Raw genomic sequence first — 55848 nt, forward strand, 5'->3', positions numbered from 1 at the left:
GGTGATCCTGCCGTTGGTGGCGGAGGTGCCGTGGCCGCCGGCGCCGCCGCCCGCCCAGCGGGCGACGCCGTAACCCGGCGCTGCGCCGGTGATGACCGCTCCCGCCAGTCGTACTGGACGTACGGGTACGAGCGCGACACCATCGGCCGCAGGTAAGGCGCGCATGTGCGGAGGGCAGTGTGGGGATCGAGAGCGACCAGCTCGTCTACGACTATCTGAGCCGGGTCGGAGACGTGGCCCAGCAACGGCAGTTGCCCTCCGGTGAACGGATGAGACTCGTCTCCGAGCTGCGGGTCGAGATCGACAAGCAGCGCGGCAAGTTCGGCGGCGACAGCCCCGCCGCCGTCCGTCGCATCCTGGGACGGCTCGGTTCGCCGGACCAGGTGGTGGGCGCGGCGGCGGCGGGCGGGGGCTCGTTCAGCCAGGAACCGGCGGCCGAGCCGCCGCCCGCCGCCACGCTCCCCAAGCAGCGCGCCAGGCGCGGGCTGCTCGGTGGCCCCCGTGAGGCGCGGCGCCCGGACGTGCCGGACGGGCCCTCGCTGCCGAAGCAGACGCGCAGGTCCGTACCCGAGGCGCCCGCCGAGCCCCCGCCCCAACTGGCCGGCACGCACGAACTCGGCACGCCCGGCGGCCAACCGGACTGGTGGCGCGTCGACCCCGGCCCGACGGGGGCGGCGGCCGGTGTCTCCGGCTTCGTCGGCGGTGTCGAGATCCCCGAGATACTGAAACCGCCGCCCACGCCCGAGGAACTCGCCGAGAAGGCGCGCCTCGCGGAGGAGGCGGAAGCGGGCGACGAGGCCGACGGGCTGGAAGTGGCGGAGCCGTCCGAACGGCGCCGACTCCTGCCACGGCTCCTACGCCGAGGCGGGAAACCCGATCCTGCCGCCGCCCCCGCCGCCGAGGCCCGAGCCGGCTTCCAACTCACCAACCCTTTCCTGCTGTTGGCCGCCGCCCTCCTTGTGGTCGGCGCGCTCCTCGGCTCCTGGCTGGCCCTCGCCGGCGGCTGGGTCCTGGCGTACGCCTCACGCCGGCTGTCGCGCTTCGAGGCGAAGCTGGCGGTTTTCGGGCTGCCGGTCGTGGCCGTCGTCGGGGGCGGGGTCTGGCTCTGGGGCCGTACGACGGAGCGCTGGGGCGAGGTCATCGCGGACGACGCGATGGGCGAGGCGATCTCGCAGACGTGGCCGGTGGTCGTACGGGTGGCGGCGGTCAGCTCGGCCCTGTTCCTGGTGTGGCGCTCACGCCGGAACTGACGCGCCGCCGGGCGGGGCCAGGGGGTGTCCTGCCGATCTTGCCGGGCTCGCGGTCCTAAGGGGGGGTACGGGAGGTGCCCCGTGCGTTGTCGGTGGAGTCGGGGAGGCACGGCTCCCGCCATGCCTCCCTCCTCCGCCCTGCGATCGCACGCACCAACGTGAGATCAGCCGCTGCCGCGGCGGGCGCTCCCTGATCCGGCCTGATCGACAAGACATCCCCCAGGCCCCTCCCGGCGTTGCGTCCGGCACCGAAGAGCGGGATCGCGCGGCAGTCCTAGAGACGCGTACGTGCGCGTGCCTTCAATGTCGACAGGCGCGCCCACAGCGCCACCGTGAACAGCACGGCGCCGACCGCGCAGTAGACCCACGCGTTCGCCGTCTCCCGCGCGATGCCGATCGCGCTCCACAGCACCCACGCGCCCAGGACGATCACGAGCGCCGTCCAGGCGATGTCCGCGACGCGGGTGCGGAGTTGGGCCCGCTGGACCGTGCCGCGTGCCAGGTCCGACAGCGGCTCCGGCTCGTGGGTCGTTCCGCCTCCCGGGCCGTGGTGCGCCGCGTGGTCCCGGCCGTCGCCGCGTTCCCGGTTTCGCTCCTCCGTCGCCATGGCTCGTCATCTCCCGTCGCCGGTCGACGCGTTCGTCGCGCGTCGGCTCCCTCTCCGGCTGCCCCCGTTAACCGCGTATACGCGAACGGCTACGCCGTCCCCGCCGCGTTCCCCGGCCGGTACGGCGCCCCCGGAACCACCAGCGGCGAGCCCGTCACCGGGTCCGGCACCACCACCGATTCGAGGGCGAACACCTCCCTCACCAGCTCCGCCGTGACGATCTCGCCCGGGTGGCCCTCGGCGACGATCCGGCCCTCCTTCATGGCCACCAGGTGATCGGCGTACCGCGCCGCCTGGTTGAGGTCGTGCAGCACGATCACCACCGTGCGTCCCTGGTCGTGGTTGAGCCGTCGTACGAGGTCCAGGACCTCCACCTGGTGCGCGATGTCCAGGAACGTCGTCGGCTCGTCCAGCAGCAGCAGATCCGTCTCCTGCGCCAGTGCCATCGCGATCCACACGCGCTGCCGCTGCCCGCCCGACAACTCGTCGACCGACCGCTCGGCCAGCTCGGTCACGTCCGTACGCGCCATCGCCTCCGTGACGGCCCGCTCGTCCTCCTCCGACCACTGCTGCCACCAGTGCTGGTGCGGCTGGCGGCCGCGCGAGACCAGGTCGGCGACGGTGATCGCCTCCGGCGCGGACGGCGACTGCGGCAGCAGGCCGATCGACTGCGCGATCTTCCGCGTCGGGATCCTCGCCAGCTCCTCGCCGTCCAGCAGCACCGAACCGCTCTTCGGCTTCAGCAGCCGTCCGAGCGCGCGCAGCGTGGTCGACTTGCCGCAGGCGTTCGGGCCGACGATCACGGTCACCCGGCCGTCGGGGACGGCCAGTTCGAGATCGTGGACGACCGTGCGGTCGTCGTACGCGAGGGTCAACTCGCGCGCCGTGAGCCTGCTGATGTTCTTGCCCACGCCCACGCCCACGCCCATGCCCGTGTCCGTACCCACGCCCGTGTCCTTGCTCATTTCCCAGCTCCTGCGGTACGGCTGCGAATGATCAGCCAGATCAGATACGGCGCGCCGATCGCCGCCGTGAGCACCCCCACGGGCAACTCGGTGGGCGCGAACAGCTTGCGCGCGAAGAGATCCGCGAGCACGACGATCACCGCGCCCAGCAGCGCGGAGCAGAGCAGCGGGATCTGCGCCGTACGCGTCATGCGCCGCGCGATCTGCGGTGCCAGCAGCGCCACGAAGTCCACCGGACCGGCCGTGCCGGTCGCGACGGACGCGAGCACCACGCCGAGCAGGACGAGCCCGAGCCGTACGTGCCCCAGGCGTACGCCGAGCGCGGTGGCGGTACCGTCGTCCATCGACACCGTGCGCTGGGCGTACGCCGCCCACGCCACCGCCGGCAGCAGGATCAGCAGCACCCAGCCGAGCGGCGCGGCCTCGTCCCAGCCGCGGCCGTTGAGCGAGCCGGACATCCACACCTGGGCCTGCTGGGCGACGAGATAGTCGCCCTTCGTCATGAAGAGCGTGGTGAGCGAGCGCAGCGCGATCGCGAAGCCGATGCCGATGAGTACGAAGCGGGTGGCGTGCAGCCCGCCGCGCCAGGCGAAGACGTACACGAGGACGGCGGCCAGCATGCCTCCGCCGACCGAGAGATACGGCAGGACGGTGAACGAGGTGACCCCGTACGTCATCGCGAAGACGGTCAGCGCGCTCGCGCCCTGCGTGACACCGATGATGTCCGGGCTGGCGAGCGGGTTGCGGGCGACGGTCTGGATCAGCGCGCCCGAGACGCCGAAGGCGGCGCCGACGAGGAGGCCGACCACCATGCGCGGCAGCCGCAGCGTACCGACGACGAGTTCGTCCGACGACGGCTGTCCGAGGATCACCTTCAGGACCTCGGCGGGGGCGACGAAGCTCTCGCCGACGCTGAGGTAGGCGACGCAGCTGAGGCAGAGCAGCAGGACGAGTACGACGGCGACGACCGCCGCGCGCCGGTGCACGAGGAACGACACGCGCCGGGCGCCCAGCCGGGTGCGTACGAGGGCGTATCCGGCGGGCCGCACCCCGGCGCGCGCTCCGGCGGTCTTCCGGTCCGCCGCGGGCGGTGTGGCCGGTGTGGCTGTCGTACTCATGCCGGTACCGCCTTCCTGCGTACGAGAGCGACCAGGAACGGCACACCCAGCAGCGCCGTCATCACCCCCGCCGGCACCTCGCCCGGCGGGAACAGGACGCGGCCGAGCACATCCGCGACCAGCAGCATCACCGGGCCGACGAGTGCGGCCATCGGCATCAGCCAGCGGTGGTCGTTGCCGACGATCGCGCGGGCGATGTGCGGGACGGCGAGGCCGATGAACGCGATCGGGCCCGCCGCCGCGACACCGACACCGACGAGTACGGTCGCGCCGACGCCGCCCACGACGCGTACGGCTCCGACGTTCTGGCCGAGGCCCTTCGCGACGTCCTCGCCGAGCGCGAGCGCGTCGAGCCCGCGCGCGACACTCACCACCAGCGCCGTACCGACGACGAGGAACGGCCAGACCTGGCCGACGAGTTCGGCGTCCCGGCCCGCGACCGACCCCACCTGCCAGAAGCGGAACTCGTCCAGCGCGGCGGCCCGCGTCGTCAGGACGCCCATCGTCACGGACACCAGGAGCGCGTTGATCGCGGCGCCGCCGAGGGCGAGTTTGACCGGGGTCGCGCCGCCTCTGCCGCGCGTGGCGATGGCGTACACCGCGACCGAGGCGACGGCGGCCCCGGCGAACGCGAACCACACGTATCCGGTCAGCGTGTGCACCCCGGCGAACGCGATGGCCATGACGACACCGACCGCCGCGCCCTGGCTGATGCCGAGGATGCCGGGGTCGGCGATGGGGTTGCGGGTGATGCCCTGGAGGACCGTACCGGCGAGTGCGAGCGCGGCGCCGACCATCACGCCGATGACGGTACGGGGCACCCGCAACTGCCGTACGACCTCGGCGTCGTCGCCGTGACCGCTGCCCAGCAGCGCGTCGAGCACCGCGCTCGGCGCGACGGCGCGGGCCCCGACCGCGAGGCTGAGCAGGACCGCGAGCAGCAGGGCCGCGGCCGCGGCGGCCGTCCAGCCGATGCGGCGGACGACGAGGGCGCGTCTGGTGCGGTGGGTCGTCGGGGCGGCGGCTGGCATCGGGACCAATCGGGTGCTGGGCTCGGGTGCTGGGCTCGGGGGTGGGGCGGCGTGGCTTGGTAAGGCTTGGCTAAGTCTAAGCGTCGAGATCCGGCCACCTACCGGCGCACCTACCGGCGGAGGGGTCCAGGCACAATGCTTGTATGACTGCCCTCCCGGCCCCTGCCTCGACCCCGGCCCCGACCCCGCAGCCGTTGACGGTCGGTTTCGACCTCGACATGACCCTCATCGACTCTCGGCCCGGCATCCACGCCGCCTACCGCGCGCTGTCGGCCGAGACCGGTGTCGCGATCGACGCCGACCTGGCCGTGACCAGGCTCGGTCCGCCGCTCGACGAGGAACTGGCGCACTGGTTCCCGGCGGACCGCATCGCTGAGATGGGTGACAGGTACCGGGAGATCTATCCCGCCCACGCCATCACGCCGACGCTGCTGATGGCGGGCGCCCGCGAGGCCGTCGCCGCTGTTCAGGCGCTCGGCGGGCGGGCGATCGTGGTGACGGCGAAGCACGAGCCGAACGCCAAGCTGCATCTCGCGCACCTCGGCGTCGAACCGGACGCGGTGATCGGCTGGCTGTGGGCGGAAGCGAAGGCGGAGGCGCTGCGCGAGCACGGCGCGAGCGTGTACGTGGGTGACCACACCGGCGATGTACGGGGCGCCCGCACGGCGGGCGCGCTCTCGGTCGCGGTGCCGACGGGCCCCTGCGACGAGGAGGAACTGCGGGCGGCGGGTGCGGAGGTGGTACTGCCGGACCTGCTGGCGTTCCCGGAGTGGCTGCGGTCCTATGTGGCCGAGGCCGTGGCCGAGTCCGAGGACCTGGCCTGACGGCGCTGCGCGGCGATCGACCGGAGCAGCCCGGCGCCGGCGATCACGAAGCCGACGCCCATCAGCATGCAGAGCGCGTACGCGATGGTCGGGAACGGGTCGGTCCCGAGGAACAGTGGGGCCACGGTGACCAGTGTGGCCACCGCGCCGATGATGAAGACGATCGCGCCGATGCGGACCAGCCGATCACCGGGACCGGCCTCGTGTGCCGCCGGTCCGGTCGTCGGTCCGGTCGTCGGTCCCGTCGCGGGTCGCGTCGTCGGCCCTGTCGTGAGTTCAGCCGCAGGTTCGGCCGTGGGTGATGAAGGAGTAGCAGTCACTCCACCAGGGTAGTTCCCTGCGGACAGGAACCAACCGGCGACGTCTTGTCACCAGCCCCTGGACCATTAGCCTTGGGTTTGGCGGGTCGTCCGACCCGCTGTAGTGCTATCCAGAGCCGTTTTTGTGCGCGCCAGCGCCCCCAACACATATGAGGACGAGGACAGACGTGCCTACCGGCCAGGTCAAGTGGTTCAACCGTGAGAAGGGCTTCGGCTTTCTCTCCCGTGACGACGGCGGCGACGTCTTCGTCCACTCATCGGTCCTCCCTGCCGGAGTCGACGCACTGAAGCCGGGCCAGCGCGTCGAGTTCGGCGTCGTCGCAGGTCAACGCGGTGACCAGGCCCTCTCGGTCACCGTCCTCGACCCGGCCCCCTCGGTCGCGGCGGCCCAGCGCCGTAAGCCCGACGAACTGGCGTCGATCGTCCAGGACCTGACGACGCTCCTGGAGAGCATCACGCCCGTGCTTGAGCGGGGCCGCTACCCGGACAAGTCCCAGGGCGCGAACATCGCGGGCCTGTTGCGCGCGGTGGCGGACCAGCTCGACGTCTAGGTTCTGTCGGTGGATCTCGCCGGGCTCACATGCGGTGGGCCCGGCTGCCGCGACTCGGCCCACCTCACGCGACCTTGGGGCCGCAGCGCATACCGATGTACACGCACCCCGTGCCGTCCCGCAGCGTGGAGAAGACCACGGGCATGTAGTCCTCGCTGAACGCCGCGCCCACCCCCGTACCGGCGAAGACCGTCTCCGTCACCGGCCGCAGACCGATCTCCAGGGGCTCGGAGAAGTTCTTCATGCCGTCGACGAACTCGTACACCGCGTGCCCCGCGCCGTCCCGCTCGGTCACGGTGATGACCACGCCCTCGCGCCGGTACGTGCCGACCAGCGGCCCGAAGTCGACCGCCGGCGGCTCGGCCGGCGGGGCGAAGGGCTCCGGCATCGTCACCCCGGCCAGCTCGGCGAGCAGTTCGCGGTAGAGCGCCGCGTACAGCTCACGCGCACCTCCGCCGTTGGTGAGCAGCGCGACCGCCACGCCCGCCGACGGCACCACGCGCAGATAGCCGTACTGCCCGATCGAGGCGCCGTCGTGTCCGTAGCCCCGGACGCCGTCCCAGTCGTACAGGGTCCAGCCCAGACCCCAACCGTCCGCGCTGACCGTCCACTTGTCGGGTGAGTCGACCACGCGCCGCTGCATCAGCGCGATCGACTCCTCGGACAGCACGCGGGTGCCGTCCTGCGCCACACCGCCGTCGAGGTGCATCCGCGCGAGCCGCACGACGTCCCCCGCCGTGGCGATGACCCTGCCGTACGGGCCCGCCGAGCGCGGCATCAGGTCCCAGGACGGTGCCGGGTCGGGGTCCTGGCCCGCCTCGCCCAGATGCCCCATCGCCGCGCGGAAGCGCAGCGCCTCCTCCGGCAGTGTCATCGTGTGCGTGACGCCGAGCGGCGTGAGGAGCAGGTCCTTCAGAGCCTCGTCCCAGACCTTGCCGGTCACCACCTCGACGATCCGGCCGAGCACGTTGTAGCCGACGCTGCTGTACGAGATCGCGGTACCGGGCGGGCAGTCGAGCGCCACGTCCTTCGCGGCTGCCACATACTTCGCCAGGCAGTCGTCACCGCGCCCGCTGTCGTGGGTGAAGTCGCAGGTGAGGCCGCTCGTGTGGCTGAGCAGCTGCCGCGTGGTGATGGCCTCGGTCGCCTCGGGGTCGGCGACCGAGAACTCCGGCAGGGCCTCCACGACCGGCGCGTCCAGGTCGAGTTGGCCCGATTCGGCGAGCCGCATGATCAGGGTGGCGGTGTACACCTTCGCGATCGAGCCCATCTGGAAGACCGAGTCGGTCGTGGCCTCCACGCCCGTTCCGCGGTGCAGTACACCACTGGCCAGTTCGTGGACGGCCCCGTCGACCAGGACCGCCAGCGACGCGGCCGGCACGTGGTGTTCGGCGCGCAGCTCGTCGAGGCGGGCCTGCCAGTGGCCGAGGTCCAGGCTCACACTCTTCGACATGTTTGCTCCTGTTCGATGCGTACGCTGTTCCCGATGCGAACACTGTACGCAGACCGTAACGCCGCACGCAATGGCGTACAGCGTGCGCTAGAGTGCGGGGAATCAGCGGACGAGCAGAGAAGAGGGCCGGGCCGTATGCCGACAGAGGAGAACCCGATCGCATCGGTGTGGACCCGGCCGCGCCGCCCGCAGCGCAAGCAGCTGACCCGTGAGCAGATCGTGGCCACGGCGATCGAACTGCTGGACGCGGAGGGCGTCGAGGCGCTCAGCATGCGCAACCTCGGCACCCGCCTGGACGCGGCGGCCACGTCCCTCTACCGGCACGTGGCCAACAAGGACGAACTGATCGAACTGGTCGTGGACGAGGTCTACGGCGAGCTGGACGTACCGGCCACCGCGGACGCCGCCCAATGGCGCGCCACCGTCGCCCGCGCCGCCGGCGACCTGCGCGCGATGACGCTGCGCCACCGCTGGATCGCCCCCGAACTCGGCCAGGTCGGCCTCGTCCACATCGGCCCGAACGCCATGCGGATGTCGTCGGGGCTTCTCGCGCAGTTCGAGGCGGCGGGCTTCCCCACGAACGAGAAGGACCAGGCGGTGGGGACGCTCATGGCGTACGTCATCGGAATCGCCACCTCCGAGGCGGCGTACCTCTCGCTGATCGCCCGCAGCGGCAGGACCGAACAGGAATGGGTGTCGGACCTCCGCCCGGCCTTCGACGAAGCCTCGCGTGACCACCCGCGACTGCGCGAGGGCGCCTCCGCCCAACGGGACGCGGACCCACGCCGGATCCGCGACGACGACTTCGCCTACGGCCTCGCCCGAGTCCTCGACGGCCTGACGTCCCGGCTCGGGGCCTGAGTCGCGTACAGCGCTCGACGGCCTGACGTCCCGGGCCGTCGAGCGCGCGCGACCCTCAGTAACTCAGCGGCTCGCTCAGCTCGATCGCGCGCAGTGCCGCGGCCAGTGCCTGTTCGTCGCCCACGTCCACGGCGGTGTCCGCGAACTTGATGACGTGTTCGTCGCCGTGGGCCAGGGCGCGTCGCAGGACCTCTTCGGGGGTGGTGCCGGTGACCGGTGCGTACGGGACCGGCTCCGGCGGCGCGTACATCGCCGTCACCGCCGCCGAGGCCGTCCACGCCGCGTGCAGGCTCGGGACCCACAGGGCGCGGGGCAGGGCGGGCAGTGTGCGCAGCACGGCGTTCGGGGCCGTCGCCGCGTGGACCAGCATCGTCTCGTCGCCGTGGCCGTGGGTGGCGTAGCGGTGGGTCGAGGCGCGGACCAGGTCGGTCAGCCGGCGCCGCGCCTCGTCCGGGTCGGTCACGTCGGCGGACCAGACCGGCAGCCGGTCGACCTGGGCGAGCCGGTCAGTGAACCCGCCCCGGAGGTCGCCGATCGGGGGTACGGCGTCCAGCGCGCCGTCGGCGTCCCGGGCGCCGGCGAGCAGGGTGACCCCCGGGACCGGGCGGTGCCGGGCGGCCCAGTAGCCGAGCCCGTGGGCGAGTTCGGTGAGGCGTGGTGCGGTCTCGCCGCTCTCGGTGATGACGCGTACGGCGTGGCCGACCCGGATCACGGGGTGCGTGGAGGCGCCGTACAGGCCGGGCAGCAGCCGGGGCCACCACTCGGCGAGCACGTCCCGCCAGGGGCGTTCCCCGATCGCGCGGCGGAAGTACCCGATCCAGTCGGCGCCCCGGCGCGAATCGCCCAGCGCCTCGCGCCAGTTGGCGTCGGTGACGGGGGACACGGGGCTGGGGAAGTCGTCGAGCCTGACCTGGTACGCGTCCAGCCAGCGGTGCACGGACGCCGACAGGCCGTGCGTGGCGAGCGCTTCGACCACCATGGGGGCGTGGTTGGTGAGGCGCCACTCGTAGATCTCCGGACCGGAGGCGTGCAGCCGCTCCAGGGCTTCTTCCAGAACACCGCTCGCGTTCACGTCGTTGGTCATGAGCGTGACGTTAGGGCCGGGTCCGCCGGTCGCGTATCGGCCGCGCGGACCAGGCCCCGCAGCCGCCGGGCCTAGGACCGGAGTCCCAGTGGGTCAGCCGAACGTCAGCGCGTCCGCCGCCAGCGCCGGGACCAGGCCCTCCGCCGACGCCCGGGTGAGGAGCCCGCGGACCGCCGCGTAGCCGTCCGGGCCCAGGTCGGCGGTGAACTCGTTGACGTACAGCCCGATGTGCTGGTCCGCGACCGCCGGGTCCATCTCCTGCGCGTGCGCGCGGACGTACGGGCGCGAGGCCTCCGGGTCGTCCCACGCCATACGGACCGACGTACGTGCCGAGTCCGCCAGCAACTGGAGCGTGTCCGCGCCCAGATTCCGCTTCGCGATGATCGCGCCCAGCGGGATCGGCAGGCCCGTCGTGGACTCCCAGTGCTCGCCCATGTCGGCGAGCCGGTGCAGCCCGTAGTCCTGGTAGGTGAAGCGCGCCTCGTGGATGACGAGCCCCGCGTCGACCTTGCCGTCGCGCACCGCCGGCATGATCTCGTGGAAGGGCATGACCACGATCCGGCCCACCCCGCCCGGCAGGACCTCCGCCGCCCAGAGCCTGAACAGCAGGTAGGCGGTGGACCGTTCGGACGGTACGGCGACGGTCCTGCCGGTCAGGTCGGCGGCCGGCTCGCGGGTCAGGACCAGCGGACCGTTGCCGCGCCCGAGCGCGCCGCCGCACGGCAGCAGCGTGTACTCGTCGAGGACCCACGGCAGCACGGCGTACGACACCTTCAGCACGTCCAGCTCACCGCGCTCCGCCATGCCGTTGGTGATGTCGATGTCCGCGAACGTCACGTCCAGCTCGGGTGCGCCGGGCACCCGGCCGTGCGCCCAGGCGTCGAAGACGAACGTGTCGTTCGGGCAGGGCGAGTACGCGATCCGCAGCGGCGGTACGGCGTGTCCGGCGGCGTGCCTCATGGCGACTCCTCGAAGACGGGGCTGAGTTGCTGGAAGGCGTACCGCAGCGCGTCCAGCGCCGGGTCGATGCGCCAGGCCGAACGGTCGCGCGGGCCCACGGCGTTGGAGACCGCGCGGATCTCGATCACCGGCACCGAGTACGCCGCCGCGGCCTCCGCGACGCCGAAGCCCTCCATGGCCTCGGCGGCGGCGCGCGGGTGACGCGCGGTCAGTTCGGCGGTACGGGCCGCCGATCCGGTCACGGTGGACACGGTCAGCACCGGCGCGTGCACGGCGTCCAGGAGGCCCGCGATCCGGGCGGCGAGCGCCGGGGGCGGGTGGTGCACGGTGCGGCCGAAACCCAGCTCGTCCACCGGGAGGAAGCCCTCGGGCGTCTCGGCGCCCAGGTCGGCGGCGACGATCGCGTCCGCGACCACCAGCGAGCCGAGGGGGGCGAGCGGCTGGAACCCGCCGCCGATACCGGCGGAGACGACCAGGTCGTACGGTGCGGGGGAGGCGGCGGCGAGGGCCAGGGCGGTCGCCGTACCGGCCGCGGCCGCGGCGGGGCCGACCCCGGCCGCCAGAACGTCCGTATGAGGGTGGGCGGTCAGCAGGTAACCGCCCGGCAGGCCGCGTTCCGCGCCGGCACCGAGCCCGCCCGAGACCGCGTCGGCCTCGGCGGTCACGGCCGTCACCACCAGTACGCGCACGAACGCCCCTCCCTCACCTCAGCCGGCCGGGTCAGGTCAGATCAGGTCAGGGACTTGTTCTTCAGCTCGAAGTTCCAGACCCCGGTCACGGCCCGCTTCTTCTCGCTCGTCTCCACGATGCTCAGATTCACGGTCTTGATCGGCTGGCCGTCCTGCGACGAGAAGAACGCGCTGGCCGGGAAGGTGCGGTAGGTGTTCTTGTCCGGCTCCGGCTCGACGCGCTGGCCTTCGATGTAGAAGGTCCAGCCGTTGTCCGCGATCTCCGGGTCGACACCGAAGTGGATCTTGTCGTCGGGGGAGACCGTGATCGTCTTCCGCCCGTCCGTGTCGTTGAGGCACTTCTCGAGCTCCGCGTCCGTGCCCAGCGCCTTGCCGTCGTTGTAGCAGGTCGCCTCGGAGTGCACGGAGTCCGTACCGACCGTCAACGTCGAAAGAGGTGTCGGCTTGTCGCAGGCCGAAAGGGCGAGCAGGCCCGCGGACATGGCGCCGAGCGCGACACCGGTCCGGCGGGCCCTGGCAGAGATAAACGCAACGGTCATGGGCCGAAGGCTATCGTCCGGCCGGGCTCAGGCGACGCGCGGGTTCGGCGCGCCGTGCCGGGCCGCGCCGAGCAGCCCCCGTAGGGAGAACACCGCCCCGGTCGCCACCAGACCGGCCGCCACCGACATGCCGAGCACCCCGTTGAGCGGCAGGGCGATCCCGATCGCGCCGCCCACCACCCAGGACATCTGGAGCACCGTCTCGGCGCGCGCGAAGGCCGACGTACGGACCTCCTCCGGGACATCCCGTTGAATGCACGCGTCCAGCGACAGCTTCGACAGCGCCTGGGTGAAGCCGGCCGTGGCACCGAGCACCGCGATCATCAGGCCGCCGAAGAACACCGCGGCGAGGATCGCCGCGGTGAGCGCGAACCCCAGCACCGTCGCGATGATCAACTCGGGCGCGCGGGTCTTGAGCCAGGCGCCCACCGCCGTACCGACCGCGTTGCCCGTACCGGCGGCGACACCCACGATGGCGAGCGAGACGGCGGCGCTCTGCCCCGCCAGCGGATGCTGGCGCAGCAGGAACGCCAGGAAGAAGATCAGGAAGCCGGAGAGCGCGCGGTGCGCCGCGTTGGCCTGGAGACCGTTGAAGACGGACGGGCCGACCGTGCGCAGGCTCGGCCGCTTCTTGCCCGCGCGCGCCACCAGCTGCGCCTTGCGCTCGCCCTTCGCGGAGTCCACCTTCGGCGGCATCGTGAACGCCAGGAACGTACCCGCGACGAAGATCACGAACGCGCCGTAGAGCGGCCACTGGGGCCCGATCTGATGGAGGCCGGCCCCGATCGGGGCCGCCGCACCCGTCGCGAGCAGCCCCGCGAGCGTCACCCGGGAATTGGCCCGGACCAGGGGAAAGTTCGGTGGCAGCAGACGTGGCACGACGGCGCTGCGGACGACTCCGTACGCCTTCGAGGAGACGAGCACGCCCAGCGCGGCCGGATACAGCTCAAGACCCCCGGACGCGACCGCCCCCGACATGGTCAGCGCGAGCAACGCCCTGGTCAGCATGGCGCCGGCCATCGCGGCCCGGCGGCCGTGCGGCAGACGGTCCAGGAGCGGGCCGATCACCGGGGCCAGGAGCGTGAAGGGGGCCATGGTGACGGCCAGGTAGAGGGCGACGCGGCCACGGGCCTCGTCGGTCGGTACGGAGAAGAAGACCGTCGACGCGAGGGCGACGGTGATCATGACGTCACCCGCGCCGTTCACGGCGTGCAGTTCGATCAGCCGGCCGAGGCCCGACTCGCCCGCGCCGTGCGCGTGCGTGGCCTTGCGGATGCCCTTCGCGGTGCCGGTGAACGGCAGGTGCAGGGCACGCCCCACCGACCGGCCCGCTCTGCGGAACGGCCCAGCCTCCTCCGACGACCTGACGGCTGCCACCCCGTCATAGTGCCCCCACTTCGGCCGGGGGAACGCTCGCGACGTCCCTGACGCGCTGAAGTTCGGCTGTTCTTCTCATTACTTTGCCGAGATTTCACGGCGTGTCCCGCTGCCCCCTCCACCGCCGGATCCTGGGCTTTCCGACCTGCCCGCACCCCCTCCGGGCAGCCCGAACACCGGGAAAGGGGGCGTGCGGGTGGGCGGCGGGCGGTGGAGAGGGTAGCGTGCGTAGCGCGCCACCGGCGGTTGTTCTCGGCCGCGCGCCTCTTCGTCATCCCGCAGAATGGTTGACGGTAGGTGTGCCCGAGAGAAGTCGGGCGTGGACGTCGATGCGGCCCTCTGGTCCGCTCCGCCCTCGGCCCGTACATCGCAAATCGGCCGGCGCACCCGTGAAACGGCGTAGGAGAGAAGCGAGACCTGTGAGTGCTGCGACGACTCGAAGCCGAACCCCTGACCGCCTGTGCGCCGAGGCGGTAGACCTCGCGAGGGCGGCGGCCGAGGAGGCTGCCGCGCCCGGAGTCGTCGGCGAGCACGTGTCGGCGGTGTCCGAAGGTGACCGTGTCGTCACCCATCTCTTCGAATGCAAGGAGATGGGCTACCGCGGCTGGCGCTGGGCGGTGACGGTCGCCCGCGCGTCCCGCTCCAAGCTCGTCACCCTTGACGAAACGGTGCTGCTGCCCGGCCCCGACTCCCTCCAGGCACCCGAATGGGTGCCGTGGAGCGACCGGCTGCGCCCCGGCGACATGGGCCCCGGCGATCTGCTGCCGACCGAGGCGGAGGATCTGCGCCTGGAGCCCGGCTACACCGGCGAGGACGCGCCCCCGCCGAACTCCGCCGTCAAGGACGCCGTCACTCCGCAGGCCCTGGCCGACCTGGTCGAGGCGGAAGACATCGAAGTCACCGCGGAGACGGACCGCGACGACGCCGCACCGGTCACCGTGCGCGGCACGATCGCGTCGGTCGCCGAGGAACTGGGCATGCGCCGGGCCAGAGTGCTGTCCCGGTACGGCCTCCACATCGCGGCCGACCGCTGGGACGAGGCGTTCGGCGCGAAGACCCCCATGGCCCAGGCGGCCCCCGCGCCCTGTGTGTCCTGCGGCTTCCTCCTGCCGCTCGCGGGCTCGCTGCGCCAGGCGTTCGGCGTCTGCGCGAACGAGTTCTCACCGGCGGACGGCCGGGTGGTGTCCCTGGCGTACGGCTGCGGCGGCCACTCGGAGGCGGCGGTAATGCCCACCCCACCCCGCCCGGCCCCGCACGTGCTGGACGAACTGCGGGCGGACGCGTTTCCGCTGGGGCCTCCGGCACAGGAAGGCTAGGTCCGCGCCCGGCCGGCGCCCAGGACGACCCCCCGCCCGGCGAAGAACCGGTCCAGGTCGGACCAGGGGACGCGGGCGAACCGCTGGGAGCGGCCGGGCAGACCGCTCGGGTTGTGCAACTGGACGCCATCGGGCCCGGTACCGACGGCGAGCACGAGATGCCCACCGCGCTGCGGGGGCGCCTTGTCGAGGGTGCGGACCGTTTTGTACACCGAGAGCATCACGAGACGCCCTCGCCCGACCTCCTCGTGGATCTCTTCCGCTACGAGCCGGGGCCGGACGTCGGCGTACAGACCCCAGCGCCGGGCGGCCCACTCGGCGAACGGCGCGTAGATCATGCCTTCCACCTTGTCGCCGTCGCGGACGTACGCCCCGGCGTCCAGCGCCTCGCGCACCAGCGGCACCGACGGCGGCACGGGGTGCCCCCAGTGATCCAGGGCCATCCGCAGACACGCCATGCCGCAGATACGGGGCGCCCAGAACGCGTACTCCTCCGGGCTGTCGGCGCCGGACTTCTGCCACAACGGGTCGTCGGCGGCGGACCGGGCGCCGGTGATGAACTGGGGTACCAGATCGGCCGATTCCCACTGTGAGTAGTACGGGACGGGATGGGTGATCGCGGAGGCGTTCATGGCACCCCAGTCTGCCCGTTACGGCAGGTGGGCGACGTATCGATGCTGCCGGAGGTATACGCGGCAGTCGACGGCCTCGCTCAATTCGCCGTCGTCCAAGGCAAGTTGCTCGGCCCACCACCAGGCGTCGCACTCCTCGCAGTCCTTGCGCGGGACGGGGGTGTCGGCGCCGCCGGGTACGTGGACGCTTTCGATCCGCCGTAAGTCCTCGGGCCGCGCCTCCCATTCGTACGCCCCGAGATAGGCCCGCACCCGCCAGAGCCCACCGACCGGGGCCCGGCACTCGGCGAGTCTGCCCGCGGCGGTATCGAGCACCAGGGCACCCACGTGGGGTGGCGTCTCGCCGATCATGGTTCGCTCCTCTGCCCGGCATGTCGCTGCCAGTTCCGCCGGCCGGGGCTGCGTCTCGTCGGGCATCAGGTCAACTCCTGGTGGAACTGGGCCCACAGTCCGTACCCGTTGGCGGTGACGCCGGACGACTGTGACAGCCGGTCGATGATGAGAGCGCCCGGTCCGTGGGCCTGGACCAGGGGCAGGCGGTAGGCACAGGCGGCGGTGACGCGCGCGCGTCGGCCTGCGGTCGAGAGGGTGATCTCGATGGCGTCGGGGCGCTGGGTGGGTGAGCTGCCGAGGACAGCGATGAACAGTTCGTTCGCGATGGTGGGGGCGTCGTCGTACGTGAGACGACCTCTGGTCCACCGGCGGACGCGGGCGGCCTCGGCGGGGTGGCCCTTGAAGACCAAGCGCCAGGTGTGCCCCGATTCGGACATAACTGCCCCTCGGCTTCGATAGCTATCTGAGTACGGATAACTTCTTTCTGTACTCAGATTGTCGCGAGAGTTGGCGCTGGTCAAGCCGGAGGGGAGAGTATGTGTGTACAGATTGACGCAATCATTGAGGACGGTGGTGTGACGGTGGCACAGCCCGAGTACCTGCGGATCGCCGCTGACCTGCGGCGCCGCATCTCCTCCGGCGAGTACGGGCCTGGCGACCGGCTGCCCACGCTCCCCGAGCTGTGCGAGGCGTACCGCGTGTCGGAGACGACGATCCGCAACGCGCTCGGCCTGCTCCGCAACGAGGGGCTGATCGAGTCCAAGGCAAGGGCCGGGACGCGGGTAAGGCCGCAGCCGCCCGTCCACCGCATGGCCGCCGACCGGTACCGCAGCGCGCCCGGCGCCAGGGCCACGCCGTACACCCGCGACCAGGGCATCGGCTGGTCCGAGTACCGGCTCGACAAGCGGTTCGAACGGGTCCAGGCCAATGCCGAGTTGGCCGCGCTGTTCGAGTGCGAGCCCGGCGAACGGCTTCTCGCCCGGCACTTCGTCTTTCACGACAACGACGAGCCGACACAGATGTCCACCAGCTACGTGCGCTGGTCCGATGTCGCCGGCACACCCGTGGCGGATCCGATCAACGAGCCGTGGCCCGGAGGCACACGCACGCAGCTGAGCAGTCTGGGCATCCACGTCAACCGCATCACCGAGAGTTTCACGGCGGCGATGCCCACCGAGGTCGAGGCCGCGACTCTGCGCGTCGGTGCCGGGGTACCGGTGTTGCGGTACACCCGACGCCACATCGCGGACACCGGACGCATCGTGGAGGTCGCACATCCGATCGTGCGTAGAGCGGACACCACAGTCGTCGACTTCGTCATCGACCTGGACGACTGAACCCCGACGCACGGAAGCTTTCCTGCCTCGCGCGGCTGACATGGACCCGCACCCCCGCCCAAGGCGCGCCGCGCGGTACGTTCGGGCCCGCACACTTACCGAGTAGCGGACCGGTAGGCGGACGGACAGAGCGGAGTCACAGGGTGAGCGTCACGACGACCGAGGGGGCCGACCCGTTCGGAACGGGTCGGCTGCGGCGTGGGGTGCTGGACTCGTGGGCGGCGGGGCCCGCCCGTTTCCGGGAGGACGCCAACGCCGAGGAGGACCTCGCGCTCGGCGGGTACCGTGACCGGCTGATCGTCGAGTTGGCGCAGAACGCCGCCGACGCCGCCGCCCGTGCCGGTGACCCCGGGCGGCTCAGGCTCACCCTGCGGCCCGCCACGGACGAGGGTCCCGCCGTGCTCGTGGCCGCCAACACCGGTGCGCCCCTTGACGCGACCGGTGTCGAATCCCTCAGTACCCTGCGCGCTTCCGCCAAGCGCGAGGGGCACGAGACCGCCGTCGGGCGGTTCGGTGTCGGGTTCGCCGCCGTCATCGCCGTCAGTGACGAGCCTGCCGTCGTCGGGCGGCACGGTGGTGTCCGCTGGTCGCTCGCCGAGGCGCGCGGGCTGGCCCAGCAGGCCGCCGAGGCGAGCCCGGGGCTCGGTGACGAACTGCGGCGCCGGGACGGGCACGTGCCGCTGCTGCGGCTGCCGCTGCCCGCCGAGGGCAGCGCGCCCGACGGTTACGACACCGTGGTCATCCTGCCCCTGCGGGACGGGACCGCGCTCGACCTGGTGGAGCGGCTGCTCGCCGCGATCGACGACGCGCTGCTGCTGACCCTGCCGGGGCTCGAAGAGATCGTGGTCGAAACCCCGGACGGCGAGCGGGTGTTGCGGCGCGGCGTGCACGGGGCGTATGTGCATGTGGAGGACAGCGCGGCCGAGGCCGTGAGCCGCTGGCGGGTCGTCAGCCATCACGGGGCCACCGACCCCGCGCTGCTGGAAGGCCGCCCCGTCGAGGAACGCCTGCGGCCCCACTGGGCGGTCACCTGGGCCGTCCCCGTGAACGGCGAGGGTGAGCCGGTCCCACCCCGTACCGCGCCCGTCGTGCACGCCCCGACACCGACCGACGAACCCCTCGGCGTGCCCGCCCTGCTGATCGCCTCGCTGCCGCTGGACACCACCCGGCGGCACCCCGCGCCCGGACCGCTCACCGACTTCCTCGTGGAGCGGGCCGCCGACGCGTACGCCGAACTGCTCGGCGACTGGCGGCCGGTGTCCACCGGCACCATCGACCTGGTGCCGGGGCCGCTCGGCAAGGGCGAGCTGGACGGGGTGCTGCGCGCCGCGATCCTCAAGCGCCTGCCGCGCGTCGCGTTCCTCGAACCGGCCGCCCCCAGCGAGGAGTTGACCGCGCTGCGGCCCTTCGAGGCGGAGGTCGTGGAGGGCGCGGGGGACGAGACCGTACGCGTACTGGCCGAAGTACTGCCCACGTTGCTGCCCGCAGGGCTCGAACGCCGCACGGAACTGCGGTCCCTGACGGTCGGTCGGCTGCCCCTCGGCGACGCCATCGAACGCATCGGCGGCAGCGAGCGCGCCCCCGAGTGGTGGCGGCGCCTCTACGAGTCGCTGGCCGGCGTCGACCCGGACCGGCTGTCCGGACTGCCGGTGCCGCTCGCCAGTGGCCGTACGGCCGTCGGCCCCCGGCGGGTCCTGCTGCCGCTCGCCGACACACCCGCCGACCTGGCCAGGCTCGGCCTGAAGGTGGCGCACCCCGACGCCGCCCACCCGCTGCTGGAGAAGCTGGGCGCGCTGCCCGCCACCCCGCGCGCCGTGCTGACGACCCCGGAGGTACGGGCGGCGGTCGCCGCCTCGCTGGACTCCGGGGAGGTGTGGGACGAGGAACAGGGTCTGGACGCCGAGGAGTTGGCCGAGACGGTCCTCGCCCTGGTGCGCGACGCGGACCTGGACGTCGGCGACGAGCCGTGGCTGGCCGCGCTCGCCCTGCCCGACGAGGAGGGCGAACTCGCCCCCGCCGGTGAACTCGTCCTGCCCGGCAGCCCGTTCGCCGCCGTCATGCGCGAGGACGAACTCGCCCTGTGCGACGCCGATCTGGCGGAACGCTGGGGCGAACAGCCGCTCGCCGCCTGCGGGGTGCTGGCCAACTTCACCCTCGTACGCGCCACGGACGTCGTCCTGGACCCCGACGAACTGGAGCCGCGCGACGGCGACTTCGCCGAGCCGGACGACGCCGGTCTCCTCGACGCCGTCGACGTGTGGTGCGAGGACGTCCTGGACCGGCTGCCCGAGACGCCCGTGCCGCCCGTCGCCACCGAGATCGTCGCCGTACGCGACCTGGACCTCGTGGACGACGACGCCTGGCCGGCGGCCCTCGCCCTGCTGGCGCAGCCGCCGCTGCGGGACGCGCTGACCGCGCCCGTACGGGTCCTGCTGCCCGACGGCACGACCGAGAGCGTCCGCTCGTACACCGCCTGGTGGCTGCGCGACCACCCCGTGCTCGACGGGCGCCGCCCGGCCGGTCTGCGCGCGGCGGGCGGCGATCCGCTGCTGGCCGGGTTGTACGACTCCGTGGACGCGTCCGGCTTCGAGGACGCGCAGGTGCTGCGCGCCCTGGGCGTACGGACCTCGGTCGCCGCCCTGCTCGACGAACCGGGCGGCGCGGCCGAGCTGCTCACCCGGCTGGCCGACCCCGACCGTGAGGTGACCGCTCGTCAGCTGCACGCCCTCTACACCGCCATCGCCGACCTCGACCCCGAACAGGTCACCCTCCCCGACGAGTTGCGCGCCGTCGTGGACGGCGAGGTGCGGATCGTGGACGCGGCGGACGCCGTGATCGCGGACGTACCCGACCTGCTGCCGCTGGCCGGCGGACTGCCGCTGCTGCCGGTGGCCTCGGCCCGCGCCGGGGACCTCGCGGAGCTGCTGCAGGTCGGGCGCCTCGGCGAGAGCGTCACGGCGGAGGTGACGACTCAGGGTGAGGAGTACGAGGTACCGGAGTCCGTCCACGTACTGCTGGGCGCGGGCACCCCCGACACGTACATCGAGCACGAGCAACTGCTGGCGGGCGGCGTGGAGCTGGACTGGCGGCGTACACCGGACGGCACGGTCCACGCGGCCACCGTGGAGGGCGTCGCCGCCGGGCTGGCGTGGGCGGCGGGGCAGTGGCCGCGCCGCTTCGAGGTGGCCGCGCTGCTGGAGGACGCGTCGCGTACGGAGGAACTGGCGCGGGACCGCTGGTTCGACTGACGAGTGGCGGCTGACGATTGACGACTCACGAGTCGCGACCGGCCACTCGCGACCCAGATGTGTGACCTTCACGAAAAAGTCACGTGGCGCACAACCATCGGTCCGCACTTCTCGTCTGAACAGGCGAGCCAACAGGCTCACTGACCAATGGGGAATTGCATGCGAATCCGTGCCACTGTCGCCGTCGCGACCGGTGCCCTGGCTCTGTCCGCCCTCGCCGTGCCGGCCTCCCAGGCCGCTCCCGCGGGCGATCGTCCGGGCGTGCCCGCCTACGGCTCCGCCACGCACCAGGGCTCCGCCGCCGCGCCGAAGGGCAACGCCAGGGCGGCCGTTGAAGCCCCGGTGATCAGCAAGGCCGTGGTGAACGGTGGCAAGCCCATCGTCGTCGGCGCCAAGGCCGTCAAGAAGGTCTCCGTCTCGATCACCGCGTCGCACCCGTCCGGCATCGTGGACGCCGACGCGATCATCTGGACCGGCGCCAGTCTGGACGACCCGGAGTCCTTCGGGTTCGGCTCGCCCGAGCCCTTCACGTGCAAGGCGGCGAACGCCACCACCTCCACCTGCACGCAGAACATCGAGATCGACCCGGACTGGCTGCTCAACAGCGACACGAAGACCTGGAACGTCGGCATCTGGGTGCTGTCGAAGGACACCTTCAGCGCGCAGAACGACAAGTTCGGCAAGACGAAGCTCCAGCGGCTGTCCAAGCTGGACGTCAACGCGGCCCCCGAGCCGGTGCGGCCCGGCGGCACGATCACCATCACGGGCAAGCTGTCCCGCGCCAACTGGGAGACGGGCACCTACAAGGGCTACTCCACCCAGCCCGTGCAGCTCCAGTTCCGCAAGAAGACCAGTGACACCTACACCACGGTGAAGACGGTCAAGACCTCCACCACCGGCACGCTGAAGACCACCGCCAAGGCGACCGTGGACGGCTACTGGCGCTGGAACTTCGCCGGCACGTCCACCACCCCGGCGATCATCCCGGCCGGCGACTTCGTGGACGTCAGCTAGTTCGAGAAGTTCGCGTATTTCGCGTAGTTCAGCAGTCGTAGAGAGGGCCCCGCGCATCCCGCGCGGGGCCCTCTCGTCGTCACCGTTGCCCTACGCCGGGTACCTCCGGTCCACCCACCGCCACGCCACTTCCAGCAGCACCGCGCCCACGCCCGCGATCGCGACCGCCGTCCACGGCATCGTCGTGCCCACCAGCTTCAGCGCGAAGAAGTCCTGGAGCCACGGCACCACCAGCACGACCAGGAACAGGAATCCCATCGCCAGCACCAGTCCCACCCGCCACCAGGTATAGGGGCGGGCGATGATCACCAGGACCCACATCGAGACCAGGAACAGCGTCAGCGTCGCCGCGCTCGTCTCGGCGGGGAGGGCGCCCGAGCCGCTGTAGTGCGAGCGGGCCAGCAGATACGTCGCGAACGTGGTGCCGGCGGCGATGGTGCCGCTGGGGATCGAGTACCGCATCACCCTGCGTACGAAGTTGGGCTTGGCGCGCTCCTTGTTCGGTGCGAGGGCCAGGAAGAACGCCGGGACGCCGATCGTGAGCGTGGAGATCAGCGTCAGATGGCGGGGCAGGAACGGATACTCCACCTGCGTGCAGACCACCAGGATCGCCAGCAGCACGGAGTAGACCGTCTTCGTCAGGAACAGCGTCGCGACGCGCGTGATGTTGCCGATCACCCGGCGGCCCTCGGCCACCACCGAGGGCAGCGTGGCGAAGCTGTTGTTGAGGAGCACGATCTGGGCGACCGCCCGCGTAGCCTCCGAACCCGACCCCATGGCCACGCCGATGTCGGCGTCCTTCAGGGCGAGGACGTCGTTCACACCGTCACCGGTCATCGCGACCGTGTGGCCGTGCGACTGCAACGCGCCCACCATCTCGCGCTTCTGCTGCGGGCTGACCCGGCCGAAGACCGAGGCCGATTCGAGCGCCTGCGCCATCTCGTCGCGGTCGGCGGGCAGTTGGCGCGCGTCGACCGTACGGTCCGCGCCGGACAGCCCGAGCTTCGCGGCCACGGCGCCGACCGAGACCGCGTTGTCGCCGGAGATCACCTTCGCCGCGACGTCCTGGTCGGCGAAGTACGTGAGGGTATCCGCGGCGTCGGGGCGCAGCCGCTGCTCCAGCACGACGAGGGCCGTCGGCACCGCGCCGTCCGTCACGTCGGGTGCGTCGAGGGGGCCGGCGCCGTCGACGCGGGCCAGCAGGAGCACCCGCAGACCCTGCTCGTTGAGGGTGTCGATCTCGGCGAGCGTGGGGTCGCCGTCGGGCAGCAGGACATCGGGCGCGCCGAGGAGCCAGCTGACCGGCCCGCCGTCCGACTCCGGGTGACCGTCGGCGTCCGGTGCGAACGTGGCACCGCTGTACTTACGGGCCGACGAGAACGGCAGCGCCGCCGTGGCCCGCCACCCCGACTCGTCCGGATACGCGTCGATGATCGCCTGGAGGCTGGCGTTGGGCCGGGGGTCGGACGCGCCGAGGGCGCCGAGCACCTTGCGTACGTACCCCTCGTCCGTGCCGTTCAGCGGCCGCAGCTCCGTGACGTCCATGCCGCCCTCGGTGAGCGTGCCCGTCTTGTCGAGGCAGACGACGTCGACCCGGGCCAGGCCCTCGATCGCGGGCAGCTCCTGGACGAGGCACTGCTTACGGCCGAGCCGGACGACGCCGATCGCGAAGGCGACCGAGGTCAGCAGGACCAGGCCCTCCGGGATCATCGGGACGATGCCGCCGATGGTCCGGGCGACGGAGTCCTTGAAGTTGTTCTCCTTGACGACGAGCTGGCTGATGATCAGCGCGACCGCCGTCGGGATCATCATCCAGGTGACGTACTTCAGTATCGTGCTGATGCCGTTGCGCAGTTCGGACTGGACGAGCGTGAAGCGCGAGGCCTCCTCAGCGAGTTGGGCCGCGTACGCCTCCCGTCCCACCTTCGTCGCCCGGAACGCGCCGCCGCCCGCGACCACGAAACTGCCCGACATCACCGTGTCGCCGGGGTGCTTGAGCACCGGGTCGGCCTCACCGGTGAGCAGCGACTCGTCGACCTCCAGATTGTCGGCCTCGACGATCTCGCCGTCCACGACGACCTTGTCGCCGGGGCCGAGTTCGACGACGTCGCCGAGGACGATCTCGGAGGTGGAGATCCCGGCCGCGACGCCGTCCCGCCGTACGACCGGCTTGGCCTCGCCGATGACGGCCAGACCGTCGAGGGTCTTCTTGGCGCGCAGCTCCTGGATGATGCCGATGCCGGTGTTCGCGATGATCACGAAGCCGAAGAGGCTGTCCTGGATCGGCGCGACCAGGAGCACGATCGCCCAGAGGATCCCGATGAGCGCGTTGAAGCGGGTGAAGACGTTGGCGCGGACGATCTCGGCGGTGGAGCGGCTGCTGCGTACGGGAACGTCGTTGACCTCGCCCCGCGCGACCCGCTCGGCGACCTCCGCGGCCGTCAGCCCGGTGGCGCGGCGGGCCGACACGGGCAGCTCCTGCGGGTGGACGGGGTCGAGCTCCGCCCCCGCGTCGATGGAGGGGCCGCGCGGCTCGCCGCCGCCGGTGTCGGTCTTCGCCCGCTGTGTCATGAGGTCGACGTTACGGCGGTGAGGGGGCGTTCACCCGCCACGACCCCGAAGATCCGACCGAGGTACGAGAGCTCGTGACCGCAAGTCCACCCACGGCACTACGGCTGTACGTCTGCGCCTGCCCGCGCCCGCTTGATGGCGGCGTCGCGCCTGCGGACGTACCAGATGCCGATCAGGCCGAGCCCGGCACCGGCCAGACAGGTCCACAGCCACCAGAGGTGCCCGTGGTCGTCGAACCATCCGTAGAAGGGGAGCTGCACAAGGAAGAGGACGAACCAGATGACGGTGCCGCCGACGATGGTCGGGACGATCGGCCCCTCCAGGGGCTCGGGTGCCTCGTGCGTCGGGGTCCATTTGGCCATGACGTCAGTCTATGCGGGGCGGTCGCGGGGCAGCGGCTGGGCGGTCGCGAGGCAGCGGCTGGGCTGTCGCGGGCGGGCCGGTCGCCGGGCGCCAGTGGGCTCTACGCGCGGAGATAGCGATCACCGGCCCATCTGTTCATACTGAAACGGTTTTGCGAATGGCCTGTTCTGTTCGTTCGAACGCCCAGCATCCAGTGATCACGACGACTGAGGGTTGCGCATGCCCGTCCAGGACAAGGCCACCGCTCCGGTCGCCGTCGACCGCTTCTTCAAGATCTCGGAGCGCGGTTCCACCGTCGCCCGCGAGGTGCGCGGAGGCTTCGCCACCTTCTTCGCGATGGCGTACATCATCGTGCTGAACCCGATCATCCTCGGCAGCGCAAAGGACATGTACGGCCACCAGCTCGACAGCGGCCAGCTGGTCACCGCCACCGTGCTGACCGCGGCCTTCGCCACCCTCCTGATGGGCGTCATCGGCAACGTACCGATCGCGCTCGCCGCCGGGCTCGGCGTCAACACGGTCGTCGCGCTCCAGCTCGCCCCCAGGATGAGCTGGGCCGACGCCATGGGCATGGTCGTCCTGGCCGGTTTCCTGGTGATGCTGCTCGTCGCGACCGGGCTGCGGGAACGGGTGATGAACGCCGTACCGACCAGCCTCCGCAAGGGCATCGCCATCGGTATCGGCCTCTTCATCATGCTGATCGGCCTGGTCGACTCCGGCTTCGTCACCCGTATCCCGGACGCCGCCCACACCACCGTGCCGCTCCAGCTCGGCTCGGACGGCCACCTCAACGGCTGGCCCGTGCTGGTCTTCGCGCTCGGCGCGCTGCTCACGCTCGTACTGATCGTCCGCAAGGTGCCCGGCGCGATCCTGATCTCGATCGTGACGATGACGGTCGTGGCGCTGGTCATCGAGGCGGTCGCCGATGTGCCGAGCTGGGGCCTGACGACCCCGAAGTGGCCGGGCAACCCCGTGGACAGCCCGGACTTCGGACTGCTCGGTGACTTCAGCCTCTTCGGCGGCTTCGAGAAGGTCGGCGTCCTCACCGGCGTCCTCTTCGTCTTCACCGTGCTGCTGTCCACCTTCTTCGACGCGATGGGCACGATCCTCGGCGTCGGCGACGAGGCGAAGCTGATGGACGAGAAGGGGCGGCTGCCCGGGATCAACCGGGTGCTGTTCGTGGACGGCATCGCCGTCGCGTCCGGCGGCGCGACCTCGTCCTCCGCCACCACCTGCTTCGTGGAGTCCACGGCGGGTGTCGGCGAAGGCGCGAGGACCGGACTGGCGTCCGTCGTGACGGGCGCGCTGTTCTCGCTGGCGCTGTTCCTCACGCCGATCGCGACGATGGTGCCGTCCCAGGCGGCGACGCCCGCGCTGCTGGCGGTCGGCTTCCTGATCCTCGCCGGATCGGTCCGGGACATCGACTGGACCGACTACACCGTCGCCGTGCCCGCGTTCCTGGCGATGGTGCTGATGCCGTTCACGTACTCGATCACCAACGGCATCGGCATCGGCTTCATCACCTTCAGCCTGCTGCGGCTGGCGGTGGGCCGGGGCCGCGAGGTGCCGGTGGCGATGTACATCGTGTCGGCGGTCTTCGTCTTCTACTACGCGATGCCGGCGCTGGGCCTGACATAGACGTCGGGCGGGCCCTGCGGTGCCGCTCAGGCCGGTGCCGCTCACGCGGCGCCGTAGAACCTCTCCGTCTCGTCGACGGACGCCCGGAAGCGTTCGTCGAAATCGTCGCGCATGAGCGTCCCGACCACATAGTCCTGGACGCTCATTCCGCGTCTGGCGGCATGCTGCCGAAGCCGGTCGAGCAGCTCACCGTCTATCCGCAGGCTGAGCACTGTCGATCCCATGCCGACCAGGGTCGGGGGCGGGTACGGGCCCTGGTGTGACTTTCCGCTGTTGTCTCACTCGTACGAGTGAGCTAGGGCCGCACGATGTGTAACGCGATGTGTGGGATCTGTGCGACCTGGTGAGGGAGACGCGTTTTCCATTTTCCTTAGCTTAGGTAATGAGTTACGCTAAACAACATGCCTGACCTATCCCACGGCGACGACGCGGCCGCCGTGAACGCACTCCGCTCGGCCGTCATGCGGCTGGGCCGGCGACTCAAGCACCAGCGCGTCGACGAGTCGCTGAGCCCGACCGAGATGTCGGTGCTCGGCACCCTCGCCCGGTGCGGCTCGGCCACACCCGGTGAGCTGGCCCGCAAGGAGCACGTACAGCCGCCGTCGATGACGCGCATCGTGGCGCTGCTCGAAGCCAAGGGACTGGTCCGGCTGGAGCCGCACCCCGACGACCGCCGGCAGAAGGTGGTCACGTCGACCGAGCAGGCCGAGGCCATGCTCGAAGAGAGCCGCCGCAAGCGCAACGCGTGGCTGACCGCCGTGGCGGAGGGCCTGGACGAGGACGAATGGGCCAAGCTCCGCGCGGCCGCGCCGGTGCTGGAGAAGCTCGCGCATTTGTAACTACCCGCAGACCACCGCCGTTTCGTAGACCACTGCCGTCCCGGCTCGCACATCCGCGAGCCCCAACCCCCTGGGAAGCCCGTACGCGTCCGCAGAAGAACGTTGTCAACGCCGAGGAGGCGAACCGATTTTGAGTACGGGATCCGGAGCAGACTCCGCCCCCGCACCGACCACCCCCGACCCCGTTCAACAGACCGCGGAGCCCCGCGCGAGCATGTTCAGCTCGCTGAAGATCCGTAACTACCGGCTCTTCGCCACCGGACAGGTCGTGTCGAACACCGGCACCTGGATGCAGCGCATCGCCCAGGACTGGCTGGTGCTCACCCTCACCGGATCCTCCACGGCCGTCGGTATCACCACGGCCCTCCAATTCCTGCCGATGCTGCTCTTCGGCCTGTACGGCGGCGTCATAGCCGACCGGTGCAACAAGCGCACCCTGCTGCTCGGCACCCAGGCCGCCATGGGAATCACCGGCCTCGCACTCGCCGCCCTCACCCTCAGCGGTCAGGTCCAGGTCTGGCACGTGTACGCCACGGCCTTCGTACTCGGCCTGGTCACGGTGGTCGACAACCCGGCGCGGCAGTCGTTCGTGCACGAGATGGTCGGCCCGGACCAGCTCCGTAACGCCGTCAGCCTGAACTCCGCCAACTTCCAGTCCGCCCGGCTCGTGGGCCCGGCCGTCGCCGGTGTCCTGATCACCGCGGTCGGCAGCGGCTACGCCTTCCTCCTCAACGGATTCTCGTTCATCGCGCCGCTCACCGCGCTGCTGCTGATGCGCAACTCCGAGCTGCTGAAGGTCGAACGCACCCCGCGCGGCAAGGGCCAGTTGCGGGAAGGGCTGCGTTACGTCGCGGGCAAACCCGAGCTGATCTGGCCCATCGTGCTCGTCGGCTTCATCGGCACGTTCGGCTTCAACTTCCCGATCTGGCTGTCCGCCTTCGCGGACGACGTCTACCACGCGGGCGCCGGTACGTACGGGCTGCTCAACACCCTGATGGCGGTCGGCTCCCTGATCGGCGCCCTGCTCGCCGCGCGCCGGGGCACGTCCAGGATGCGGCTGCTGGTGGCCGCGGCGGTCCTCTTCGGTGTGCTGGAGATCGTGACCGCGTTCGCGCCGACGTTCTGGCTCTTCGCGGCGCTGCTCGTGCCGGTCGGCATGTGCGGCCTGACGGTCAACGTGACCGCCAACTCCAGCATCCAGATGGCCACGGACCCGGCCATGCGCGGCCGGGTGATGGCCCTGTTCATGATGGTCTTCACGGGCGGTACGCCACTGGGCGCCCCGCTCGTCGGCTGGGTCACCGACACGTACGGCGCGAGGGTCGGCTTCGCGGCCGGCGGCGCGGTCGCCGCGCTGGCGGCGGTGGGCGTGGGCGTGATGCTCGCGCGGGTGGGCGACCTGCGGGTCAAGATCGACCTGCGGAAGGGGCGCCCGCATGTGACGTTCGTGCCGAAGGAGCAGCCGCTGGCGACGGCGGCGTGATCGTGGGCGCGGCGTGCCGGCGGCGCGGCTGTCGGGGGAGGGGCGGTCAGTCCCGGGGGAACTCGTCGGTCTTGAGGGTGAGTTCGAGGCCCGCGGCGGTCAGATCGATCTCGGTGCCGAAGTCGACGGTCAGGTGCGAGTGGTACTCGCCCTCCTTCGGCTCGGTGTAGAGGTGGCAGCGGCCGACGTAGGGGTCTACGACCAGGTAGATGGGAATGGCCGCCTTGGCGTACGCGTCCTTCTTCGGACCGTAGTCCGAGACGGCCGTCCCCTTCGAGATGACCTCGGCGATCCACTCGATGTCCTGGTAGCGCCACCGACCGCGGGCGTCCTTCTCCGCGTCGTCGGCGAGTTTGGCCACGTCTGGGGCGAAACCGTTCTTGTCCGGAAAGTCCATGCGCACGTCCGACAGGACGTTGACGTCCATGCCGAAACGATCCTCAAGGGCTCGCACGAGTCTCCGAATGATGTTCCAGTGGATGTCCCGCTGCGGCGACATGAAGATGTTCCCCTCGACGATCTCGACCTTGTATCCCTCGGGGACAGGCATTCGCTCCAGCCGCTCGAACAGTTCGTCCAAGCTGAGCTCTTCACTGGCCATGTCGGTCCTGTCGTCGTCAAGTGCGATGGTCACCGTGGCGCTCCTCCCCGCTGCCGTACGAAATTCGGCAGCCGCGCAGTACAACGATAACCACGGTGACCCGGTCACGCCCGGATGCCAGACTGGCCGCCATGCGTCTCTTCGCCGCCGTACTGCCGCCCGCCCACGCCGCCGACGAACTCGCCGCGGCCGTCGACCAGCGGCTGCGGGGGCTCCCCGGGGCCGGCGAACTGCGGTGGACCGGGCAGGCGGGGTGGCACTTCACGCTCGCCTTCATGGGCGAGGTCGACGACGCGGTGGTGCCCGAGCTGAGTGAGCGGCTGGAGCGGGCGGCGCACCGTACGGAAGCGTTCTCGCTGCGGCTGCGCGGCGGCGGGCACTTCGGTGGGCGCGCCCTGTGGGCCGGGGCCGCCGGGGGTGTCGCGGAGCTGCGGCGGCTCGCCGAGCGTGCCGACGCCGCCGCGCGCCGGACCGGGCTGCCGATGGAGGAGCACCGCGCCTACCGGCCGCATCTCACGCTGGCCCGTACGCGGGTCGACACCGACCTGAGCCCGTACGCTGCCGCGCTCGACGGCTTCGAGGGCACACCGTGGGAGGTCGGGGAGCTGGCGCTCGTACGGAGCTGGCTGCCCGTGGCCGGGGTGGCGGGCGAGCAGCCGAGATACGAGACGCTGGTGCGCTGCCCGATGGTGAGGCCCGCCGCGAGCCCCACCGTGAGGCCCGCCGCGAGCCCCACCGTGAGGCCCGGCGCGAAGCCCGCCGCCGAAGGCCGTTAACCTCGACGCGTGGACCCCAAAACCCGGAACCGGATCATGGCCGCCGCGCTCGTGCTGATGTTTGTGATCGTCGCCGTGACGGCGGCGTTCGGCTAGGCGCTGTACGAGGGCGGGCGCGCCCCCGAGGCCGCGCCCGCCCGTACCGCCCGTACCGCCCGTACACCCCGGTGAACTACCAGGCGAACGCCTCCGGCGACGGCCCCGGACCCGGGAAGATCTCCTCCAGCGACGTCAGTACCTCGTCCGACAGCTCCAGTTCGACCCCGCGCAGCGCGGACTCCAACTGCTCGGCCGTGCGCGGGCCGACGATCGGGCCCGTCACGCCGGGACGCGTGAGCAGCCAGGCCAGGGCCGCCTCGCCCGGCTCGATGCCGTGCTTGTCGAGCAGGTCCTCGTACGCCTGGATCTGCTCACGGATCTTCGTGTCCGCGAGCCGGTCGCCCGAGCGCTTTCCGGTGCCGCCCTCGCGCTCCTTGCGGATCGCGCCACCGAGGAGCCCGCCCTGGAGCGGCGACCAGGGGATGACCCCGAGGCCGTACTCCCGCGCGGCCGGGATGACCTCCATCTCGGCGCGGCGCTCGGCGAGGTTGTACAGACACTGCTCACTGACCAGGCCGTACGAGCCCAGGCGGCGTGCCGTCTCGTTGGTCTGGGCGATCTTCCAGCCGGGGAAGTTCGACGAACCGGCGTAGAGGATCTTGCCCTGCTGGATCAGGGTGTCTATCGCCTGCCAGATCTCCTCGACCGGGGTGTCGCGGTCGATGTGGTGGAACTGGTACAGGTCGATGTGGTCGGTCTGGAGCCGCTTGAGGCTGGCGTCCACCGCGCGGCGGATGTTGAGTGCCGACAGCTTGTCGTGGTTGGGCCACGCGTCGCCGTCCGCCGCCATGTTCCCGTACACCTTGGTGGCGAGCACGACCTTGTCGCGACGGCCGCCGCCCTGGGCGAACCAGGTGCCGAGGATTTCTTCCGTACGGCCCTTGTTCTCGCCCCAGCCGTAGACGTTCGCGGTGTCGAAGAAGTTGATGCCGGCGCCGAGCGCGTCATCCATGATGGCGTGGCTGTCGGCCTCGTTGGTGAAAGGTCCGAAGTTCATGGTGCCGAGGACGAGTCGGCTGACTTTGAGTCCGGTGCGTCCGAGCTGCGTGTACTTCATGACTCCACAGCCAACGCCTTCGAGCGCCCTCGAAGCAAGGGCCACTTCGCCGGGCGCCCGCGTTCCGGTCAACGAGTGCGCGCCTCGATCCAGCGAAGTACGTCCGGCGTGGACGTCTCATTGATGTCGTAGTGTCCGACGCCCGGGTAGTAGACGACGTCGGTCGCGGTTCCGAAGTCCCGCGCCCTCTCCACCGCGATCCCGGTCCGGTCGGCCGTGACCAACTCGTCGGCGAGACCTTGCGCGACGAACACCGGTGCGGCCGACCGCTTCCGGGGGACCGCGTTGTCCCCGAGCAGGTCGGTCAACCGCGAGGCAGCCGCGGGGCTCGCCGGGACGAACTCGGAACCCGGCAGATTCAGTTCCATCATCCTGTTGGTCAGCTCGTCCAGACACGTCGTATGGATTCGCGGGAACTCCCGCAGTGCTCGCGACCCGAGGTAGTCGGTGAGCCGCAGCTCCGGATGGCTCGTGGCGAGGCCGGCCAGTATCGACATGTAGTAGCCGTGGTCCACGGACTGCAACTGGGAGAGCTGGCCGACGTACGGCCGGTTGTCGGTGATCGGCGCGATCGCGACAGTGCCGCGGAAGTCCAGTCCCCGGCCGTAGCCGGACGCGATCTCGCCGGCGGCCAGGGCCGCGTGGCCGCCCTGGGAGTGCCCTACCGTCAGCCACTTCCGGGAAATCTCCGGACGCAGATTCCGGGCGGCACGCACCGCGTCCACGACGGACCGGGCCTGGCTCTCCGCGATCAGATACGGGTGCACACCCGGGGTGCCCAGTCCTTCGTAGTCGGTCGCGGCGACCGCGTATCCGCCGCGCACCAGTCCCGCGAGATACGCCGGATAGCCGAGTCCACCGAGTTCGGTGTCGCGTGAGGGCGCGCACCGGTCGCTGATGCCCGTGGTGCCGTGGGCCCACGAGATGACCGGCCAGCCGCCACGCGGAGGCGTCCCAGGCGGCAGCAGCACCACTCCGGACACCGCCGTCGGCCTGTCGTTCGCCGAGGTGGACAGATACTTCACGCGATATCCCGTGGCGCCGGCGGCGACCAGTTCGCCCGCCAGTTCCACGCGCCGGCTCGCCAGGAGATCTCCCTTGGCCGCCGATGTCGTGGATATCCCCGATGTCGCGGATGCCCCTGATGTGGCGGATGCCGCCGAGGCCGCCCGCGCCGGCACCGCGACGAGGGTGGCCAGCAGAAGAACCGCGAGCCCGATCACCCGCCCTCGTACCAAGGATCGCGAACCGCGCCGGAATCCCTCACGCGCCGATATAGAACCTGCCATCGCCCGTTCCCCCTGTTGCTTGTCCGGCCCACGGCTCCTCGATGCCATGATCGTCCGGCGTCGAGGAGGTACGAGGGTACCCATCCGGCACGTCGACCGCGCGCACCCGTTCACCGCCCGCCGAGCCAGCCCTCCGCGTCCAGGCCGAACGCGTCCGGCGGGGTGACGGCCCGTAGGTCCGCCTCCAGGGCGCGCAGCCGGTCGGGGCCGAGGGTCGCGGCCCACCGGGCGCGCAGGTCGTCGAAGATCCGGGCCGAGCGGGCGAGCGCGTCGAGGCCGTGCGGGGTGAGGCGGACCAGTTTGCGGCGGGCGTCCGTCGGGTCGTCGGTGCGTGCCGCGTAGCCCAGGGTCACCAGGCGGTCGACCGTCTTGCCCGCGGCCTGTTTCGAGACGCCCAGGCGGCGGCCGACGGTGGCGGCGGTGGCGCCGTCGATGCCGATCGCCTGCATGGCGAAGCCGTGCGCGGGCCGGGCCTCCGGGTGGCCCTGGCGGGCCAGTTCCGTGTGCAACTGGTCGATCAGGGACCGGAATCCGGCGAAGAGGAGGAGCGGCAGCTCGTATCCGGGCGCGTCGGCGTCGGCAGTCCGGTTGCCAGAATCGACAACCTGGTTTACCTTTTTTTCGTCAACCATGTTGTCCATTCTAGGGTTGTCCATCTAAGGAGGGCTCCCGTGCGAGCCAGTACCACTTTCGTCGACCACACCCCCGACACCGCACCCGCCGGCTCCCGTCGCGTCATGGAGGCCACCACCCGCCATCTGGGGTTTCTGCCGTCCGCCACCGCCCGTCTCGCCACCTCTCCCCAACTGCTCGACGGGTTCCAGAAGCTCACCGCCCTCTTCGACGCGACGACGCTCGACCCGGTGGCGCGCGAGGTCGTCGTGATGACCGTCGTCACCCGCAACGAGTGCCACATCTGCGTGGCCATGCACAGCGGCAAGCTGCGGAAGCTGGGCGCGGAAGGGGAGTTGATCGCCGCTCTGAGCGAGCAGCGGGTCCTGGCGGACCAACAGCTCGAAGCCGTACGGCAGTTCACCCTCGCCGTCCTGGCGACCGCCGGGGACGTGGCCGACGCCGAACTCGACGCGTTCCTCGCGCACGGCTACACCGCGCGCAACGCCCTCGAAGTCGTCCTCGGCATCGGCACGTACACCCTCTCCACCCTCGCCAACCGCCTCACCCGCGCTCCGCTCGATCCCCAACTCGCCGCGCTGTGACGGCGTAAGGCGCGCCCAGCCCCCACGCCTGACGCATCGCGTCGGCGAACGCCCCGGCGAGCAGACGTTCCCCCGAGGGGCCGGGGTGGGTCCCGTCGTAGGTGTCGCGGTGGATGTCGTACGACGCGGGGCGGGAGGCCGTCAGCAGCGGGGAGGACGGTTCGTCCAGGTCGGCGACCGCCTTGGCCAGCAGGTCGTTGAAGCGGTCGACCTCGGCGGCGAAGGCCGGGTCGGTGTCGGCGCGGATGTTGGGTATGACGGGCAGCAGCACGATCCGCACGCGCGGGTTCGCCGCCCGCGCCTCGGCGATGAACTCCCTTGCGTACAGGGCGGTTTGGTCGCTGTTCGTGTAGAAGCCGAGGTCTATCAGGCCCAGCGAGACGAGCAGCACGTCCGCGCGGTGCGCGGCGACCGCCGCGCGGATCACCGGCGCCATGTGCTGCCACCCCTCGCCCCAGCCCGCGAGATGCGGCCACGCCTTCGCGGGGAAGTCGGGGGCGCCGTACGCGTGCGAGACGGGGGCGTCGGCGTGGGCGTCGTACAGCCCGGTGCGCGGGCCGACGATCGCGTACGGACCGCCGTACGACGCGTTCAGGTGCTGCCACATCCGGTAGCGCCAGGTGAAGTCGCCGGCGCGGCCGATGGTCATCGAGTCGCCGACGAACATGAAACGCATCGGATCACGCATCGGATCATCATCCCCGATCGTGGGCGGGCGGCCGAGCCCGGCCTGTGAGGTGGCAGTCTTGGGGCATGGTCAAGGTCTTCCGCCCGTCCTCGCGTCTCGCCGCCGCTCTGGCGGCGGCGGCGCTGCTCGCCCTGGCCGCCCCGGTGGCGACGGCCGCCCCCGCCGCCGACCCCGACCGGAGCTTCCGGATCACGGACCCGCGGATCACCGAGTCCAGCGGCCTGGCCGCCAGCCGGGCGCACCCCGGTGTCTACTGGACGCACAACGACCAGGACAAGCCCCTCATCTACGGCGTCGACTCACGCACCGGCGAGACCGTCGCGACGATCACCATGCGCGGGGTCGGGGAGCCCCGCGACATGGAGGCGATCTCCGTCGGCGCGGACGGCAATGTTTACGTCGGTGACATCGGCGACAACCTCAACGGCAGCTGGGACCACGTCTGGATCTACCGCTTCCCGGAGCCGAAGCGGCTCGCGGACGCGACGGTCGACGCGACGCAGTTCACCGTGAAGTACGCGGACGGCCCGCGCGACGCCGAGGCGCTGATGGTCCACCCCACCACCGGCCGCGTCTACATCGCCTCGAAGAACGAGGACGGCGGCGGCCTCTACGAGGGCCCGGCGAAGCTGACCACCGGCGGTACGAACACCTTCACGCGCGTCGGCGAGGTGCCGTGGGTGACCGACGGCGCGTTCTCGCCGGACGGCAAGGAGCTGGTGCTGCGCTCGTACTTCAGCGCGCGCGGCTACGCGTGGAAGAACGGCCGCCTCGGCGCGGACCACCGCGTCCGGGCCCCGATCCAGGGGCAGGCGGAGTCGGTGACGTACACCTTGGACGGCTCGGCCCTGATGTTCGGCACGGAGGGCACGCGCAGCGAGGTCGACCGCGTCGACATCGAGAAGGGCGGCTCGTCGTCGGGAGGCGGGAGCGCGGGGAACGGCAGCGCGGGCGACGACGCCGGGGGTGACGGCGGAAACGTCACGATCGGCGCGGTGGTGCTGGTGGGCGCGGCGGTGCTGTTCCTCGTGTTCCGGCGGAAGAAGGGCAGCGCCTGACGCGCTGCTAGCGCTTCGTGCGCTGTTCGACCAGGACTTCCAGGCCGTCGAGCAGACGCTGGAGACCGAACTCGAAGTGGTCGAAGTCGGGGCCGAACGCGTCCTCGCCGAGCGCGGCCATCAGCGGGTAGCGCCCGCTGGTCATCACCGCCGACAGGATCGGCTCCTGCGCCCGCCAGAACTCGTCGTCGCTGATGCCGGTCGTCTGCCGCGCCTCGACGGAGTGCACCTGGGTGCGGGCGACCCCGGAGACGTAACCGCTGACCATGATGATCACGGAGACCAGCTCCGGGTCGGTCAGGCCCATGTCCCTGGTCCCGGCGAGCATCGACTCCATGCCGCCGACCGCGCCGGGGCCGAGGACGGGCCTGGTCTGGTTGACGGAGAGCAGCCAGGGGTGGGCCTGGTAGAGGGCGAGTTCCCCGCGGGCCGCCGTCTCGACGGTCTTCCGCCAGCCGGTTGAGCCCGAAGCCTCCGGGAGACGGCCGCTCTCCCCCTGGACGCGGTCCAGCATCAGGTCCACCAGCTCGGCCCGGCCGGGGACATGGCGGTAGAGCGACATCGTGCCCGCGCCCAGCTCGGTGGAGAGCCTGCGCATCGAGACCGCCGCGAGCCCTTCGGCGTCCGCGATCTCGACGGCGGCCGTGACGATCCGGTCGAGCGTCAGCCCCGGTTTCGGGCCGCGCGTGGCCCGCTCGCCGGTGCCCCAGAGGAGCTCCATGCTGCGTGAAACGTCGCCGCTGCCGCTGCTCTCCGTCGTCGTCATGGCTTCAGCGTAGTAGGCCGGACATCAATTGGGTACCGTGTACGCTCCGTGGGTACACCGTACTCAGTTCCTTGGAGGGGCAGTGACCGACTACGCCGTACATGCCGAAGCGATCCGCAAGCGGTACGGGGACAAACACGCCCTCGACGGCTTCGACCTCGCCGTACGCACCGGAACCGTCCACGGGCTCCTCGGCCCGAACGGCGCCGGCAAGACCACAGCGGTGCGCGCGCTCGCCACCCTGCTCAAGCTCGACGGCGGGCGCGCGACGGTCGCCGGTGTCGACGTGGACCGCGACCCGCGCACCGTCCGGAGCCTGATCGGGCTCACCGGGCAGTACGCGGCGGTGGACGAGATGCTCACCGGCCGGCAGAACCTGGAGATGTTCGGCCGGCTCTTCCATCTCGGCGGGCGGCGGGCCGCGCTGCGCGCCGGGGAACTGCTGGAGCGGTTCGACCTGGTGGAGGCGGCGGGCAAGGGCGTGAGCGGCTACAGCGGCGGCATGCGGCGCCGGCTCGACCTCGCCGCGTCGATGATCCTCGCCCCACGGGTCCTGTTCCTCGACGAGCCGACGACCGGGCTCGACCCGCGCGGGCGCGGCGAGGTCTGGGACGCGGTGCGGGCGCTCGTGGCGGGCGGTACGACGGTGCTGCTCACCACGCAGTATCTGGACGAGGCCGACAAGCTCGCCTCGCACATCACGGTCATGGACCGGGGGCGGGCCATCGCGGACGACACCCCGGCGGAGCTGAAGAACACCGTGGGCGGCGATCTGATCGAGGTCGTCGTGCACGAGGCGAACGAACTCACCGAGGTGGCCGAGCTGGTCGCACGCGTCGCGGGCTCGAAGCCCGGCACGGACACCGAGGCACGCCGGGTGCACGCGCCCGTGACCGACCGGGTGGCGGCGCTGACGGAGGTGGCGCGGGAGTTGCGGGACCGGGGGATCGCGGTGGAGGACATCGGTCTGCGCAGGCCGAGCCTGGACGACGTGTTCCTGCGGCTGACGGGCCACCGTACGGAACCGGCTCCCGCGACGACGGCTCCCGCGACAGCGGCGAAGACCGAGGTGGCGGCATGACGACGAACGTCAGCCTGACACCGGACCGCACGCACGGCCGCGCCTACTGGGCGGTGGCCGACTGCTGGAATCTCGTACGCCGCAGTCTGACCCACTACCAGCGCCAACCCGCCTTCATCCTCTGGACGTTGGGCTTCCCGCTCGTCTCCGTGCTGCTGTACGGCTATGTCTTCGGCAGCGCCATGAAGGTGCCGGGCGGCGGGGACTACCGGGAGTTCCTGATGCCGGGCATGTTCACCATGACGATGGCCTTCGGCTTCATGAACACGGCGACCGCGTTCGTCACCGACGCGGGCAAAGGCGTGCACGACCGCTTCCGTTCGATGCCGATGGCGCCGTCGGCGGTGGTCACGGGGCGCGGCGCGGTGGACCTCATCACGGCGGGCGCGGAACTGGCGATCCTCGCGCTCACGGCCCTGGCGATCGGCTGGCGCGCGGACGCCGGCCTGCCCGCCGCCCTGGCGGCCTTCGGCCTGCTCCTGCTGCTGCGCTTCTCACTGATCTGGGTGGGAGTCTGGCTCGGCCTCGTACTCCCCGGCCCCGAACAGGCGGGCAGCCTCTTCGCCGTCGCCTTCCCGGTGACGATGATCTCCAGCGTCTTCGTGGCCCCGTCCCTGATGCCGGACTGGCTGGGCACGGTCGCGGCGTGGAACCCGGTGTCCTCGACGGTGACGGCGGCCCGCGACCTGTTCGGCAACCCGGTGGCGAGCGGCGGCAGCTGGCCGGAGGAACACGCACTGCTGCTGTCGGTGGCCTGGCCGGTGGCGATCACGCTGGTGTTCGTACCGCTGGCGGTACGGAGGTTTCAGCGGCTGAGCCGGTGAGGGTCAGGTTGCCATTTTGGGTCCCCTGTCTCGGAGCAGAGCGGAGACGTCGAGCTTCACCTCGGCCCCGACGGTGTCGGGGAGAAGGATCTGCTCGCCGGGCGCGTGGATGCGGTGACTGGTGTAGTCGCCGGCGACGGGCTCGGTCAGCACGTGCAGCCGATTGTGCTTACGGTCCACGATTACGTAGATCGGGATTCCGGCCTCGGCGTAAGCGGTGACCTTGTTCCGCAGGTCCTGCTGGTAGTTGCTGGAGGTGACTTCGAGGACCAGGCGGAAGACGGCGGGGTCGTAGCAGTTGTACTGGACCAGGTGATCTTCGAAGTCGGCGTCGACGACGGCCAGGTCCGGGATGGCGAAGTCCTCCGGGCCGCCCGGCAGCCACAGCCCCACGTTCTGCAGGACCCTCGATTCCTGACCGTGCACGCCGACGGCCAGAAAGGGAATCATGACGTCGGTGAGCACCGACGCGTGGTTGCCGTCCGGGGGTGGGGCCACGGTGATGACGCCTCCGATGATCTCGACGCGGAAGCCGGGAAGCTGCTCCATGAGGCTGTCAGCCGTCTTCAGCTGGCTTTCTTGTGAGCTGTCCCAGGGGTGCTCGGCTGCTGCGGCAGACATGCGGGCCTCCTGATGGCTGGTGTCGAGACCATCATCGTAGGCCGGGACAGCCCGGTACGTCGTGAGCGTGATCCTTCACGCGTAAGAGTGATGGCCCCGGTCGACGCCGTGAAAGTCGACGCCATGAAAGACGTACGCCCCGGCCCGGTCGACGAAGACCGAGCCGGGGCGTACGGGGTTGACGTGTGCGTCAGAGCTTGTCGATCACGTAGTCGACGCACGCCGTCAGCGCCTCGACGTCCGCCGGGTCGATCGCCGGGAACATCGCCACCCGCAGCTGGTTGCGGCCCAGCTTGCGGTACGGCTCCGTGTCCACGATGCCGTTCGCGCGCAGGACCTTCGCGATCGCCGCCGCGTCGATCTCGTCCGAGAAGTCGATCGTGCCGATGACCTGCGAGCGGTGCGCCGGGTCGAGCACGAACGGGGTCGCGTACTTGGACGACTCCGCCCAGCCGTACAGCGCCCGCGCCGACGTGGCCGTGCGGGCGGTCGACCAGGCGAGGCCGCCCTGGGTGTTCAGCCAGGTCAGCTGCTCGTTCAGCAGGAAGAGCGTCGCGAGCGCCGGGGTGTTGTACGTCTGGTTCTTCAGCGAGTTGTCGATCGCCGTCGGCAGCGAGAAGAACTCCGGCACGTGCCGGCCCGAGCCGTGGACGCGCGCGGCGCGCTCCAGCGCGGCCGGCGAGAAGACGCCGATCCACAGGCCGCCGTCGGAGGCGAAGGACTTCTGCGGGGCGAAGTAGTAGACGTCGGTCTCGGCGATGTCGACCGGCAGGCCGCCCGCGCCGGACGTCGCGTCGACCAGCACGAGCGCGCCCTCGTCGGCGCCCGCGACCCGCTTGACGGGGGCGGCGACACCGGTGGAGGTCTCGTTGTGCGTGAGCGCGTAGACGTCCACGCCCGCCTCGGCCGCCGGGTCCGGGTGGGTGCCCGGCGAGGAGGAGATGACGGTCGGCTCGGCCAGCCACGGCGCGAGCTTCGACGCCTTCGCGAACTTCGACGAGAACTCACCGAAGGTCAGGTGCTGCGACTTGTTCTCGATCAGACCGTGCGTCGCGATGTCCCAGAAGGCGGTGGAGCCGCCGTTGCCCAGGATCACCTCGTAGCCCTCGGGGAGCTGGAACAGCTCGCGCACACCGTCGCGCACCGCGCCGACCAGGTTCTTCACCGGGGCCTGGCGGTGGGACGTGCCGAGGAGAGACCTACCGGTGGCGGCCAGGGCGTCCACCGCCTCCGTACGCACCTTGGAGGGGCCAGCGCCGAAACGACCGTCGGCGGGCTTGATGTCAGCGGGAATCTGAATATCGGCCACGGGCGGCAGCCTAGACGTTTTCCGTCGGCCGTCACGGGAGCGGTTCACGTCGTGAGATACGGCAGGCGGGGCATCCTGGGGGAATGGCTGAGCACAGGGAGCGTCACAGTGACCGGCAATCGGCGGCGGGCACAGCACCCGCGAAGGCATCGGCGGACGCCACCGCCTTGGCCAGAGACCTCACCGCGGCCGTCCGCGGCGACGTGGACTTCCGCGCCGCCGCCCGTGCCCTGGTCACCATGGACGCCTCCAACTACCGCCGCGTCCCCGTCGGCGTCGTCGCCCCGCGCGACGCGGCCGACGTCGCGGCGGCCCTCGACGTCTGCCGTACGCACGGCGTGCCCGTCGTCCCGCGCGGCGGCGGCACCTCGATCGCCGGGAACGCCATCGGCGTCGGCGTCGTCCTCGATCTCACCCGGCATCTTCGCTCGATCGTGTCGGTCGACACCGAGGCGCGTACCGCCGTGGTACAGCCCGGAGTCGTCCTCGACCGGCTGCGCGACACCGTCGCACCGCACGGTCTGACCTTCGGGCCCGACCCCTCCACGCACAGCCGCTGCACGCTCGGCGGCATGATCGGCAACAACTCGTGCGGGTCGCACTCGGTCGCGTGGGGGACGACCGCCGACAACGTCCACGAGCTGTCGGTCACGACGTACGACGGCACGTCCGTACGGCTCGCCCAGGGCTGGGCCGGCGCCCCCGCCGGCCTGCGGCCCCTCGTCGAGCGCAACCTCGCGCTCCTGCGCACCGGTTACCCCACCGGCCTGCCGCGTCTCATCTCCGGCTACGCGATCAACGCGCTGCTCCCCGAGAAAGGCACCGACCTCGCCCGCGCGTTCTGCGGCAGCGAAGGCACGCTCGGCGTTGTCACGGAAGCCGTCGTACGGCTGGTCGACTCGCCGCCCGCGCGGGCGCTCGCGGTCCTCGGCTACCCCGACGAGAGCGCGGCGGCCGAGGCGGCGGCCGGGCTGCTGCCGTACCACCCGCTCACCGTCGAGGGCATGGCCGACGACCTCGTCCCCGGACCGCACGACCTGCCGCGCGGCGGCGCCTGGCTGTTCGTGGAGACCGGCGGCGCCACCGCCGCCGAGGCCCGCGCGCACGCCGAGCGGATCGTCCGCGCCGCCGACGCCCTGGACGGCACGGTCGTGGCCGACCCGGCGGGGATCCGGGCGCTGTGGCGGGTACGGGAGGACGCGTCGGGCACCGCGACCCGTAACGCCGACGGCGGCGAGGCATGGCCGGGCTGGGAGGACTGCGCCGTACCGCCCGCCCAACTCGGGGCTTATCTAAGGGACTTCCGCGCGCTGCTCGCCGAGCACGGGCTGCGCGGCACGCCGTACGGGCACTTCGGCGACGGCTGCATCCATGTCCGCATCGACTTCGACCTGTTGAGTACGGACGGGGTACGGCGCTTCCGCCGCTTCTCCGAGGACGTCGCCGGGCTCGTCGTCGCCCACGGCGGGTCGCTCTCCGGTGAGCACGGCGACGGGCTGGCGCGCTCGGAGCTGCTGCCGACGATGTACGGGGACGAACTGACCGGTCTCTTCGGGCAGTTCAAGGACGTGTGGGACCCGGCGGGCGGCATGAACCCGGGCTCGATCGCCCGGCCGGCCCGGCTGGACGAGAACCTGCGCTTCGAGGTCCTGCCGCGTGAACGCGTCGACGTCGCCTTCGCCTACCCGCACGACGGCGAGGTGGACGGTGTCGTGGGCGGGGACTTCTCGGCGGCCGTGCGGCGCTGCGTCGGCGTCGCCAAGTGCCGTGTGGAGGGGCCGAGTTCGGGCCCCGGGGTGATGTGCCCGTCGTTCCGCGCGACGGGCGACGAACAGCACTCCACGCGCGGGCGCGCCAGGCTGCTCCACGAGATGCTCGCCGGTGAGGTCGTGACGGACGGCTGGCGCTCGACGGAGGTCAAGGACGCGCTCGACCTCTGCCTGTCCTGCAAGGGCTGCCGCAGCGACTGCCCGGTGGGCGTCGACATGGCCACGTACAAGGCCGAGTTCCTGCACCACCACTACGAGGGCCGGCGGCGGCCCGCCGCGCACTACGCGATGGGCCGGCTGCCGCGCTGGCTCCGGGCCGCCGCGCCCTTCGCGGGTGCGCTGAACGCGGCGGTACGGCTGCCGGGAGCCGCCGCGCTGGCCAAGCGGCTGGGCGGGATCGCCCCGGAGCGCTCGATCCCGCGCCTGGCGCCGCAGACGTTCACCCGGTGGCTGCGGCGGCAGCGGCGCGAGCGCCCGAACGACCCGGCGGTGGTGCTGTGGCCGGACACCTTCACGGAGTACCTGTCGCCGTCGGTGGGGAAGGCGGCGGTACGGGTCCTGGACGCGGCCGGCGTCCCGCACACGCTGCCGCCGGGCGGGGTGTGCTGCGGCCTCACGTACGTCTCCACCGGCCAGCTCGACCAGGCCCGCGCCGTCATGCGCCGCACCCTGGACCGGATGGAACCGCTGCTCGACCAGGCCCTGCCGGTGGTCGTCCTGGAACCGAGCTGCGCCGCCGCGCTCAAGACCGACCTGCCGGAACTCCTCGCGGACGACCCCCGCGCGGCCCGACTCGCCGCGTCCGTAAGGACGTTCGCCCAGACCCTGGAGGAGTGCGCCCCCAACTGGCAGCCGCCCGAGGTCAACCGCCCGGTCGCGGGTCAGACCCACTGCCACCAGCACGCGGTCCTCGGCGACGCGGCGGAACGCCGTCTGCGCGAACGGGCGGGCCTCACGGGCGAGTTGAGCGGCGGCTGCTGCGGCCTGGCGGGCAACTTCGGTTTCGAGAAGGGCCACTACGACGTCTCGGTGGCGTGCGCGGAGGACCAACTGCTCCCGGCGGTCCGGGCGGCGGAGGAGGGTACGGAACTCCTGGCGGACGGCTACTCGTGCCGTACCCAACTCGACCAACTGGCGACGGGCGGCGCCCGGCACCTGGCGGAGGTCCTGGCGGAGGCGCTGGAGCCGACGGCGCCGGCAAGTGCCGCGCGCCGCGAGACGGACGGAACGGTGTGACGCGGGTCACCGGGTGAGCGCCGGCGCCCGGGGCCGGGGCCGGGGCCGGTACGCCGCTTACCGTAGGGAGCAGGCGCGGTGAACGGCGTGTTTCCGAGTGCAGTATGTTAGATCCCGCAGTCCATTGTGCTGCCCTAAATGATCTCGACCCCCATTGATCCGGAGGAGGTTCCCCGTGGATGAGCCGCGTACCGCAGCCGTCGGTGTCGCCGTCTCCGCACCCGAGGCCGCGGGGGCGGCCGCCGGGGCCCCGGCGGAGAGCGGGCGGCGGGCGCTCGGGCCCGTCGCGCTCGTCCTCGGGGGCGTCGTCTCCGTGCAGTTCGGTGCCGCCATCGCCGTACTGCTGATGCCGCGCGCCGGGGCCGTCGGCGTGGTGACGCTGCGGCTCGTGCTCGCCGCCGTCGTGCTGCTCGTGGTCTGCCGGCCCAAGGTCCGTGGCCACTCGCGCGCCGACTGGGGCACGGTGCTGGTCTTCGGTGGCGTCCTGGCGACGATGAACCTCCTCTTCTACCAGGCCGCCGACCGCATCCCGCTGGGCGCCGCCGTGACCCTGGAAGTCCTCGGCCCCCTCACCCTCTCCGTGATCGCCTCCCGCAGGCTCGGCAATCTCCTGTGGGCCGGGCTCGCGCTCGCCGGTGTGGTGCTGCTCAGTGGCGGCGGGTTCGACCGGCTCGATCCGGTGGGCGCGGCGTTCGCCGTCGGGGCCGGTGCGATGTGGGCCACGTACATCGTCTTCAGCGCCCGGACCGGGCAGCGCTTCCCGCAGGCCGACGGGCTGGCGCTCGCCATGGCCTTCGGCGCGGTGCTGACCCTGCCGCTGGGCATCATGGAGGCCGGCTCGAAGCTGATCGTGCCGTCCACGGTCGGGCTGGCCGTCGCGGTCGCGCTGCTGTCGTCGGTCCTGCCGTACACCCTGGAACTGCTCGCCCTGCGGCGGCTGCCCGCGCCGACGTTCGCGATCCTGATGAGTATCGAACCGGCCGTCGCCGCCATGGCCGGCTTCTTCCTCCTGAGCCAGGGCCTCTCCTTCACCGACGCGCTGGCGATCACGCTGGTCATCGCGGCCAGCATGGGCGCGGTCCGGACGCAGGCGGGCAGGAGGCGCAAGGAGGAGCGGCGCCTCGCGGATCTGAAGGATCGGAAGGACTCGAATACGGCCCTCGCCGACCTCAAGGAGTAAAGCAAGCACGCTTGCTTGTTTCTACGCGCGCTGCCATGCTCCGGGACACGTACGACGCCGTGTCCCGAGAGCCCGATCGGAGCGCATTCCGTGTCCGACCCTGCCGCGCCCCTCCTCGACGATCTGCGCAGCGAGAGCGAGGAAGTCGACCGGCTCGTAGCCGAGTTGGACGACAGGAGCTGGTCGCTCCCGACCCCGGCGCCCGGCTGGACCGTCGCCCACCAGATCGCCCATCTCGCCTGGACCGACAGCGCGTCCCTCCTCGCCGTGACCGACGAGGCCGCCTTCGCCGACGAGGCCGCGAAGGCGCTCGCCGCCCCCGACTCCTTCGTGGACGAGGGCGCCGGGGCCGGCGCCGTACTGCCGCCCCACCAGCTCCTCACCCACTGGCGCGAGGGCCGCGAACAGGTCCAGCGGGCGCTGCGCTCCGCGCCCGCCGGTGCGCGTTTCCCCTGGTACGGGCCGCCGATGAGCGCGCCGTCGATGGCGACCGCGCGGCTGATGGAGACCTGGGCGCACGGCCAGGACATCGCGGACGCCCTCGGTGTACGGCGCGAGCCGACCGCGCGGCTGCGGCATGTGGCGTGGATCGGCGTACGGGCCCGTGACTACGCCTACTTCGTCCGTGGCGAGCAGCCGCCCGCCATGCCCTTCCGGGTGGAACTCACTTCTCCTGATGGGGAGTTGTGGACGTACGGCCCCGAGGACGCCGACCAGCGCGTCACCGGGCCCGTCCTCGACTTCTGTCTGCTCGTGACCCAGCGCGCCCACCGCGCGGACCTCGCCGTACGGGCCGAGGGTGCGGACGCCGACCGGTGGCTGGACATCGCGCAGGCCTTCGCGGGCCCCGCCGGCCCCGGGCGGGCGGCGAAGGGGACCGGGCGATGAGCGCCCGCCCGCGTACCTCCGAAGTGCTGCGGATCGGCAACGCCTCCGGCTTCTACGGTGACCGCTTCGACGCGCTGCGCGAGATGCTCACCGGCGGCCCCCTCGACGTCGTCACCGGCGACTACCTCGCCGAGCTGACCATGCTCATCCTCGGCCGTGACCGGCTGAAGAACCCCAGGTCCGGCTACGCCAAGACCTTCCTGCGGCAGTTGGAGGAAGGGCTCGGGCTCGCGCACGAACGCGGCGTGAAGATCGTCGCCAACGCGGGCGGCCTGAACCCGGCCGCGCTCGCCACCGCCGTACGCGAACTCGCCGAGCGCGTCGGCGTCCCCGTGCGCGTCGCGCACGTCGAGGGCGACGACCTGCTGACGGCCGGCCGCGCGTGGGGAGAGGGCGTGCTCACCGCCAACGCCTACCTCGGCGGCGCCGGTATCGCGGAGTGCCTTCGGGCAGGCGCCGACGTGGTGGTGACCGGACGCGTCACGGACGCGGCCCTGGTCACCGGACCCGCCGCCGCCCACTTCGGCTGGGGCACCGATGATCCCCGCGACCTCGACGCGCTCGCGGGCGCGGTCGTCGCCGGGCACGTCCTGGAGTGCGGCACCCAGGCCACGGGCGGCAACTACGCCTTCTTCACCGACCACGACGCGCACGCCGACCACGACGCCCAAGCCGACCGCGCCACACGCACCTTCCGCCGCCCCGGCTTCCCGCTCGCCGAAATCCACGCCGACGGCTCCGCCGTCATCACCAAGCACCCCGGCACCGGCGGGATCGTCGACATCGGCACCGTCACCGCGCAGTTGCTGTACGAGACCGGGGGAGCCCGTTACGCGGGGCCCGACGTGACGGCCAGGCTCGACAGCGTCCGGCTCACCCAGGACGGCCCGGACCGGGTCAGGCTCGCAGGCGTACGCGGCGAGGCGCCGCCCCCCACGCTCAAGGTCGGGCTGAACCGGATCGGCGGCTGGCGCAACGAGATCGTGTTCGTGCTCACCGGACTCGACATCGACGCGAAGGCGCGGCTGGTGCGCGAGCAGGTCGCGGACGCGTTCGGGCGCGCCGACCGGGCCCCGGATCAGGTCCGTTGGGAGCTGGCCCGCACCGATCGCGCGGACGCGGACACCGAGGAGACGGCAAGTGCCCTGCTGCGGCTGGTCGTTCGCGACAGCGACCCCGACGCCGTCGGCCGGGCGGTCAGCGGCGCCGCCGTCGAGCTGGCGCTGGGCAGTTACCCCGGTTTCCATGTCACCGCACCGCCCGGCAAGGGCGCGCCGTACGGCGTCTTCGAGGCGGCGTACGTGGACGTGGCCGACGTCCCGCACACGGCCGTGCTGCCCGACGGTGTGCGGATCAGTGCGCCGAATTCCCTACACACGAGGGCACTTGAGCCCGTCCCCGAACCCCCGCTCCCCGCCCCGCTTCCCGCCGGACCCACCCGCCGCGCCCCCCTCGGTCTGGTCGCGGGCGCCCGCAGCGGCGACAAGGGCGGGGACGCCAACGTCGGTGTCTGGGTGCGCACGGACGACGCCTGGCGCTGGCTCGCGCACGAGCTGACCGTCGACCGGTTCCGTCAACTCCTCCCGGAGACGGCCGACTTGCCGGTCACCAGGCATGTCCTGCCCAACCTCAAGGCGCTCAACTTCACCGTCCAGGGCCTCCTCGGCGAGGGCGTCGCCGCCCAGGCCCGCTTCGACCCGCAGGCCAAGGCGCTCGGCGAGTGGCTGCGCTCCCGCCACGCCGACATCCCGGAGGTACTCCTGTGACCGTGTTCCACTCGGCGCTGGACGTCACGTCCCCCGAATACGCCGCGCACCGCGCCGAGATGCTCACCAAGCTCGCCGATCTCGGCACGGAGCACGCCAAGGCGCTGGCCGGCGGCGGCGAGAAGTACGTGGCCCGGCACCGTAAACGCGGAAAGCTCCTCGCCCGCGAACGGGTCGAGCTGCTGCTCGACCCCGACACCCCGTTCCTCGAACTGTCCCCGCTCGCCGCCTGGGGCAGCGACTACCCCGTCGGCGCGTCCATGGTCACCGGCATCGGCGTGGTGGAGGGCGTCGAGTGCGTCATCACCGCCAACGACCCCACCGTGCGCGGCGGCGCCTCCAACCCCTGGACGCTGAAGAAGGCCCTGCGCGCCAACCAGATCGCGTACGAGAACCGGCTGCCGCTCATCAGCCTCGTCGAGTCCGGCGGCGCCGATCTCCCCTCCCAGAAGGAGATCTTCATCCCCGGCGGCGCGCTGTTCCGCGATCTGACGCGGCTCTCCGCCGCCGGGATTCCCACCGTGGCGGTCGTCTTCGGCAACTCGACGGCGGGCGGCGCGTATGTGCCCGGCATGTCCGACCACACCGTGATGATCAAGGAGCGGTCGAAGGTCTTCCTCGGCGGACCGCCGCTCGTGAAGATGGCGACGGGCGAGGAGAGCGACGACGAATCGCTCGGCGGCGCCGAGATGCACGCCCGCCACTCGGGGCTCGCCGACCACTTCGCGGTGGACGAGCCGGACGCGATCCGCCAGGCGCGGCGGATCGTCGCCCGCCTCAACCACCGCAAGGCGCAGCCCGATCCCGGCCTCGCCGAGCCGCCGAAGTACGACGAGGACGAGCTGCTGGGCATCGTCCCCGGCGATCTGAAGATCCCCTTCGACCCGCGCGAGGTGGTGGCGCGGATCGTGGACGGTTCGGACTTCGACGAGTTCAAGCCGCTGTACGGGCCGAGCCTGGTGACGGGCTGGGCGCGGCTGCACGGCTATCCGGTGGGGGTGCTGGCGAACGCGCAGGGTGTGCTGTTCAGCGCCGAGTCGCAGAAGGCCGCGCAGTTCATCCAGCTCGCCAACCAGCGCGACATCCCGCTGATCTTCCTGCACAACACCACCGGCTACATGGTCGGCAAGGAGTACGAGCAGGGCGGCATCATCAAGCACGGGGCGATGATGATCAACGCGGTCGCCAACTCGACCGTGCCGCATCTGTCGGTCCTGATGGGCGCGTCGTACGGCGCCGGGCACTACGGCATGTGCGGCCGGGCCTACGACCCGCGCTTCCTCTTCGCCTGGCCGAGCGCCAAGTCCGCGGTGATGGGGCCGCAGCAACTGGCCGGTGTGCTCTCGATCGTGGCGCGCGCGTCTTCGGCGGCGAAGGGGCTGCCGTACGACGAGGACGGCGACGCGGCGCTGCGCGCGATGGTGGAGGCGCAGATCGAGTCGGAGTCGCTGCCGGCGTTCCTGTCCGGGCGGCTCTACGACGACGGGGTCATCGACCCGCGTGACACCCGCACGGTGCTCGGCCTGTGCCTGTCGGCGGTCCACACGGCGCCGGTCGAGGGCGTACGGGCCGGCTTCGGCGTCTTCCGAATGTGAGGCTTACGTTGATTTCCACTCTTCTTGTAGCGAATCGGGGCGAGATCGCGTGCCGGGTCTTCCGCACCTGCCGGGAGCGGGGCATCGGCACGGTCGCGGTCTTCTCGGACGCGGACGCCGACGCGCTGCACGTACGGGAGGCGGACACGGCGGTACGGCTGCCGGGGTCGGCGCCCGCCGACACGTATCTGCGCGGCGACCTGATCGTGAAGGCGGCCCTCGCGGCGGGCGCGGACGCGGTGCATCCCGGCTACGGATTCCTGTCGGAGAACGCGGAGTTCGCGCGGGCGGTGCTGGACGCCGGGCTGGTGTGGGTGGGGCCGCCGCCGGAGGCGATCGAGGCGATGGCGTCCAAGACGCGGGCGAAGGAGCTGATGGCGTCGGCGGGCGTGCCGCTGCTGGCACCGGTGGACCCGGCCGCCGCGACCGGGGCGGACCTGCCGCTCCTGATCAAGGCGGCGGCGGGCGGTGGCGGCCGGGGTATGCGAGTGGTCCGTGAACTTCCTGCTTTTGCCGCTGAGTTGGCGGCGGCGTCCGCCGAGGCCCGGTCGGCGTTCGGCGACGGCGAGGTCTTCGCGGAGCCGTACGTGGAGCGGGGCCGGCACATCGAGGTCCAGATCCTCGCCGACGCGCACGGCACGGTGTGGGCGCTGGGCACGCGTGACTGCTCCTTGCAGCGGCGCCACCAGAAGGTGATCGAGGAGTCCCCGGCGCCCGGTCTGACGGCGGAGCTGCACGCGACCCTGACGGACGCGGCGGTCGCGGCGGCGCGAGCGGTGGAGTACCGGGGCGCGGGCACGGTCGAGTTCCTGATCTCACCGGCGGGCCGCGCGTACTTCCTGGAGATGAACACCCGCCTCCAGGTCGAACACCCTGTGACCGAGGAGGTGTTCGGCCTCGACCTGGTGGCGCTCCAACTCGCCCTGGCGGAGGGCGCGAAGCTCCCCCCGGAGCCCCCCGCCGCCCACGGCCACGCGGTGGAGGCCCGCCTGTACGCGGAGGACCCGGGGCAGGGGTGGGCACCGCAGCCGGGGCGGGTGCACGCGCTGGCGGTGCGGGGACCCGCCCTCGCCGCGCGAGGGGACCAACCCCGTCTCCGCGTCGACGCCGGGTACGGGCCCGGTGACGGAGTGGGGGTGCACTACGACTCCATGCTCGCCAAGGTCGTCGCCTGGGCGCCCACCCGGGCCGAGGCCGTGCGGGCGTTGGCCGACGCGCTGCGGCGGGCAAGGGTCCACGGGCCGGTCACCAACCGCGAACTGCTCGTACGGTCCCTGCGGCACCCGGAGTTCACCGGCGGGCAGGCCGACACCGGGTTCTACGACCGGCACCTGACCGCGCTCACGCAGCCGGAGCCGGGCGGCGACGACGACGGGCGGCACGCCGCCCTCGCCGCCGCGCTCGCCGACGCCGTCCGGCGCGGGCACCGCGTCGGCGGCTGGCGGAACCTCCCCTCGCAGCCGCAGACCAAGACGTACGGCGAGTACGAGGTGCGCTACCACCGCACCCGCGACGGGTTCCACGTCGAGGACGACGCGGTGCGCGCCGTCGCCGTCTCGCCCCACCGCGTCAGCCTCGAAGTCGACGGCGTGCTGCGGCACTTCGACGTGACGGAGTACGAGGAGTACGGGGGCGACCACGTCTACGTGGACGGCCCCACCGCCTCGTACCGCCTCCGAGCCCACCCCCGCTTCACCGACCCCCGCACCGCCACCGCGCCCGGTTCGCTGCTCGCGCCCATGCCCGGCACCGTCGTACGGATCGCCGACGGGATCGGCGAGGGCAGCGCCGTCACCGCCGGGCAGCCGCTCATCTGGCTGGAGGCCATGAAGATGGAGCACCGCATCGTCTCTCCCGCCTCCGGCACGCTCACCGCGCTCCACGCCGCCCCCGGCAGCCAGGTCGAGGTCGGCGCGCTCCTCGCCGTAGTCAGCGACTCCGCACAGACCGAGGCGCAGCCCGACACCGCACAGCCCGGCACCTCGCAGCCCGACACCTCACAGGGGGACTCATGAGCATCGTCGAAACGCAGGAACACCAGGACCTCCGCGCCGCCGTCGCCGCCCTCGGCCGCCGCCACGGGCGCGCCTTCGACCGCGAGACGCTGTGGAGCGAGGCGGGCAAGCTCGGCTATCTCGGCGTCAACCTGCCCGAGGAGTACGGCGGCGGAGGCAGCGGCCTCGCCGAACTCTCCATCGTCCTCGAAGAGTTGGGCGCCGCCGGCTGCCCTCTGCTCCTCATGGTCGTGTCGCCCGCCATCTGCGGCACCGTCATCGCCCGCTTCGGCACCGAGGCACAGAAACGCGCATGGCTCCCCGGCCTCGCCGACGGCTCCCGCACGATGGCCTTCGGCATCACCGAACCCGACGCCGGATCCAACTCGCACCGCATCACCACCACCGCCCGCAAAGCCGCCGAGAGCGACGGCGGCGGCTGGATACTCAACGGCCGCAAAGTCTTCGTCTCCGGCGTCGACATCACCGACGCCACCCTCGTCGTCGGCCGCACCGAGGACGCCAGGACCGGCTCACTCAAGCCGTGCCTCTTCATCGTCCCGCGCGACGCGCAGGGCTTTCACCGCTCCCAGATCGACATGGAACTCCAGGCGGTGGAGAAGCAGTTCGAGCTGGTGCTGGACGATGTACGGCTCCCCGCCGACGCCCTCGTCGGCGACGAGGACGCCGGGCTGCTCCAGCTCTTCGCCGGACTCAACCCCGAGCGCGTCATGACCGCCGCCTTCGCCCTCGGCATGGGCCGGTACGCGCTCGACAAGGCCGTCGACTACGCCAAGACCCGCCAGGTCTGGCAGCAGCCGATCGGCGCGCATCAGGCCATCGCGCACCCGCTCGCCCAGGCCCACATCGAGATCGAACTCGCCCGGCTGATGATGCGCAAGGCCGCGCACCTGTACGACGCGGGCGACGACGCGGGCGCGGGCGAGGCGGCGAACATGGCCAAGTACGCGGCGGGGGAGGCCTGCGTACGCGCCGTCGACCAGGCCGTACACACCCTCGGCGGCAACGGGCTCACCCGCGAGTACGGCCTGGCGTCCCTGATCACCGCGTCACGCGTGGCCCGTATCGCACCCGTGAGCCGCGAAATGATCCTGAACTACGTATCCCACCAGTCCCTGGGTCTCCCCAAATCGTACTGAGACACGCCATTCTGTGCGTCCACGCGTTCTCGCGTCCGTACGTCCACGCGCCGAAGGGGCTCTCGTCATGGTGATCTTTCACAGCGAGTACGCGAACATCGAAGCGGTCGACCGGCCCATCCACGAGGCGGTCCTCGGCCGCGCGGCCGAGTTCGGCGACGCCGTCGCCCTCGTGGACGGTACGGACAGCGGCACCACCGTCACCTACGCCCAACTGGACGTCTTCCACCGCCGTATCGCCGCCGCTCTCACCGAGGCCGGCCTGCGCAAGGGCGACGTACTGGCCCTGCACAGCCCCAACTCCGTCGCGTATCCGGTCGCGTTCTACGGAGCCACCCGCGCGGGCGCCTCCGTCACCACCGTCCACCCGCTGTCCACCGCCGAGGAGTTCGCGAAGCAGCTCCGTGACTCCTCGGCCCGCTGGATCGTCACGGTCTCGCCGCTGCTCGAAGTCGCCCGCAGATCAGCCGAGTTGGTGGGCGGCATCCAGGAGACCTTCGTCTGCGACCGGGCACCGGGCCACCGTTCGGTCCTGGACATGATCGCCACGGAGCCGACCGCGACCCCCGGCACCGAGACCGACGTCGAGATCGACCCGGCCGAGGACATCGCGGCGCTGCCCTACTCCTCCGGCACCACCGGCACCCCCAAGGGCGTCATGCTGACGCACCGCTCCATCGCCACCAATCTCGCGCAGCTCGACCCCGTCATCCCGATGCGCCCCGGCGACCGCATCCTCGCCGTGCTTCCCTTCTTTCACATCTACGGCCTTACGGCCCTGATGAACGCCCCGCTGCGCACCGGCGCCACCGTCGTCGTACTGCCGCGCTTCGACCTCGACCAGTTCCTCGGCGCGATCGAGAAGCACCGCATCAACGGCCTGTACGTCGCCCCGCCGATCGTCCTCGCGCTCGCCAAGCACCCGGCCGTCGCCCGCTACGACCTGTCCTCGCTCGACTACATCGTCTGCTCCGCCGCACCCCTCGACTCCCGCCTCGCCGAAGCCTGTTCGGCCCGCCTGGGCCTGCCGCCCGTCCGCCAGGCGTACGGCATGACCGAGCTGTCACCGGGCACGCACGTGGTCCCGCTGGACGTCGACAACCCGCCCGCCGGGGCGGTGGGGAAGCTCCTCCCCAGCACCGAGATGCGCATCGTCTCGCTCGACGACCCCGGCACGGACGCCCCCGAAGGCGCGACCGGCGAAGTCCTCATCCGCGGGCCGCAGGTCATGAAGGGCTACCTCGGCCAGCCCGAGGAGACGGCCCACATGATCGACACCGACGGCTGGGTGCACACCGGTGACGTCGGCCGTGTCGACGCCGACGGCTGGCTGTTCGTGGTCGACCGGGTAAAGGAGCTGATCAAGTACAAGGGCTTCCAGGTCGCCCCGGCCGACCTCGAAGCGCTGCTGCTGACGCACGAGTCGATAGCCGACGCGGCGGTGATCGGCGTGTACGACGAGGACGGGAACGAGATCCCGAAGGCGTACGTCGTCCGCCAGCCCACGGCCCCCGGACTCACCGAGGCGGACGTCATGGCCTACGTCGCCGAACACGTCGCCCCGCACAAGAAGGTCCGCCGGGTCGAGTTCATCGGGGGCGTCCCACGGGCGGTGTCGGGCAAGATCCTCAGGCGCGAACTGCGCGACCGCGAAAGGGAGTCGGAGCCGGAGACGACGTGACGCCGCCGCCCGGCCCCACTCACCTCCCCGGTACGTCGCCGAGGGCGGTACGGCTGCGCGTGTTGGCGTCCGCGACGCGGGCGCTGAGCAGTTCGGCCGGGGTCAGTGGCCGGACGCGGGCGGGGTCGGCGTCCCACTCGCGGCCGCCGGCGAGCGGGCGGAGCTGGTAGTACGGGCCCTGGCGGGCCATGACGACGCCGACCCGGTCGCGGGCCGGGTCGTGGACGGTGTCCCCGATGCGGATCCCGACGGGCGGTACGGGCGGTACCGGCGACACGGGCGGTACGGGCGGCGCGGGCGGCGAGGCATCCCTCACCGGCCGCGTACCGTCTGTCACCGTCCGGCCCCGTCCACGATCACGGCGGCGAGCGCCAGCGCCACCGGCGCGGAGCAGACGCCGAGATGGACGAGGGCGTAGCGGGTGGCGCGTCCGGCGTCGCTGTCGTCGGTGACGGGCCAGGGGGTGCGGACGTCCATCGCGGGCAGCTGGATGCCGGCGCTGGTCAGCGCCGCCGCCAGCGCGTCACGCGCCTCGACGGCCTCCTGGATCTTGTCCGGGGCGATGCGCTGCGGGGTACGGCGGGGGAGCGGCGGCTTGGGAGTCGCAGACGTCATGGGGGGTCTCCTTCGGCTCGTTGGCGCGTGATGTCGACGGCCCGGCCGAACGGTCTGAACTACCGTGCGTGACGGGCGCATTACGAGAATGCGCCTGCGGGGGAGCGTCCGGCACCGAGGACGAGGGTGGTTCCCTGGCGCGCGACGCACGTTCCACACCTGCCACGAAGGGGGACGGAAAACGTGTTGGCCGGACGTGGATGAGCTGCGACGATGCCCCTGATTCCGGGGGAGGAATTTGTCCGTCTTCGAGTTCGAGTGCGCCGGGTGCGGCGCCGCGCTGACCGCACCGCTGTCCCAGGTCGCCCTGCCGGTCCACGCCCATCAGAAGTACGGGAACGGTGCGCAGCTCCCGGTGCTCATGGAGCCGGGCACCTTCGCCGTCGACCCGGAGCCCTGGGGGCCGCCGAGGCGGATGTGGGAGGACGTCGATCCGGACGAGGCGGCGGCCCGTGGAATTTACGCGCCGGTCCGCGCGCTGTCCGACGGCGTGACCGGTGCGATAGCCATCGCGCCCGGAGACTCCCGGGGCACCCTGCTGATCCCGGAGGACGGAAGCGCTGCCTGCTGCGGCCTCGGCGGGGGCAGCGGGCCCAACATGCTCTGCGAGGCGTGCGACCTGCCCGTGGCGACCCGGGTCGACGACTGCTCGCTCTGGCAGGTGGTGTGGCTTGCCCCGAACGCGGTACGCCGCCGCCCGGTCGAAGGCGAAGGCGAAGGCACCGACACCGGCACCGGCGACGCACCCCACTCCTGGGCCGAGCTGCTGGCGGCAGACAAGCGCACGCCCCCGTTGGAGTCGATCCCCCGCTGGGGAGACCGGTCGGGGACGTACCACTTCTGGTCATGGAGCCCGCGGTGGGAAGCGGCAGTCGGCCGGGCGCTCGCGCACCTGCTGGTGGCCTCGCGAGGCGGGCCGGTGACCGTCCCGCACGGCGGCCTGGCCGAGGAGGTGTTCCAACCCGCCCTCGACGCCCTGCTCCCCGCGGGCGCGACGCCGCGCCGCGCCGTCCTGGCCGGACCTGGACTGCCCGTTCCCGCCCCGCACGCCGACATCCTCCTGGTGCCGACCCATCCGCAGACGGCGGAGTTCTGGACCCCCGGCGGCGACCTGGCCACCTCCGCGTACTCGGTGCCGTTGCCCTTCGGGGTGTGGCTGTGGCTGGCCTTCCCCCGACCGCACCTGCCGATCCCCGCGTCCGGCGTCATGCCGCCCGGAACCCTCCGCGACGACCCGCCCCCGCCGCGCGCCCGTCACCGGTTCTGGGCTGATGAGCGCGTCTTCCGGGACACCCTGTTCCGGCTCCCGGCCGTCAGGGACGACCCGTGGCTGCGGGAGATCACAAGCCGGCGGTGGTGAGGATCCGATACATCCGAGGGAGCGGCAGCGCGGAGTTGGCGGCGGCGTCGTGGACGACCTCGGGGGCCGGGTCCGACAGCAACTGGTCCAGCAGTGCTTCCGTGACGTTGGGGTGCCGGCCGACCCCACGGCGTACGAAAGGCTCGGCAGCGGCGGCGAGTTGCCGGAGGGCCGGCACGGGCAGTTCCGGGTCCCGCAGAGCGAGGTAACGCACGTGGGGGTCCGGTTCGTCCACGAACGTGCGCAGCGCCTCACGAGGGAAGTGGGGGTGTTCCACGAGAGTCGGTCGGATGTGGCGTACGTCGCCATGGGCGCGGAGCAGCCGTTCCAGAACTTCCGGCGGTGCGTCCGGCCGACGGGCGGCGGCACGGCGGACCCTGAGATCCGGGTCGTTGTCCAGTTGCCGCCACGCCTCTGCCGGCAGGTCGTGGCACGAGGCCAGGACCCGCCGGAATATCGAGTGCGGGCTGTGCAGGTAGGTCAGCCGCTCGTCGAGGGGCGCCTCGCGCAGCCAGTCCGGTTCGGCGAAATTCCAGCTCAGAGCCACGTACGCGTCGACGTTTCCGTCCGCGTCCTCGGCCGCTACGAGCGCGTACAGCCGATCCCGGGTCTCGGCGTCCACATGCCGACTCTGCGCCACCGAGACGCGCACCATCGGGTCCTCGCAGTCCAGCAGCCGGGCAACCATCTCGGCCGAGAGGTGCGGATTTCCCGCGACTGCCTGAACGACCTCCTCGTCCGCACTCCCCATGAGCTGTGCGAACTGGTCCGACGTGAGCGGGACATGGCGTGCCACGTTGACGCGCACGGCAGGG

Annotated in this window: 54 protein-coding genes (2 of these 54 running past the window's edge); 26 read left to right on the forward strand and 28 right to left on the reverse strand. The window is 71.6% G+C overall.

The window, feature by feature from the left end; translation table 11 throughout:
- Both ACFT9I_RS09460 and ACFT9I_RS09465 read left to right on the forward strand, forming a co-directional pair.
- Positions 1–73 carry the 3' end of a nitroreductase/quinone reductase family protein gene (locus ACFT9I_RS09460; RefSeq protein ID WP_382562391.1) on the forward strand. It extends 722 nt beyond the left edge of the window, so 73 of the gene's 795 nt are visible here — the last part of the coding sequence; its start codon lies beyond the left edge, outside the window; the stop codon is at positions 71–73.
- Between the two features lie 106 nt (positions 74–179).
- Entirely contained in the window at positions 180–1250 is a 1071-nt protein-coding gene (locus ACFT9I_RS09465; RefSeq protein WP_382562393.1) for a hypothetical protein, read from the forward strand.
- A 274-nt stretch (positions 1251–1524) separates the two neighbouring features.
- Here the strand turns inward: ACFT9I_RS09465 and ACFT9I_RS09470 are convergent, their stop codons facing one another.
- The 4 genes from ACFT9I_RS09470 to ACFT9I_RS09485 form a co-directional block, all read right to left on the reverse strand.
- Positions 1525–1857 carry a hypothetical protein gene (locus ACFT9I_RS09470; RefSeq protein ID WP_382562394.1) on the reverse strand — a complete coding sequence of 111 codons (333 nt, stop codon included), beginning with the start codon at positions 1855–1857 and terminating at the stop codon, positions 1525–1527.
- 89 nt (positions 1858–1946) lie between these two features.
- A complete protein-coding gene (locus tag ACFT9I_RS09475; RefSeq protein ID WP_382562626.1) occupies positions 1947–2786 on the reverse strand; it encodes an ABC transporter ATP-binding protein in 840 nt (279 codons plus the stop codon).
- A 32-nt stretch (positions 2787–2818) separates the two neighbouring features.
- Positions 2819–3940, reverse strand: a complete 1122-nt coding sequence (locus tag ACFT9I_RS09480) for a FecCD family ABC transporter permease (RefSeq protein ID WP_382562396.1) — start codon at positions 3938–3940, stop codon at positions 2819–2821.
- Positions 3937–4971 carry a FecCD family ABC transporter permease gene (locus ACFT9I_RS09485; protein ID WP_382562398.1) on the reverse strand — a complete coding sequence of 345 codons (1035 nt, stop codon included), beginning with the start codon at positions 4969–4971 and terminating at the stop codon, positions 3937–3939. Before ACFT9I_RS09485 ends, ACFT9I_RS09480 begins: the two co-directional genes overlap by 4 nt.
- A 143-nt stretch (positions 4972–5114) precedes the next feature.
- Between ACFT9I_RS09485 and ACFT9I_RS09490 the strand changes: the two genes are divergently transcribed.
- A complete protein-coding gene (locus ACFT9I_RS09490) occupies positions 5115–5795 on the forward strand; it encodes an HAD family hydrolase (protein WP_382562400.1) in 681 nt (226 codons plus the stop codon).
- Here the strand turns inward: ACFT9I_RS09490 and ACFT9I_RS09495 are convergent.
- On the reverse strand, positions 5753–5977 hold the full coding sequence (locus tag ACFT9I_RS09495; protein ID WP_382562628.1) for a hypothetical protein: 225 nt from the start codon (positions 5975–5977) through the stop codon (positions 5753–5755). The two genes, ACFT9I_RS09490 and ACFT9I_RS09495, sit on opposite strands and share 43 nt — an antisense overlap.
- A gap of 305 nt (positions 5978–6282) precedes the next feature.
- Between ACFT9I_RS09495 and ACFT9I_RS09500 the strand changes: the two genes are divergently transcribed.
- On the forward strand, positions 6283–6666 hold the full coding sequence (locus ACFT9I_RS09500) for a cold-shock protein (protein WP_078076620.1): 384 nt from the start codon (positions 6283–6285) through the stop codon (positions 6664–6666).
- Between the two features lie 64 nt (positions 6667–6730).
- On the opposite strand, the gene ACFT9I_RS09505 is transcribed toward ACFT9I_RS09500, so the two are convergent.
- Complete coding sequence (locus ACFT9I_RS09505; RefSeq protein WP_382562402.1) at positions 6731–8119, reverse strand: serine hydrolase domain-containing protein; 1389 nt, start codon at positions 8117–8119, stop codon at positions 6731–6733.
- Between the two features lie 135 nt (positions 8120–8254).
- On the opposite strand from ACFT9I_RS09505, the gene ACFT9I_RS09510 reads away from it, so the two are divergent.
- Complete coding sequence (locus tag ACFT9I_RS09510) at positions 8255–8980, forward strand: TetR/AcrR family transcriptional regulator (RefSeq protein ID WP_382562404.1); 726 nt, start codon at positions 8255–8257, stop codon at positions 8978–8980.
- A 55-nt stretch (positions 8981–9035) separates the two neighbouring features.
- Here ACFT9I_RS09510 and ACFT9I_RS09515 read toward each other — a convergent pair whose 3' ends face one another.
- From ACFT9I_RS09515 to ACFT9I_RS09535, 5 genes are all read right to left on the reverse strand, one after another.
- Positions 9036–10064, reverse strand: a complete 1029-nt coding sequence (locus tag ACFT9I_RS09515) for a questin oxidase family protein (protein ID WP_382562406.1) — start codon at positions 10062–10064, stop codon at positions 9036–9038.
- Positions 10065–10157: 93 nt separating this feature from the next.
- The gene (locus ACFT9I_RS09520; RefSeq protein ID WP_382562408.1) at positions 10158–11024 is read right to left on the reverse strand and encodes a 1,4-dihydroxy-6-naphthoate synthase; all 867 of its coding nucleotides are present in this window, start codon (positions 11022–11024) and stop codon (positions 10158–10160) included.
- The gene (locus ACFT9I_RS09525) at positions 11021–11713 is read right to left on the reverse strand and encodes a futalosine hydrolase (protein ID WP_382562410.1); all 693 of its coding nucleotides are present in this window, start codon (positions 11711–11713) and stop codon (positions 11021–11023) included. Before ACFT9I_RS09525 ends, ACFT9I_RS09520 begins: the two co-directional genes overlap by 4 nt.
- A gap of 41 nt (positions 11714–11754) precedes the next feature.
- Positions 11755–12252 carry a DUF2771 domain-containing protein gene (locus ACFT9I_RS09530; protein ID WP_382562412.1) on the reverse strand — a complete coding sequence of 166 codons (498 nt, stop codon included), beginning with the start codon at positions 12250–12252 and terminating at the stop codon, positions 11755–11757.
- A gap of 27 nt (positions 12253–12279) precedes the next feature.
- Positions 12280–13629, reverse strand: a complete 1350-nt coding sequence (locus ACFT9I_RS09535) for an MFS transporter (RefSeq protein WP_382562414.1) — start codon at positions 13627–13629, stop codon at positions 12280–12282.
- Between the two features lie 419 nt (positions 13630–14048).
- On the opposite strand from ACFT9I_RS09535, the gene ACFT9I_RS09540 reads away from it, so the two are divergent.
- Entirely contained in the window at positions 14049–14945 is an 897-nt protein-coding gene (locus tag ACFT9I_RS09540; RefSeq protein ID WP_382562416.1) for a DUF3027 domain-containing protein, read from the forward strand.
- On the opposite strand, the gene ACFT9I_RS09545 is transcribed toward ACFT9I_RS09540, so the two are convergent.
- The 3 genes from ACFT9I_RS09545 to ACFT9I_RS09555 form a co-directional block, all read right to left on the reverse strand.
- The gene (locus ACFT9I_RS09545; protein ID WP_382562418.1) at positions 14942–15577 is read right to left on the reverse strand and encodes a C39 family peptidase; all 636 of its coding nucleotides are present in this window, start codon (positions 15575–15577) and stop codon (positions 14942–14944) included. The genes ACFT9I_RS09540 and ACFT9I_RS09545 overlap by 4 nt on opposite strands.
- A gap of 18 nt (positions 15578–15595) precedes the next feature.
- Complete coding sequence (locus ACFT9I_RS09550; RefSeq protein WP_382562420.1) at positions 15596–15928, reverse strand: hypothetical protein; 333 nt, start codon at positions 15926–15928, stop codon at positions 15596–15598.
- 65 nt (positions 15929–15993) lie between these two features.
- The gene (locus ACFT9I_RS09555) at positions 15994–16347 is read right to left on the reverse strand and encodes a hypothetical protein (RefSeq protein WP_382562422.1); all 354 of its coding nucleotides are present in this window, start codon (positions 16345–16347) and stop codon (positions 15994–15996) included.
- 138 nt (positions 16348–16485) lie between these two features.
- Between ACFT9I_RS09555 and ACFT9I_RS09560 the strand changes: the two genes are divergently transcribed.
- The 3 genes from ACFT9I_RS09560 (at position 16486) to ACFT9I_RS09570 (ending at position 21509) form a co-directional block, all read left to right on the forward strand.
- Positions 16486–17247, forward strand: coding sequence for a GntR family transcriptional regulator (locus ACFT9I_RS09560; RefSeq protein ID WP_382562424.1), 762 nt, complete (start codon positions 16486–16488; stop codon positions 17245–17247).
- A 143-nt stretch (positions 17248–17390) separates the two neighbouring features.
- Complete coding sequence (locus ACFT9I_RS09565) at positions 17391–20495, forward strand: sacsin N-terminal ATP-binding-like domain-containing protein (RefSeq protein WP_382562426.1); 3105 nt, start codon at positions 17391–17393, stop codon at positions 20493–20495.
- Positions 20496–20654: 159 nt separating this feature from the next.
- Positions 20655–21509, forward strand: coding sequence for a DUF5707 domain-containing protein (locus ACFT9I_RS09570; RefSeq protein WP_382562428.1), 855 nt, complete (start codon positions 20655–20657; stop codon positions 21507–21509).
- A gap of 90 nt (positions 21510–21599) precedes the next feature.
- Here ACFT9I_RS09570 and ACFT9I_RS09575 read toward each other — a convergent pair whose 3' ends face one another.
- Positions 21600–24080 carry a cation-translocating P-type ATPase gene (locus ACFT9I_RS09575; protein ID WP_382562430.1) on the reverse strand — a complete coding sequence of 827 codons (2481 nt, stop codon included), beginning with the start codon at positions 24078–24080 and terminating at the stop codon, positions 21600–21602.
- Between the two features lie 98 nt (positions 24081–24178).
- A complete protein-coding gene (locus ACFT9I_RS09580; protein ID WP_382562432.1) occupies positions 24179–24442 on the reverse strand; it encodes a DUF2530 domain-containing protein in 264 nt (87 codons plus the stop codon).
- A 220-nt stretch (positions 24443–24662) separates the two neighbouring features.
- On the opposite strand from ACFT9I_RS09580, the gene ACFT9I_RS09585 reads away from it, so the two are divergent.
- A complete protein-coding gene (locus ACFT9I_RS09585) occupies positions 24663–26081 on the forward strand; it encodes an NCS2 family permease (protein WP_382562434.1) in 1419 nt (472 codons plus the stop codon).
- Positions 26082–26122: 41 nt separating this feature from the next.
- Here ACFT9I_RS09585 and ACFT9I_RS09590 read toward each other — a convergent pair whose 3' ends face one another.
- Entirely contained in the window at positions 26123–26305 is a 183-nt protein-coding gene (locus ACFT9I_RS09590) for a ribbon-helix-helix protein, CopG family (protein WP_354606068.1), read from the reverse strand.
- A 177-nt stretch (positions 26306–26482) separates the two neighbouring features.
- Here ACFT9I_RS09590 and ACFT9I_RS09595 point away from each other — a divergent pair, with 177 nt between their 5' ends.
- Both ACFT9I_RS09595 and ACFT9I_RS09600 read left to right on the forward strand, forming a co-directional pair.
- Positions 26483–26920 carry a MarR family winged helix-turn-helix transcriptional regulator gene (locus tag ACFT9I_RS09595; RefSeq protein ID WP_031231018.1) on the forward strand — a complete coding sequence of 146 codons (438 nt, stop codon included), beginning with the start codon at positions 26483–26485 and terminating at the stop codon, positions 26918–26920.
- Between the two features lie 130 nt (positions 26921–27050).
- Positions 27051–28403, forward strand: a complete 1353-nt coding sequence (locus ACFT9I_RS09600; RefSeq protein ID WP_382562437.1) for an MFS transporter — start codon at positions 27051–27053, stop codon at positions 28401–28403.
- Between the two features lie 46 nt (positions 28404–28449).
- Here ACFT9I_RS09600 and ACFT9I_RS09605 read toward each other — a convergent pair whose 3' ends face one another.
- Positions 28450–29004, reverse strand: a complete 555-nt coding sequence (locus ACFT9I_RS09605; RefSeq protein ID WP_382562629.1) for a Uma2 family endonuclease — start codon at positions 29002–29004, stop codon at positions 28450–28452.
- Between the two features lie 131 nt (positions 29005–29135).
- Here ACFT9I_RS09605 and thpR point away from each other — a divergent pair, with 131 nt between their 5' ends.
- A complete protein-coding gene (thpR, locus tag ACFT9I_RS09610) occupies positions 29136–29780 on the forward strand; it encodes an RNA 2',3'-cyclic phosphodiesterase (RefSeq protein ID WP_382562439.1) in 645 nt (214 codons plus the stop codon).
- Between the two features lie 172 nt (positions 29781–29952).
- Here the strand turns inward: thpR and ACFT9I_RS09615 are convergent, their stop codons facing one another.
- The 3 genes from ACFT9I_RS09615 to ACFT9I_RS09625 all read right to left on the reverse strand — a co-directional run bounded on the left by ACFT9I_RS09615 (position 29953) and on the right by ACFT9I_RS09625 (position 32857).
- Complete coding sequence (locus ACFT9I_RS09615; RefSeq protein ID WP_382562441.1) at positions 29953–30936, reverse strand: aldo/keto reductase; 984 nt, start codon at positions 30934–30936, stop codon at positions 29953–29955.
- 68 nt (positions 30937–31004) lie between these two features.
- Positions 31005–32225, reverse strand: a complete 1221-nt coding sequence (locus ACFT9I_RS09620) for an alpha/beta fold hydrolase (protein WP_382562443.1) — start codon at positions 32223–32225, stop codon at positions 31005–31007.
- Between the two features lie 110 nt (positions 32226–32335).
- Positions 32336–32857, reverse strand: a complete 522-nt coding sequence (locus ACFT9I_RS09625) for a MarR family winged helix-turn-helix transcriptional regulator (protein ID WP_382562445.1) — start codon at positions 32855–32857, stop codon at positions 32336–32338.
- A gap of 105 nt (positions 32858–32962) precedes the next feature.
- Here ACFT9I_RS09625 and ACFT9I_RS09630 point away from each other — a divergent pair, with 105 nt between their 5' ends.
- Positions 32963–33442, forward strand: a complete 480-nt coding sequence (locus tag ACFT9I_RS09630) for a carboxymuconolactone decarboxylase family protein (protein ID WP_382562631.1) — start codon at positions 32963–32965, stop codon at positions 33440–33442.
- Here ACFT9I_RS09630 and ACFT9I_RS09635 read toward each other — a convergent pair.
- Positions 33402–34130 (reverse strand): GDSL-type esterase/lipase family protein, encoded by a 729-nt coding sequence (locus ACFT9I_RS09635; RefSeq protein ID WP_382562447.1) that lies wholly within the window; start codon positions 34128–34130, stop codon positions 33402–33404. The two genes, ACFT9I_RS09630 and ACFT9I_RS09635, sit on opposite strands and share 41 nt — an antisense overlap.
- Positions 34131–34195: 65 nt before the next feature.
- On the opposite strand from ACFT9I_RS09635, the gene ACFT9I_RS09640 reads away from it, so the two are divergent.
- The gene (locus ACFT9I_RS09640) at positions 34196–35188 is read left to right on the forward strand and encodes a WD40 repeat domain-containing protein (protein ID WP_382562449.1); all 993 of its coding nucleotides are present in this window, start codon (positions 34196–34198) and stop codon (positions 35186–35188) included.
- A gap of 7 nt (positions 35189–35195) precedes the next feature.
- Here ACFT9I_RS09640 and ACFT9I_RS09645 read toward each other — a convergent pair whose 3' ends face one another.
- Positions 35196–35954: a TetR/AcrR family transcriptional regulator gene (locus ACFT9I_RS09645; protein ID WP_382562451.1), complete on the reverse strand. Its 759-nt coding sequence runs from the start codon at positions 35952–35954 to the stop codon at positions 35196–35198.
- 82 nt (positions 35955–36036) lie between these two features.
- Between ACFT9I_RS09645 and ACFT9I_RS09650 the strand changes: the two genes are divergently transcribed.
- On the forward strand, positions 36037–37035 hold the full coding sequence (locus tag ACFT9I_RS09650) for an ATP-binding cassette domain-containing protein (RefSeq protein WP_382562453.1): 999 nt from the start codon (positions 36037–36039) through the stop codon (positions 37033–37035).
- On the forward strand, positions 37032–37859 hold the full coding sequence (locus ACFT9I_RS09655; RefSeq protein WP_382562454.1) for an ABC transporter permease: 828 nt from the start codon (positions 37032–37034) through the stop codon (positions 37857–37859). The genes ACFT9I_RS09650 and ACFT9I_RS09655 overlap by 4 nt, the downstream gene beginning before the upstream one ends.
- Positions 37860–37862: 3 nt before the next feature.
- Here the strand turns inward: ACFT9I_RS09655 and ACFT9I_RS09660 are convergent, their stop codons facing one another.
- A complete protein-coding gene (locus tag ACFT9I_RS09660; RefSeq protein ID WP_382562456.1) occupies positions 37863–38480 on the reverse strand; it encodes a Uma2 family endonuclease in 618 nt (205 codons plus the stop codon).
- Positions 38481–38670: 190 nt separating this feature from the next.
- The gene (gene serC / locus ACFT9I_RS09665) at positions 38671–39789 is read right to left on the reverse strand and encodes a phosphoserine transaminase (protein WP_382562458.1); all 1119 of its coding nucleotides are present in this window, start codon (positions 39787–39789) and stop codon (positions 38671–38673) included.
- Between the two features lie 83 nt (positions 39790–39872).
- On the opposite strand from serC, the gene ACFT9I_RS09670 reads away from it, so the two are divergent.
- From ACFT9I_RS09670 to ACFT9I_RS09705, 8 genes are all read left to right on the forward strand, one after another.
- Positions 39873–42794, forward strand: a complete 2922-nt coding sequence (locus tag ACFT9I_RS09670; protein WP_382562460.1) for an FAD-binding and (Fe-S)-binding domain-containing protein — start codon at positions 39873–39875, stop codon at positions 42792–42794.
- Between the two features lie 175 nt (positions 42795–42969).
- Positions 42970–43974, forward strand: coding sequence for a DMT family transporter (locus ACFT9I_RS09675; RefSeq protein WP_382562462.1), 1005 nt, complete (start codon positions 42970–42972; stop codon positions 43972–43974).
- Between the two features lie 90 nt (positions 43975–44064).
- Positions 44065–44862, forward strand: a complete 798-nt coding sequence (locus ACFT9I_RS09680) for a TIGR03084 family metal-binding protein (protein ID WP_382562464.1) — start codon at positions 44065–44067, stop codon at positions 44860–44862.
- Positions 44859–46628: an acyclic terpene utilization AtuA family protein gene (locus ACFT9I_RS09685; protein ID WP_382562466.1), complete on the forward strand. Its 1770-nt coding sequence runs from the start codon at positions 44859–44861 to the stop codon at positions 46626–46628. Before ACFT9I_RS09680 ends, ACFT9I_RS09685 begins: the two co-directional genes overlap by 4 nt.
- Complete coding sequence (locus tag ACFT9I_RS09690; RefSeq protein ID WP_382562468.1) at positions 46625–48223, forward strand: acyl-CoA carboxylase subunit beta; 1599 nt, start codon at positions 46625–46627, stop codon at positions 48221–48223. The genes ACFT9I_RS09685 and ACFT9I_RS09690 overlap by 4 nt, the downstream gene beginning before the upstream one ends.
- Before the next feature lie 8 nt (positions 48224–48231).
- Positions 48232–50238, forward strand: coding sequence for an acetyl/propionyl/methylcrotonyl-CoA carboxylase subunit alpha (locus ACFT9I_RS09695; protein ID WP_382562470.1), 2007 nt, complete (start codon positions 48232–48234; stop codon positions 50236–50238).
- Entirely contained in the window at positions 50235–51377 is a 1143-nt protein-coding gene (locus ACFT9I_RS09700; RefSeq protein ID WP_382562472.1) for an acyl-CoA dehydrogenase family protein, read from the forward strand. Before ACFT9I_RS09695 ends, ACFT9I_RS09700 begins: the two co-directional genes overlap by 4 nt.
- A 70-nt stretch (positions 51378–51447) precedes the next feature.
- Positions 51448–53058, forward strand: a complete 1611-nt coding sequence (locus tag ACFT9I_RS09705; RefSeq protein WP_382562632.1) for a 4-coumarate--CoA ligase family protein — start codon at positions 51448–51450, stop codon at positions 53056–53058.
- Positions 53059–53077: 19 nt separating this feature from the next.
- Here the strand turns inward: ACFT9I_RS09705 and ACFT9I_RS09710 are convergent, their stop codons facing one another.
- Positions 53078–53395 carry a hypothetical protein gene (locus tag ACFT9I_RS09710; protein WP_382562641.1) on the reverse strand — a complete coding sequence of 106 codons (318 nt, stop codon included), beginning with the start codon at positions 53393–53395 and terminating at the stop codon, positions 53078–53080.
- On the reverse strand, positions 53392–53673 hold the full coding sequence (locus ACFT9I_RS09715) for a hypothetical protein (protein ID WP_382562474.1): 282 nt from the start codon (positions 53671–53673) through the stop codon (positions 53392–53394). Before ACFT9I_RS09715 ends, ACFT9I_RS09710 begins: the two co-directional genes overlap by 4 nt.
- 238 nt (positions 53674–53911) lie before the next feature.
- Between ACFT9I_RS09715 and ACFT9I_RS09720 the strand changes: the two genes are divergently transcribed.
- The gene (locus ACFT9I_RS09720) at positions 53912–55033 is read left to right on the forward strand and encodes a hypothetical protein (protein WP_382562476.1); all 1122 of its coding nucleotides are present in this window, start codon (positions 53912–53914) and stop codon (positions 55031–55033) included.
- Here the strand turns inward: ACFT9I_RS09720 and ACFT9I_RS09725 are convergent.
- Positions 55014–55848: the 3' portion of a hypothetical protein gene (locus ACFT9I_RS09725; protein ID WP_382562478.1), read on the reverse strand. The gene runs 527 nt beyond the window's last position; only the last 835 of its 1362 coding nucleotides appear in the window; the start codon falls outside the window, past its right edge; its stop codon occupies positions 55014–55016. The genes ACFT9I_RS09720 and ACFT9I_RS09725 overlap by 20 nt on opposite strands.

Origin of the sequence: Streptomyces sp. NPDC057137, assembly GCF_042670825.1 — a bacterium.
GTDB lineage: Bacteria > Actinomycetota > Actinomycetes > Streptomycetales > Streptomycetaceae > Streptomyces.

What these genes read in the sequence shown, in the direction of transcription:
- ACFT9I_RS09505 (WP_382562402.1), bottom strand. Translation starts at nt 8,119, where the DNA reads ATGTCGAAGAGTGTGAGCCTGGACCTCGGCCACTGGCAGGCCCGCCTC.
- ACFT9I_RS09630 (WP_382562631.1), top strand. Translation starts at nt 32,963, where the DNA reads ATGGAGGCCACCACCCGCCATCTGGGGTTTCTGCCGTCCGCCACCGCC.
- ACFT9I_RS09570 (WP_382562428.1), top strand. Translation starts at nt 20,655, where the DNA reads ATGCGAATCCGTGCCACTGTCGCCGTCGCGACCGGTGCCCTGGCTCTG.
- ACFT9I_RS09605 (WP_382562629.1), bottom strand. Translation starts at nt 29,004, where the DNA reads ATGGCCAGTGAAGAGCTCAGCTTGGACGAACTGTTCGAGCGGCTGGAG.
- ACFT9I_RS09490 (WP_382562400.1), top strand. Translation starts at nt 5,115, where the DNA reads ATGACTGCCCTCCCGGCCCCTGCCTCGACCCCGGCCCCGACCCCGCAG.
- ACFT9I_RS09645 (WP_382562451.1), bottom strand. Translation starts at nt 35,954, where the DNA reads ATGACGACGACGGAGAGCAGCGGCAGCGGCGACGTTTCACGCAGCATG.
- ACFT9I_RS09475 (WP_382562626.1), bottom strand. Translation starts at nt 2,786, where the DNA reads ATGGGCGTGGGCGTGGGCGTGGGCAAGAACATCAGCAGGCTCACGGCG.
- ACFT9I_RS09580 (WP_382562432.1), bottom strand. Translation starts at nt 24,442, where the DNA reads ATGGCCAAATGGACCCCGACGCACGAGGCACCCGAGCCCCTGGAGGGG.
- ACFT9I_RS09545 (WP_382562418.1), bottom strand. Translation starts at nt 15,577, where the DNA reads ATGAACGCCTCCGCGATCACCCATCCCGTCCCGTACTACTCACAGTGG.
- ACFT9I_RS09590 (WP_354606068.1), bottom strand. Translation starts at nt 26,305, where the DNA reads ATGGGATCGACAGTGCTCAGCCTGCGGATAGACGGTGAGCTGCTCGAC.
- ACFT9I_RS09625 (WP_382562445.1), bottom strand. Translation starts at nt 32,857, where the DNA reads ATGGTTGACGAAAAAAAGGTAAACCAGGTTGTCGATTCTGGCAACCGG.
- ACFT9I_RS09660 (WP_382562456.1), bottom strand. Translation starts at nt 38,480, where the DNA reads ATGTCTGCCGCAGCAGCCGAGCACCCCTGGGACAGCTCACAAGAAAGC.
- ACFT9I_RS09480 (WP_382562396.1), bottom strand. Translation starts at nt 3,940, where the DNA reads ATGAGTACGACAGCCACACCGGCCACACCGCCCGCGGCGGACCGGAAG.
- ACFT9I_RS09615 (WP_382562441.1), bottom strand. Translation starts at nt 30,936, where the DNA reads ATGAAGTACACGCAGCTCGGACGCACCGGACTCAAAGTCAGCCGACTC.
- ACFT9I_RS09510 (WP_382562404.1), top strand. Translation starts at nt 8,255, where the DNA reads ATGCCGACAGAGGAGAACCCGATCGCATCGGTGTGGACCCGGCCGCGC.
- ACFT9I_RS09595 (WP_031231018.1), top strand. Translation starts at nt 26,483, where the DNA reads ATGCCTGACCTATCCCACGGCGACGACGCGGCCGCCGTGAACGCACTC.
- ACFT9I_RS09585 (WP_382562434.1), top strand. Translation starts at nt 24,663, where the DNA reads ATGCCCGTCCAGGACAAGGCCACCGCTCCGGTCGCCGTCGACCGCTTC.
- ACFT9I_RS09470 (WP_382562394.1), bottom strand. Translation starts at nt 1,857, where the DNA reads ATGGCGACGGAGGAGCGAAACCGGGAACGCGGCGACGGCCGGGACCAC.
- thpR (WP_382562439.1), top strand. Translation starts at nt 29,136, where the DNA reads ATGCGTCTCTTCGCCGCCGTACTGCCGCCCGCCCACGCCGCCGACGAA.
- ACFT9I_RS09515 (WP_382562406.1), bottom strand. Translation starts at nt 10,064, where the DNA reads ATGACCAACGACGTGAACGCGAGCGGTGTTCTGGAAGAAGCCCTGGAG.
- ACFT9I_RS09620 (WP_382562443.1), bottom strand. Translation starts at nt 32,225, where the DNA reads ATGGCAGGTTCTATATCGGCGCGTGAGGGATTCCGGCGCGGTTCGCGA.
- ACFT9I_RS09715 (WP_382562474.1), bottom strand. Translation starts at nt 53,673, where the DNA reads ATGACGTCTGCGACTCCCAAGCCGCCGCTCCCCCGCCGTACCCCGCAG.
- ACFT9I_RS09575 (WP_382562430.1), bottom strand. Translation starts at nt 24,080, where the DNA reads ATGACACAGCGGGCGAAGACCGACACCGGCGGCGGCGAGCCGCGCGGC.
- ACFT9I_RS09635 (WP_382562447.1), bottom strand. Translation starts at nt 34,130, where the DNA reads ATGCGTGATCCGATGCGTTTCATGTTCGTCGGCGACTCGATGACCATC.
- ACFT9I_RS09640 (WP_382562449.1), top strand. Translation starts at nt 34,196, where the DNA reads ATGGTCAAGGTCTTCCGCCCGTCCTCGCGTCTCGCCGCCGCTCTGGCG.
- ACFT9I_RS09700 (WP_382562472.1), top strand. Translation starts at nt 50,235, where the DNA reads ATGAGCATCGTCGAAACGCAGGAACACCAGGACCTCCGCGCCGCCGTC.
- ACFT9I_RS09520 (WP_382562408.1), bottom strand. Translation starts at nt 11,024, where the DNA reads ATGAGGCACGCCGCCGGACACGCCGTACCGCCGCTGCGGATCGCGTAC.
- ACFT9I_RS09655 (WP_382562454.1), top strand. Translation starts at nt 37,032, where the DNA reads ATGACGACGAACGTCAGCCTGACACCGGACCGCACGCACGGCCGCGCC.
- ACFT9I_RS09485 (WP_382562398.1), bottom strand. Translation starts at nt 4,971, where the DNA reads ATGCCAGCCGCCGCCCCGACGACCCACCGCACCAGACGCGCCCTCGTC.
- ACFT9I_RS09685 (WP_382562466.1), top strand. Translation starts at nt 44,859, where the DNA reads ATGAGCGCCCGCCCGCGTACCTCCGAAGTGCTGCGGATCGGCAACGCC.
- ACFT9I_RS09530 (WP_382562412.1), bottom strand. Translation starts at nt 12,252, where the DNA reads ATGACCGTTGCGTTTATCTCTGCCAGGGCCCGCCGGACCGGTGTCGCG.
- ACFT9I_RS09550 (WP_382562420.1), bottom strand. Translation starts at nt 15,928, where the DNA reads ATGATCGGCGAGACGCCACCCCACGTGGGTGCCCTGGTGCTCGATACC.
- ACFT9I_RS09555 (WP_382562422.1), bottom strand. Translation starts at nt 16,347, where the DNA reads ATGTCCGAATCGGGGCACACCTGGCGCTTGGTCTTCAAGGGCCACCCC.
- ACFT9I_RS09670 (WP_382562460.1), top strand. Translation starts at nt 39,873, where the DNA reads ATGGCTGAGCACAGGGAGCGTCACAGTGACCGGCAATCGGCGGCGGGC.